This is a genomic window from Aliidiomarina iranensis, assembly GCF_003987135.1.
Classification (GTDB): domain Bacteria; phylum Pseudomonadota; class Gammaproteobacteria; order Enterobacterales; family Alteromonadaceae; genus Aliidiomarina; species Aliidiomarina iranensis.
In genome coordinates, this window is record NZ_PIPJ01000005.1 from 1 (window position 1) to 57671 (window position 57671).

General features: G+C 46.8%; 52 protein-coding genes, 1 rRNA gene and 1 pseudogene (1 of these 54 running past the window's edge). 24 read left to right on the plus strand and 30 right to left on the minus strand.

What is annotated here, in order from left to right:
- The first annotated feature begins 3 nt into the window (after nt 1–3).
- From rrf to CWE08_RS07710, 5 genes are all read left to right on the plus strand, one after another.
- Nucleotides 4–119 (plus strand): 5S ribosomal RNA (gene rrf / locus CWE08_RS07690).
- A gap of 253 nt (nt 120–372) precedes the next feature.
- Nucleotides 373–2775, plus strand: coding sequence for a TonB-dependent receptor plug domain-containing protein (locus tag CWE08_RS07695; RefSeq protein WP_126767279.1), 2403 nt, complete (start codon nt 373–375; stop codon nt 2773–2775).
- Nucleotides 2776–3038: 263 nt separating this feature from the next.
- Nucleotides 3039–3332 carry a hypothetical protein gene (locus tag CWE08_RS07700; RefSeq protein WP_126767281.1) on the plus strand — a complete coding sequence of 98 codons (294 nt, stop codon included), beginning with the start codon at nt 3039–3041 and terminating at the stop codon, nt 3330–3332.
- Nucleotides 3333–3375: 43 nt separating this feature from the next.
- Nucleotides 3376–3834, plus strand: a complete 459-nt coding sequence (locus CWE08_RS07705) for a copper chaperone PCu(A)C (RefSeq protein WP_126767283.1) — start codon at nt 3376–3378, stop codon at nt 3832–3834.
- A 90-nt stretch (nt 3835–3924) separates the two neighbouring features.
- Nucleotides 3925–4647 carry a TIGR04219 family outer membrane beta-barrel protein gene (locus tag CWE08_RS07710; RefSeq protein WP_126767284.1) on the plus strand — a complete coding sequence of 241 codons (723 nt, stop codon included), beginning with the start codon at nt 3925–3927 and terminating at the stop codon, nt 4645–4647.
- A gap of 85 nt (nt 4648–4732) precedes the next feature.
- On the opposite strand, the gene CWE08_RS07715 is transcribed toward CWE08_RS07710, so the two are convergent.
- The 5 genes from CWE08_RS07715 to CWE08_RS07735 all read right to left on the minus strand — a co-directional run bounded on the left by CWE08_RS07715 (nt 4733) and on the right by CWE08_RS07735 (nt 9137).
- Nucleotides 4733–5224, minus strand: a complete 492-nt coding sequence (locus CWE08_RS07715; RefSeq protein ID WP_126767286.1) for a DUF3299 domain-containing protein — start codon at nt 5222–5224, stop codon at nt 4733–4735.
- Nucleotides 5225–6691 (minus strand): ABC transporter permease, encoded by a 1467-nt coding sequence (locus CWE08_RS07720; RefSeq protein WP_126767287.1) that lies wholly within the window; start codon nt 6689–6691, stop codon nt 5225–5227. It abuts the gene before it with no gap.
- Nucleotides 6691–7458, minus strand: coding sequence for an ABC transporter ATP-binding protein (locus CWE08_RS07725; protein ID WP_126767289.1), 768 nt, complete (start codon nt 7456–7458; stop codon nt 6691–6693). The genes CWE08_RS07720 and CWE08_RS07725 overlap by 1 nt, the downstream gene beginning before the upstream one ends.
- An 8-nt stretch (nt 7459–7466) precedes the next feature.
- Complete coding sequence (ppa, locus tag CWE08_RS07730; RefSeq protein WP_126767290.1) at nt 7467–8000, minus strand: inorganic diphosphatase; 534 nt, start codon at nt 7998–8000, stop codon at nt 7467–7469.
- 135 nt (nt 8001–8135) lie between these two features.
- Nucleotides 8136–9137, minus strand: coding sequence for a class 1 fructose-bisphosphatase (locus tag CWE08_RS07735; protein WP_126767292.1), 1002 nt, complete (start codon nt 9135–9137; stop codon nt 8136–8138).
- Between the two features lie 189 nt (nt 9138–9326).
- Here CWE08_RS07735 and mpl point away from each other — a divergent pair, with 189 nt between their 5' ends.
- The 6 genes and pseudogenes from mpl to panP all read left to right on the plus strand — a co-directional run bounded on the left by mpl (nt 9327) and on the right by panP (nt 15715).
- Entirely contained in the window at nt 9327–10802 is a 1476-nt protein-coding gene (gene mpl / locus CWE08_RS07740; RefSeq protein WP_126767293.1) for a UDP-N-acetylmuramate:L-alanyl-gamma-D-glutamyl-meso-diaminopimelate ligase, read from the plus strand.
- A 4-nt stretch (nt 10803–10806) separates the two neighbouring features.
- On the plus strand, nt 10807–11478 hold the full coding sequence (locus CWE08_RS07745) for a flavin prenyltransferase UbiX (RefSeq protein WP_126767295.1): 672 nt from the start codon (nt 10807–10809) through the stop codon (nt 11476–11478).
- A 95-nt stretch (nt 11479–11573) separates the two neighbouring features.
- Nucleotides 11574–12506, plus strand: coding sequence for an ABC transporter ATP-binding protein (locus CWE08_RS07750; protein ID WP_126767296.1), 933 nt, complete (start codon nt 11574–11576; stop codon nt 12504–12506).
- Nucleotide 12507: 1 nt separating this feature from the next.
- Entirely contained in the window at nt 12508–13281 is a 774-nt protein-coding gene (locus tag CWE08_RS07755) for an ABC transporter permease (protein ID WP_126767298.1), read from the plus strand.
- Between the two features lie 12 nt (nt 13282–13293).
- Nucleotides 13294–13950 (plus strand): annotated as a pseudogene (trmB, locus tag CWE08_RS07760) (tRNA (guanine(46)-N(7))-methyltransferase TrmB); the annotation flags it as partial.
- Between the two features lie 106 nt (nt 13951–14056).
- Nucleotides 14057–15715: a pyridoxal-dependent aspartate 1-decarboxylase PanP gene (panP, locus tag CWE08_RS07765; protein WP_198677110.1), complete on the plus strand. Its 1659-nt coding sequence runs from the start codon at nt 14057–14059 to the stop codon at nt 15713–15715.
- Here the strand turns inward: panP and panC are convergent.
- The 7 genes from panC to sfsA form a co-directional block, all read right to left on the minus strand.
- Nucleotides 15712–16584: a pantoate--beta-alanine ligase gene (gene panC / locus CWE08_RS07770; RefSeq protein WP_126767302.1), complete on the minus strand. Its 873-nt coding sequence runs from the start codon at nt 16582–16584 to the stop codon at nt 15712–15714. The genes panP and panC overlap by 4 nt on opposite strands.
- A 13-nt stretch (nt 16585–16597) precedes the next feature.
- Entirely contained in the window at nt 16598–17395 is a 798-nt protein-coding gene (panB, locus tag CWE08_RS07775) for a 3-methyl-2-oxobutanoate hydroxymethyltransferase (protein WP_126767304.1), read from the minus strand.
- 12 nt (nt 17396–17407) lie between these two features.
- Entirely contained in the window at nt 17408–17908 is a 501-nt protein-coding gene (gene folK / locus CWE08_RS07780) for a 2-amino-4-hydroxy-6-hydroxymethyldihydropteridine diphosphokinase (protein ID WP_126767305.1), read from the minus strand.
- Entirely contained in the window at nt 17901–19301 is a 1401-nt protein-coding gene (pcnB, locus tag CWE08_RS07785; protein ID WP_126767307.1) for a polynucleotide adenylyltransferase PcnB, read from the minus strand. The genes folK and pcnB overlap by 8 nt, the downstream gene beginning before the upstream one ends.
- An 81-nt stretch (nt 19302–19382) precedes the next feature.
- The gene (gluQRS, locus tag CWE08_RS07790; RefSeq protein WP_126767308.1) at nt 19383–20414 is read right to left on the minus strand and encodes a tRNA glutamyl-Q(34) synthetase GluQRS; all 1032 of its coding nucleotides are present in this window, start codon (nt 20412–20414) and stop codon (nt 19383–19385) included.
- A 67-nt stretch (nt 20415–20481) separates the two neighbouring features.
- On the minus strand, nt 20482–20937 hold the full coding sequence (gene dksA / locus CWE08_RS07795; protein ID WP_126767310.1) for an RNA polymerase-binding protein DksA: 456 nt from the start codon (nt 20935–20937) through the stop codon (nt 20482–20484).
- A gap of 142 nt (nt 20938–21079) precedes the next feature.
- On the minus strand, nt 21080–21778 hold the full coding sequence (sfsA, locus tag CWE08_RS07800; RefSeq protein ID WP_126767311.1) for a DNA/RNA nuclease SfsA: 699 nt from the start codon (nt 21776–21778) through the stop codon (nt 21080–21082).
- A gap of 105 nt (nt 21779–21883) precedes the next feature.
- On the opposite strand from sfsA, the gene pepB reads away from it, so the two are divergent.
- The 3 genes from pepB (at nt 21884) to mrcB (ending at nt 28418) form a co-directional block, all read left to right on the plus strand.
- Entirely contained in the window at nt 21884–23176 is a 1293-nt protein-coding gene (gene pepB, locus CWE08_RS07805) for an aminopeptidase PepB (protein WP_126767313.1), read from the plus strand.
- 142 nt (nt 23177–23318) lie between these two features.
- Nucleotides 23319–26051, plus strand: coding sequence for an ATP-dependent helicase HrpB (gene hrpB / locus CWE08_RS07810; protein WP_126767314.1), 2733 nt, complete (start codon nt 23319–23321; stop codon nt 26049–26051).
- A 12-nt stretch (nt 26052–26063) separates the two neighbouring features.
- Nucleotides 26064–28418, plus strand: coding sequence for a penicillin-binding protein 1B (gene mrcB, locus CWE08_RS07815; protein ID WP_126767316.1), 2355 nt, complete (start codon nt 26064–26066; stop codon nt 28416–28418).
- 27 nt (nt 28419–28445) lie between these two features.
- Here the strand turns inward: mrcB and CWE08_RS07820 are convergent, their stop codons facing one another.
- The 4 genes from CWE08_RS07820 to hemJ all read right to left on the minus strand — a co-directional run bounded on the left by CWE08_RS07820 (nt 28446) and on the right by hemJ (nt 33217).
- Nucleotides 28446–30140: an NAD-dependent malic enzyme gene (locus CWE08_RS07820; protein ID WP_126767317.1), complete on the minus strand. Its 1695-nt coding sequence runs from the start codon at nt 30138–30140 to the stop codon at nt 28446–28448.
- A 148-nt stretch (nt 30141–30288) separates the two neighbouring features.
- Nucleotides 30289–31569, minus strand: coding sequence for a glutamate-1-semialdehyde 2,1-aminomutase (hemL, locus tag CWE08_RS07825; RefSeq protein WP_126767319.1), 1281 nt, complete (start codon nt 31567–31569; stop codon nt 30289–30291).
- 10 nt (nt 31570–31579) lie between these two features.
- Nucleotides 31580–32593, minus strand: a complete 1014-nt coding sequence (locus CWE08_RS07830) for an aspartate carbamoyltransferase (RefSeq protein WP_126767467.1) — start codon at nt 32591–32593, stop codon at nt 31580–31582.
- Nucleotides 32594–32779: 186 nt separating this feature from the next.
- Nucleotides 32780–33217, minus strand: coding sequence for a protoporphyrinogen oxidase HemJ (hemJ, locus tag CWE08_RS07835; protein WP_126767320.1), 438 nt, complete (start codon nt 33215–33217; stop codon nt 32780–32782).
- Nucleotides 33218–33298: 81 nt separating this feature from the next.
- On the opposite strand from hemJ, the gene CWE08_RS07840 reads away from it, so the two are divergent.
- The 4 genes from CWE08_RS07840 (at nt 33299) to pepQ (ending at nt 36828) form a co-directional block, all read left to right on the plus strand.
- Nucleotides 33299–34087: a DUF6776 family protein gene (locus CWE08_RS07840; RefSeq protein ID WP_126767322.1), complete on the plus strand. Its 789-nt coding sequence runs from the start codon at nt 33299–33301 to the stop codon at nt 34085–34087.
- A 141-nt stretch (nt 34088–34228) separates the two neighbouring features.
- Nucleotides 34229–34576: an iron-sulfur cluster insertion protein ErpA gene (gene erpA, locus CWE08_RS07845; protein ID WP_126767323.1), complete on the plus strand. Its 348-nt coding sequence runs from the start codon at nt 34229–34231 to the stop codon at nt 34574–34576.
- A gap of 284 nt (nt 34577–34860) precedes the next feature.
- Nucleotides 34861–35316: a DUF3718 domain-containing protein gene (locus CWE08_RS07850; protein ID WP_126767325.1), complete on the plus strand. Its 456-nt coding sequence runs from the start codon at nt 34861–34863 to the stop codon at nt 35314–35316.
- 207 nt (nt 35317–35523) lie between these two features.
- Nucleotides 35524–36828 (plus strand): Xaa-Pro dipeptidase, encoded by a 1305-nt coding sequence (pepQ, locus tag CWE08_RS07855; RefSeq protein WP_126767326.1) that lies wholly within the window; start codon nt 35524–35526, stop codon nt 36826–36828.
- A 138-nt stretch (nt 36829–36966) separates the two neighbouring features.
- On the opposite strand, the gene CWE08_RS07860 is transcribed toward pepQ, so the two are convergent.
- Nucleotides 36967–38136, minus strand: a complete 1170-nt coding sequence (locus tag CWE08_RS07860) for an anhydro-N-acetylmuramic acid kinase (protein WP_126767328.1) — start codon at nt 38134–38136, stop codon at nt 36967–36969.
- Entirely contained in the window at nt 38136–39440 is a 1305-nt protein-coding gene (locus CWE08_RS07865; RefSeq protein ID WP_126767329.1) for a peptidoglycan DD-metalloendopeptidase family protein, read from the minus strand. The genes CWE08_RS07860 and CWE08_RS07865 overlap by 1 nt, the downstream gene beginning before the upstream one ends.
- A gap of 204 nt (nt 39441–39644) precedes the next feature.
- Between CWE08_RS07865 and tyrS the strand changes: the two genes are divergently transcribed.
- Nucleotides 39645–40844 carry a tyrosine--tRNA ligase gene (tyrS, locus tag CWE08_RS07870; RefSeq protein ID WP_126767331.1) on the plus strand — a complete coding sequence of 400 codons (1200 nt, stop codon included), beginning with the start codon at nt 39645–39647 and terminating at the stop codon, nt 40842–40844.
- 134 nt (nt 40845–40978) lie between these two features.
- Here the strand turns inward: tyrS and CWE08_RS07875 are convergent, their stop codons facing one another.
- The 6 genes from CWE08_RS07875 to CWE08_RS07900 form a co-directional block, all read right to left on the minus strand.
- Nucleotides 40979–41794, minus strand: coding sequence for a symmetrical bis(5'-nucleosyl)-tetraphosphatase (locus CWE08_RS07875; RefSeq protein WP_126767332.1), 816 nt, complete (start codon nt 41792–41794; stop codon nt 40979–40981).
- Between the two features lie 9 nt (nt 41795–41803).
- The gene (gene apaG, locus CWE08_RS07880) at nt 41804–42178 is read right to left on the minus strand and encodes a Co2+/Mg2+ efflux protein ApaG (protein WP_126767334.1); all 375 of its coding nucleotides are present in this window, start codon (nt 42176–42178) and stop codon (nt 41804–41806) included.
- Nucleotides 42175–42987: a 16S rRNA (adenine(1518)-N(6)/adenine(1519)-N(6))-dimethyltransferase RsmA gene (gene rsmA, locus CWE08_RS07885; RefSeq protein ID WP_126767336.1), complete on the minus strand. Its 813-nt coding sequence runs from the start codon at nt 42985–42987 to the stop codon at nt 42175–42177. Before rsmA ends, apaG begins: the two co-directional genes overlap by 4 nt.
- A gap of 96 nt (nt 42988–43083) precedes the next feature.
- Nucleotides 43084–44073, minus strand: coding sequence for a 4-hydroxythreonine-4-phosphate dehydrogenase PdxA (pdxA, locus tag CWE08_RS07890; RefSeq protein ID WP_126767337.1), 990 nt, complete (start codon nt 44071–44073; stop codon nt 43084–43086).
- Complete coding sequence (gene surA / locus CWE08_RS07895) at nt 44074–45357, minus strand: peptidylprolyl isomerase SurA (protein WP_126767339.1); 1284 nt, start codon at nt 45355–45357, stop codon at nt 44074–44076.
- 11 nt (nt 45358–45368) lie between these two features.
- The gene (locus tag CWE08_RS07900) at nt 45369–47642 is read right to left on the minus strand and encodes an LPS-assembly protein LptD (protein ID WP_198677119.1); all 2274 of its coding nucleotides are present in this window, start codon (nt 47640–47642) and stop codon (nt 45369–45371) included.
- A gap of 229 nt (nt 47643–47871) precedes the next feature.
- On the opposite strand from CWE08_RS07900, the gene CWE08_RS07905 reads away from it, so the two are divergent.
- Nucleotides 47872–48975, plus strand: coding sequence for an aminoglycoside phosphotransferase family protein (locus CWE08_RS07905; protein WP_126767342.1), 1104 nt, complete (start codon nt 47872–47874; stop codon nt 48973–48975).
- Nucleotides 48972–49652, plus strand: coding sequence for an N-acetylmuramate alpha-1-phosphate uridylyltransferase MurU (gene murU / locus CWE08_RS07910; RefSeq protein ID WP_126767343.1), 681 nt, complete (start codon nt 48972–48974; stop codon nt 49650–49652). The genes CWE08_RS07905 and murU overlap by 4 nt, the downstream gene beginning before the upstream one ends.
- Here murU and CWE08_RS07915 read toward each other — a convergent pair.
- On the minus strand, nt 49632–50300 hold the full coding sequence (locus CWE08_RS07915) for an RluA family pseudouridine synthase (RefSeq protein ID WP_126767345.1): 669 nt from the start codon (nt 50298–50300) through the stop codon (nt 49632–49634). The genes murU and CWE08_RS07915 overlap by 21 nt on opposite strands.
- 158 nt (nt 50301–50458) lie before the next feature.
- On the opposite strand from CWE08_RS07915, the gene CWE08_RS07920 reads away from it, so the two are divergent.
- On the plus strand, nt 50459–51844 hold the full coding sequence (locus CWE08_RS07920; protein WP_126767347.1) for a PhoH family protein: 1386 nt from the start codon (nt 50459–50461) through the stop codon (nt 51842–51844).
- A gap of 78 nt (nt 51845–51922) precedes the next feature.
- On the opposite strand, the gene ruvX is transcribed toward CWE08_RS07920, so the two are convergent.
- Genes ruvX through CWE08_RS07940 form a run of 4 tightly spaced genes read right to left on the minus strand, consistent with a single transcriptional unit; the run spans nt 51923 to nt 54700 of the window.
- Entirely contained in the window at nt 51923–52336 is a 414-nt protein-coding gene (gene ruvX / locus CWE08_RS07925; RefSeq protein WP_126767348.1) for a Holliday junction resolvase RuvX, read from the minus strand.
- 50 nt (nt 52337–52386) lie between these two features.
- The gene (locus tag CWE08_RS07930) at nt 52387–52980 is read right to left on the minus strand and encodes a YqgE/AlgH family protein (RefSeq protein WP_126767350.1); all 594 of its coding nucleotides are present in this window, start codon (nt 52978–52980) and stop codon (nt 52387–52389) included.
- A gap of 9 nt (nt 52981–52989) precedes the next feature.
- Nucleotides 52990–53934, minus strand: a complete 945-nt coding sequence (gshB, locus tag CWE08_RS07935) for a glutathione synthase (RefSeq protein ID WP_126767351.1) — start codon at nt 53932–53934, stop codon at nt 52990–52992.
- Nucleotides 53935–53971: 37 nt separating this feature from the next.
- Nucleotides 53972–54700, minus strand: coding sequence for a 16S rRNA (uracil(1498)-N(3))-methyltransferase (locus tag CWE08_RS07940; protein ID WP_126767353.1), 729 nt, complete (start codon nt 54698–54700; stop codon nt 53972–53974).
- Between the two features lie 160 nt (nt 54701–54860).
- On the opposite strand from CWE08_RS07940, the gene CWE08_RS07945 reads away from it, so the two are divergent.
- Complete coding sequence (locus CWE08_RS07945; protein WP_126767355.1) at nt 54861–55748, plus strand: ABC transporter ATP-binding protein; 888 nt, start codon at nt 54861–54863, stop codon at nt 55746–55748.
- Nucleotides 55745–56875 carry an ABC transporter permease gene (locus CWE08_RS07950; RefSeq protein WP_241973860.1) on the plus strand — a complete coding sequence of 377 codons (1131 nt, stop codon included), beginning with the start codon at nt 55745–55747 and terminating at the stop codon, nt 56873–56875. The genes CWE08_RS07945 and CWE08_RS07950 overlap by 4 nt, the downstream gene beginning before the upstream one ends.
- 128 nt (nt 56876–57003) lie before the next feature.
- On the opposite strand, the gene CWE08_RS07955 is transcribed toward CWE08_RS07950, so the two are convergent.
- Nucleotides 57004–57671, minus strand: partial view of a PRC-barrel domain-containing protein gene (locus CWE08_RS07955; RefSeq protein WP_126767356.1) — the 3' portion only. 253 nt of this gene lie beyond the right edge of the window; only the last 668 of its 921 coding nucleotides appear in the window; its start codon lies off the right edge, out of view — the gene reads right to left on this strand; its stop codon occupies nt 57004–57006.

The following is a 57671-nucleotide window of genomic DNA, read 5'->3' on the forward strand; positions in this document are numbered from 1 at the left end:
TTGTCTGGCGGCCATAGCGACGTGGAACCACCTGAATCCTTTCCGAACTCAGAAGTGAAACATGTCAGCGCCGATGGTAGTGTGGGGCCTCCCCATGCGAGAGTAGGACACCGCCAGGCGCCTATTACGACAAAAACCCCAGCCCGAAAGGCTGGGGTTTTTTCGTATTCAAAGGGCGGTGTTCTACTCTCGAGTAGGGCGGAGCAGGTTCTGAAATTTGTGCCTGTAAATTCTCGTACCGCAACGCTAAAATGTTATGGTTAAGCAATTGTTTATACTCTTCAGTTATACTTTGGTCTGATCTAGTCTTGTTGCATTACCGTTTCTCCTGTTAGATTGAATAAGAAACTAACAAGAAATAAGGGAAACATCATGAAAAGATCTACGATTAGTATAGCTATTGCTTCAATTGTTTCGCTACCAGCAATTTCTTACGCACAAGACAATGAAGCCGAGGTTCAAAGTTCGGAGCCTGAACGTATTCAGGTGATTGGCTCACGATTGAGTGTAAGAACGGCAACAGAGGGTTCAGCGCCTGTAGATATTATTTCTGCTGAAGATCTTGTGGCAGCCGGGTTCACAGAAACAGCTAAAGCATTGCAATACGCTGTGCCTAGCTTTAACTTCCCTAGTTCATCTATTACCGATGGTTCCGATGCGGTACGCCCTGCCTCTCTTCGTGGCTTATCGCCCGACCATACATTAGTTCTAGTAAATGGTAAACGCCGCCATAGTAGTTCGCTTGTTCACCTAAACGGCACTACTGGCCGCGGCAGCTCGAATGCTGATTTGAACGCTATCCCTATTTCCGCAATTAAACGTATCGAAGTGTTACGTGATGGTGCATCAGCCCAATATGGCTCTGATGCGATCGCTGGGGTTATTAACATTGTATTGAAAGACAACGCTCAAGGCGGTGATTTAAATATCAGTGCAGGCCAAACCTACGAGGGTGATGGTGAACAAGTAAAACTACACGGTAGCTTTGGCGTTAACTTAAACGATCGAGGGGCTATTGTATTTTCCGGTGAATACCATGATAAAGGCCGAACAAATCGTGCGGGGCTTGACCCACGGCAACAATATCCGTTGGTAGATGGCGAACTCGATCCGCGAGAAGATACATTTGATCGTAAGAGCCACCATGTTGGCGATGCTGAATTCGAAAACATTGGCCTATTTTTTAATGCTGATTATCAGGTAGGCACAGGTGAACTTTATGCATTTGGTGGTTTTAGCGAGCGAACTACTAAATCTGGTGCATTTTACCGCAGAGCCTTAGATGCACGGAACGTACTAGAAGTATACCCGGATGGATTTTTGCCAATTTTAGCACCGGATACAAATGATATTTCTATTGCCTCTGGCTATCGGTTCGACCTTGGCGATTGGTTCGCGGATGCTTCGATTGTTTACGGTGAAAGTGAATTTAATTATCGGCTTGAGAACTCATTGAACGCCTCTTTTGGCGCCGCTTCGCCCCGTGAATTCGATGCAGGTACTCTGTTACATGATGAATTAAACGTAAGCTTTGAAGTTTCACGTTTGATTGAGTTCTACAATTACTCTGATTTATCTGTGGCACTAGGTGTGAGCTATCGCGAAAACGGTTATCAGATTAAAGCAGGCGAACCAGCTTCTTATGAGGATGGTGGCTTTGATAACCGTGCTGCAGGCAGCCAAGGTTTCACTGGCTTCCGCCCGGATTCTGAAATTAGTGAATCTCGTGATAACACAGGTTTGTATGTTGAATTAGAGAATCAACTTACCGAGAAATTCCAGTGGGCCGCGGCATTACGTTACGAAGATTATTCTGATTTTGGTAATAATACGAGTTGGAAAGTATCCGGCCGTTACGCTATTACTGATGAACTTGCGGTACGGGCTACGGCAAATACTGGCTTCCGTGCGCCGGGCGTCCAGCAATTGTATTTCACAAACATCTCCACTTTGTTTGTTAACCGTGATGGAGAATTAGTTCCTGAGCAATCCGGTACCTTTAACAACCTGAGTGCTGTGGCGCGGGAATTGGAAGTGGGGGCGTTACAGCCAGAAGAATCACAAAGCTTTAGTGCGGGTGTGGTTTGGAATGGTTATAACGGCTTATCGTTGACAATTGATGCTTATCAAATTGAAATCGATGACCGCATTATTTTATCAAGCTCGTTAATTCCAAGTGATTCACCAGCGGTTGCAGATGCGCTAGCCGTAGCCGGAGCGGATAATGCGCGCTTCTTTATTAACGCGGTAGATACCACTACTCGAGGTCTCGATATCGTACTAGCAAAAGAATATGATTTAGCTGAGTATGGTAGCCTGCGTGCACAAGCCGCTTACGGCTATAACGAAACCGATATCGATGCAATCAATCTGCCACAGATTCTAGATGGCTTAGAAGATAAGCTCTTCAATGGCGTTGAGCAAACGCGCATGACCCGATCTGTACCTCAAAATAGCGGTACATTATCGTTTACCCATGATTATGAGAAGCTACAAACGCATTTAGCGTTTAGTTACTTTGGTGATTATATTCTGGAGAATAACGCGGGCACTCAAACTACGTTCGGTGGTAAGTGGATTGCTGATTTGTCGTTCCGGTATCAAGCCACTGATAGTGTAGCTGTGCGTTTGGGCGCACAGAACTTGTTTGATACCTATCCGGATAAGCAATTACCGGAGAACCAATTTAACGGTATTTTCCAATATCCAAATACCAATGCGCCATTTGGATTTAACGGCGGTTACTATTATGCCGAAGTAAGCTATCGCTTTTAAGTGATTGTTAGTAAGTAATCGAAAAGCAGCCTTGCTTTAGCAGGCTGCTTTTTTATGAGAATTTCGCTAAAAATTGGCGAAAAATGCTATTAAACTGAATTATTTCGAAACCAACTTTTAGAAAAAGCTGCACCGCACAACGCCGTAGGCTTATATTTCAACGCCCTTCATGATTTTTCAATTTTGGCACGATACCTGCATATTCATACTTATAAACAGAATGGCTATCTACCAACAAGATTGCCTTTACCTAGGAGTATGAGATGAAAACATTTTTATGGGTGTTGTTAATGATTGCACTGCTGGCACTCTTTGGCCCAACTTTAGTTGGCTTTATAATGAGCTTGCTCGCCGTTGTAGTTGTTCCTTTGTTTGTGATTGCCCTCTTAGCAGGTATTGCCTTTGTGGTGGGCTTAGCGATATTTGGCAGTACAGTTTTAGCGGTAGCAATCGCCTCGGCGGTGCTGGTGTTAGTTGGATTTAGCTTATTCTGGCCTATTCTCTTGATTGCACTCGCTGTGTGGATATTTAGCCGAAACCGTACCCAAGTAGCTTAAAATTCGCTAAAGTGGAGCTCTAAAAATAAATTAGGGGTCCACCATGCGTTACATATATAAGATGTTACTTTTGAGCCTTAGCACCAGCGTTTTGCTATTTGTTTCACCAGCTTTTGCTGAAGTTGAAGTAGAGAGCCTATGGTTGCGGGAGAGTATTCCGGGGCAACCAAATGGCGCTGGGTTTGGTGTGCTACGGAACAGCGGTGAGCAAGATATTCTTTTAATTGGCGCGAGTAGCGATATTGCTGATGATATCGAGATACACCAGCACGTAAGGGAAGGCGAACAAATGCGCATGGAGCAGATGGACGCTTTAGTGGTGCCAGCTGGAGAGAGAGTGACTCTGCAACCAGGTGGTTATCACTTGATGTTAATGCGATTGAATGGGCCTCTAGTAATCGATGAAGAACATGAGCTTGTGCTGATTTTTAGTGATGGTAGTGAAATCAGTTTAACCGCGCCGGTGAAAGCACTCGTTACAAATCATCATGCTAGACACTGATTCCCATAGGCAATATAGTAGCGCCGCGTAATCACGCGCAGGGTGCATAGTTCGCATCAGTTTAATTTTAAAAGAGAGTAGCGGAGATATATGAAAAAGACTTTAGGTATTGTTGTTGCGAGCAGCTTAGCTGTTATATCAATGCCTGCCTCGGCAGATTTTTTATTCAGTTTAGATGCGGAAGCACAATACTGGCAAGCCGATGCAAGCGGCAGCCATGCTGCTGCCCGCACGATGTCGGGCTTTAGCGGCTATGATTGGGATAGTTCGGGACAGCTAGGCTTGTCGGCAACCTTTATTCATATCGTTCCGTTTGTTCCAAACGTAAAGATTGAAACACAAGAATTGAAGTTTACTGGTGATTGGGTGGCCACATCGGATTCGGTAACTGTTGATTTAGGCCATGAAACCTACACGCTGTTTTATGCGCCACTCGATAATGATTTAGTTGAACTTCATGTGGGCGCAAGCCTTAAACAGATCGATGGCTTTATTGCCGAAAACTACGGCATGACAGATCAGCCTTATTGGAAAATTGACGAAGATGTTTTTTCTGCATATCTGCGCGCTGCTGTTGGCTTACCTTTCAGTGGTTTTGCAGTTATTGCTGAAGGGCATTTAGGTACTTTTGGCGATCATGATGTATATGATTTTCAAGGTTCGGTACGCTATCGATTTATTGATAGCCTTACCTTAGATGGGTATGTGAGCTTAGGTTACCGGGCGATGAAAATGGATTTAAAACAGGGTAACGATTTTATTACCAACTATGAGTTCACTGGGCCGTTTGCGAACGTTTCCCTGAGCTTCTAGTTCCTCTTTAGAAAAAAGTTCTAGTTATTTCTTAGAAGCAAAAAAGGCACTTCGTTCGAAGTGCCTTTTTACATCAAATACTCTGTTAGAAATAAGAAATAACAGCATCTGCTTCCATTTGATAACCCACCAATGCCAGATCTGAATCCAGATGCTCTACCTTAATGGTGCCTGTTACCCAAACCGCATCATAGGTAACCGGGTAAGGCACACCTTCAGGAAAGGTAACATGAATTATTTGGTTTGGCGGTGGCGGCGGCACGTGAATGCAGGCGCCGAAATAGGGCACTAAGAGAAACTCGGTAATTTTCCGGTCATCGCCTTCAAGTTGCACAACGTAGCCGGGAATCTTTACTTTTTCGCCATCAAGTTCCGGAACTACAGGTGCATCAAGCTCAGTTTGCACCTGCATATCTGGGTTTTGCTCATAAAAAATAGGATCACGAACGGCCGGCGCTTCCCAATCTGAAGGCTTCAGCTCATTCCATTTTAATTCTCGAACATCCGCCTGTGCTGCAAAAGAGGTAAGGCATAGGGCTGCGATACTTATTAAACCTACTTGCGTGAATAATTTCATTTATACCCTCATGGATAAACCATCGCTCAGCGAATTTCTGTAAGCTCGCCAAGCTGGAATTAAACTAATAAAGAACCCAGCAACAAAAACGATTCCAAGGCGTAGCCATTCGGCACTAGATATACCGCTGAGTTCAACAACAACGCCGAAACTTGCTTGAATCCAAGGCGCTAACATAAAAATGAAGCCATATAACAAGCCAACGCCGGCAGCCATTCCCGCTAAGGTAAGCACCATGGTTTCGCTTACTAACAGTGTGAAAATAGTACCTGGCCCGGCGCCGATAGAGCGCAATACGGCCATTTCCCTGCGGCGTTCACGTAAACTGGCCAATATGGTGGCAAGCATACCGAGCAAGCCTGCTAAAAGTACGAAGCCTGACACTACGGATAATGCCCGCTCAAAGCCACTCAAGGTACGCCAAAGTTCTTGCAAGGTAGAGCCCGGCATAATGGCGGTAAGTGGCTCTTCTCTATAAGTGTTTATCTGGCGTTGCATGAATATTGCCCTGGGCTTACTCTGCAAACCTACCAAGAAGGCGCTAATGCCCGGAATAGGCGGCTGTATTTCATTGCTTGCGCTGTGGTTACGCCCGGCTAAAATTTCGTGCTCGTGCTCAGCGCTATCCCCATGGTCACTATGGCTGCCGGTGCTATGATTGTGAGTATGATGTTCTTCTGCATCATGGCTTTCATGAGTGCCCTCATATTCATTGGCAACAGAGCTTTCATGGTCATGGTTATCTTCGTGGTTATGTTCGTGATTATGCTCGTGATTATGCTCGTGATTATGCTCGTGATTATGCTCATGCCCATTACTGGCATCGTCATGGGCACCACCATGCATAATATCAAGATCGCGAAGGCTTATATAAATTGCTTGGTCAACGGGCGTTCCGGTGCGTTCTAACACGCCGGCGATGTGCATGGGATGATCATCATGCTCATGAAAACTGACACTGCCAGTGCCATGGGCGATCACCAAATCACTACCAACGCTGAGGTTTAGTTGCCGAGCTACTTCAGCACCAATAACAGCTTCGCCGCGTTGAAAGGCCGCACCTTCTGAAAACTGCAGAGGTTGCTGCTGTGCATAACGAAAATGCTGGAAAAAGCTTGGTTCCGTGGCCACCACGGGATAGCCGCGTACGCTATCGCCAAGCGCTATCGGTACACTCCATGCTACTTGGCTGTTGTTGGCCCAGTGCTGATAAGTGTTCCAGGTAATGTTATTGGTTGGATTGCCAATGTGAAATACTGAATAGAGCAATAGATTAACGGAACCACTTCGTGCGCCTACAATCAGGTCTGTGCCGGAAATGGTGTTGGCAAAACCAGAACGAGTTTCTTGACTCACACGCTCAACACCCAAAAGCAACATCACGCTAATTGCGATAGCCATCAAGGTAAGCACCGCATTAGATTTACGGCTAAGAAGGCTCGCGGTTGCAAGTTTAACAATACGCATTAGGCCTCCTTATTTCCGTTATATGCCGCACTATCGTTTAGGTCACTCTCAACGGCAGCATTGGCTATGTCTTTGCTATTGCAGTTAATATCGGCAAGCTGAATGATACGATCGAAGTGATGGCTCAAAGTTGTATCGTGAGTAACAAAAACTAAAGTTATCTTTTGCTGCTCACATTCTTCATTTAATAAATTTAAAAACGTATCGCGCGCATCAGTATCAAGGGCAGAGGTGGGTTCATCGGCAATGATTAATTCGGGCGCTCCAATTAGCGCGCGCGCCGCTGCAACTCGTTGTTGTTGACCAACACTCAAGTTGCCAGCTGGTTTTAACCACAAATCGGCTGCGATTCCCAAACGAGTTAGTAGGCGCTCACTTTCAGCTTGCGCACTGATACTTCTATCAGCTAAACGTTTTGCCCGAGTTTTTGAAAAATCGATCGCCAGCAGCACGTTTTGAATAACGCTAAGATAGGGGAGAAGATTAAACTGTTGGAAAATATAGCCGATGTGGTCAGCTCTAAATTTATCGCGCTTGCGTTGCGATAACTGGCTCAACTCAGCATCAAGAATACTTAGACTACCTGCTTGCACGGAGTGAACACCGGCCAATAATGAAAGCAAGGTTGATTTACCACTGCCGCTTGGCCCACGCAAAAGCACTCGCTCACCGATTTTGATTTCCAGTTCAGCGATATCAATGGTTGGTTGTGATTGACGCGGCCAAGTAAATTGAATTCCTTGGCCGCGTATACACCAAGTAGCCATAGCGCTACTTATTTATTCTCTTGGGCGCGAGCAAACGAAGATTCAATTTCTTCTTTAGCTTCGGCAATATCGCCCCAGCCTTCAACTTTCACCCACTTGCCTTTTTCAAGTTCTTTATAACGCTCGAAGAAATGCGTAATTTGAGCACGAAGCAATTCTGGCAAATCATTCACATCTTCAATGTGATCATATTCTTTGCTTAATTTACTCACAGGAACCGCTACAATTTTCGCATCTTCTCCTGATTCATCGCTCATTTTCAGAACGCCAACTGGGCGACAACGAATTACAGAACCTGGCTGTAATGGGTGTGGAGTAGGTACTAAAACATCAACCGGATCGCCATCAAGGGATAAGGTGTCGTTTACGTAGCCGTAGTTACACGGATAAAACATGGGAGCAGTCATGAAGCGATCTACGAAGAGCGCGCCAGAATCTTTGTCTACTTCATATTTTATTGGATCAGCATTTGCTGGGATCTCAATAATTACATTGATTTCATCTGGCAAATTTTTGCCTGCTGGTACATCGTTCAAGCTCATGTTTCTTTCCTTTGATATTTAAAATAAATTCTTTAGCTGATTATTTTCACTGAGCCGCTGGCAAGGGCTCGCAATTGGCATCGCACGATTATAGCGAACCTTTATGATTTAACTCAAAATAATCAATGTAATATTTTACTGATTTGGCGCATCAGGGCGCTCACATTTAAATTTTTTGTAATAATCCAAGCACATATCAACTTCGTTACGTGAACCCATTAATACGGAAACGCGCTCATGAATGTCGGTTGGCTGTAACGACATAATGCGCTCATAGCCGGTTGATGCTCGACCACCGGCTTGCTCCACCAAGAAGCTCATGGGGTTTGCTTCATACATTAACCGCAATTTACAGGGTTTCTCCGGATTTTTGCAATCAGCCGGATAAGCGAAAATGCCGCCTCGAGATAACACACGATGTACATCAGAAACCATGGCGGCATTCCAGCGCATGTTGAAATTCTTTTTCCGAACACCCTCGGCGCCGAGCAAGAGATCGGCAATATAATTCTCCATGGGGGCTGTCCAGTAACGGCGGTTCGACATATTAATCGCGAACTCTTTAGTATCCTGCGGCACCGTTACTTTATCCACTGTTAGCAAAAATTCGCCTACGGTATGATCTAGGGTGAACATGCGAACACCCTTACCGGTAGTAAGCACTAACATCGTGGATGGACCATACAAAATGTACCCTGCGGCTATCTGCTCATCACCTGTTTGCAAAAACAGTTCCGTGCCTTCAGCGGCATGCTTGGGCTTTTCTAAGATGGAGAAAATCGTGCCAACTGAGCCGTTGATATCAATATTTGAGCTGCCATCGAGAGGATCGTAAGCAACCAAGTATTTTGCATCTGGATTCCCCATAACCACGAAATCTTCTTCTTCAGAAGCCACGGCGTGAACGAGATTAGTTTCCAAGAGCATATTTTTTATTAATTGGTTGGAAACGATATCTAATTTTTTCTGTGTTTCACCCTGGATGTTTTCATCAAGTGTAGAGCCAAGAGTGCCGGCAAGGCTGCCCTGATGAAGGCGGTGAGATATTTCCTTTGCCGCAGTGAGCAAAGTATTGATAACGGAAATTAGGTGTAACGAAACGTGGTCATTGTTCAGAACGGGAATCAAGCGCTGCATGATTAGCCTCTGGTTGTCGTTTAGGTGTTGCCGGAAACGCTCGCAAGTTTACCTTAAAACAATGGCCGATGCCTCCTTTTTGCGCATTGATTATCGATGATATGGTTGATAGCACACAGATGCTTAGAAATAAATGAAGTGGTATGATGAATGGTTATTATTATTTCGTGGAAGCAGCATAGGTAGCTAATGAAGCATATTCATATTCTTGGTATTTGTGGCACCTTTATGGGCGGTATCGCGGCGCTTGCGAAAGCTTTGGGTTATCGAGTAACTGGCAGTGATAGTAATGTGTACCCACCGATGAGTACGCAATTGGAAAATTTGGGTATTGATCTATTTCAGGGCGATGATTTAACGCAACTGCAGGCCACCCCTGATTTGGTTATTATTGGCAATGCGTTGAGCCGAGGAAATCCTGTAGTAGAAGCGGTATTGGCGCAACAACTCCCTTATCAATCCGGCCCGCAGTGGCTCGGGGAAACTCTACTGCGCGAACGCCATGTGTTGGCTATTTCAGGTACCCATGGCAAAACCACAACGGCTTCTATGTTGGTTTGGATTCTCGAGCAAGCGGGGTTGAATCCGAGTTTCTTAGTGGGCGGCGTGGTGCAACCCTACAATGAAACCGCGCGGCTCACCGATAGCCCATATTTTGTGATTGAGGCGGATGAATACGATACCGCGTTTTTCGATAAGCGCTCAAAATTTTTGCACTATTTTAGTAATACCTTAGTAATGAACAACCTTGAATTTGATCATGCTGATATTTTTTCTGATTTAGCGGCAATCCAACAACAGTTTGCTTACGTTTTACGCACGGTACCGAGCACTGGGCAAGTTATTTATCCAGCAGAAAGCAAGGCACTCGCTGAAGTTGTAAATAAAGGCTGTTGGTCGGAACAGGTGCGCATTGGCCACCAAGAGGCATGGAGCAGTGAACTACTAAATGCGGACGGCAGCCGGTTTAGAGTGCTTCACCATGGTGTTGAAGCGGGAACGGTTGAATGGGGTTTGATTGGCCAGCACAATGCAGATAACGGCTTAATGGCCATAGCGGCGGCGGCCCAAGTAGGTGTTACCCCCGAAGAGGCAGCAAGTGTTCTTAGCCGATTTACATCGCCTGCTCGAAGATTACAGCTCCGAGGTGAATGCGCCGGCGTTCGCGTTTATGATGATTTCGCGCATCACCCAACGGCGATCGCTACCACTTTGCAAGCGATGCGAAATCACGTTGGCCCACATGCTAAAATTCGAGCAGTTTTTGAACCTCGCTCAAATACCATGAAAGCCGGGGTACACAAAGATACTTTGGCCGCTGCTTTTGCAGCAGCTGATAGCGTGTATGCTTTACAGCCGGCCGGCGCGGAGGTGCAGCTAGCCGAACAGCTGGCATCGTTGCAAAGCGCAGAGCACGGAGAAGAAGACAAAGAGTATCACCAAGAGCATTCTGTAACGGCAAAATACCTGCCGGTTACCATAAAAGAGCAGGTTAACGAGCTTGCTGATGCGATTTTAAGCGATTTCCAAATAGCCAAAACGCAAACGGCAGCGCAAGCCACAGAAGAACATTGGGTGATTATGAGCAACGGTGCTTTCGGTGGCATTCACCAACAACTGCTCGATAGATTGGCTAATTCGAGTGTTAAACATCCAGAGGGATAGCACTATGACATCATCGCTTACCAGCGGTTCGAAGGGCGCTCATGATGCCTTTCAACAACAAGATAATCGGGTTACGTTGGCCATTACCGGTGCTTCGGGAGCGCCCTATGCATTGCGCTTGCTCGAATGTTTGCTGGCTCAGAATCAGCAAGTGTTATTATTAATTTCCAGTGCTGCTCGGGTTGTGTTTGCTACGGAAGAAAATTTAAAAATACCCGGTTCCCCCGATTCCATTCAAAAGTTTTTTTGTGAGCACTTCAATGTGAGTACTGAACAACTAAAAGTTTATGGCAAAGAGGAGTGGTTTTCGCCAGTAGCTTCAGGTTCAGCTGCACCTAAGCGTATGGTAGTATGCCCCTGCTCAACGGGCTCTTTGGCTTCTATCGCCACAGGGTCGAGCGATAATCTTATTGAGCGTGCTGCCGATGTTGTTCTCAAAGAACGTGGGCAATTAATCATGGTGCCACGAGAAATGCCACTGCATAGCATTCACTTGGAGCACATGCTCACACTCTCACGTATGGGTGTAACCATAATGCCAGCGGCTCCTGGCTTTTATCATCAGCCGCAATCGATCGCGGATTTGGTTGATTTTGTAGTGGCGCGAATTCTTGATCACCTTGGCTTAAACCAACAGCTCGTTAGCCGCTGGGGCTATGATCAGCGCAATAATTAGCGCCATGATTAGCGCCATAAATAATGCAATTCATAATCTTTTTTGTACACCCCATGGGTGTGTACAAAGTTTCGAATTATTAACCGGAGTAGCGCATGACCAATGCACTTGAAATTAAAGGGTTGCGAAAAATTTATCGCGGCGGCCTTGTCGCGTTAAAAGGCTTAGATTTAACGGTTAAAGAGGGCGATTTTTACGCTTTGTTAGGGCCAAATGGCGCCGGTAAATCAACTACCATTGGCATCATTTCATCGTTGGTGAATAAAACCGAAGGTTCAGTGAAAGTTTTTGGTTATGACCTCGATACTCAGATCAACGAAGTGAAAGAACACATTGGCCTGGTCCCGCAAGAATTTAACTTCAATCAGTTCGAAACGGTTGAGCAAATTGTAGTGAATCAAGCGGGCTACTATGGCGTTTCCCGAAAACTTGCACGAGAACGAGCAGAAAAATATTTACGGCAACTTGGATTGTGGGAAAAGCGTGATGAGCGCGGAAGAACGCTCTCTGGAGGCATGAAACGCCGCCTTATGATTGCTCGCGCGCTCCTGCATGAGCCCAAGTTGCTCATTTTGGACGAGCCTACCGCGGGTGTTGATATTGAGTTACGCCGTTCCATGTGGGAATTCCTCACGCGTATTAACAAGCAGGGTATTACCATTATTCTTACCACGCATTATCTGGAAGAAGCCGAAATGCTATGCCGTAATATCGGTATTATCGATAAGGGCGAAATTGTTGAAAACACCACGATGAAAGCACTCCTCGGCAAGCTAAACATTGAAACCTTCGTGCTGGATTTAGAATCTAGTGTGAATGCACCTACTGTTGAAAGCGCCACTATGCGCGTGATCGACGATCACACCATTGAAGTAGATGTGGCGAAATCGGCTGGCTTAAACTCAGTATTTAGTGAACTTTCCGAACAGGGTATTAAAGTACTTTCAATGCGCAACAAAGCAAACCGTTTGGAAGAGTTGTTTGTGAATTTAGTAGAACAAGGCCGTGAAACGAAGGAGCAAGAATAATATGAAAAACCCTATTCATTTCACTGCATTAAAAACTATTTGGATTAAAGAGTGCACGCGCTTTTTGCGTATATGGGTGCAAACCTTAGTGCCGCCAGCCATTACCATGACCTTGTATTTCATCATTTTCGGTAGCCTCATCGGTAGCCGAATCGGTGAAATGGGCGGCGTTACTTATATGGAGTTTATTGTTCCCGGCTTGATTATGATGTCGGTGATTACGAATGCTTATTCAAATGTGGCTGCCTCTTTTTTCAGTGCCAAGTTTCAGCGTAATTTAGAAGAAATGCTGGTTGCGCCTGTTTCGAACATTACAATTATTCTAGGCTATGTAGGTGGCGGTGTTGCTCGCTCCCTAATTGTTGCTGTTATCGTTACTATTGTCTCTGGCTTCTTTGTTGAATTAGATATTCAAAGCTATGGCATGATTATTATCACTGTATTGCTTACTGCCACGCTATTTGCCCTCGGCGGATTGTTAAATGCGATGTTCGCGAAAAGTTTTGATGATATTTCCATTATTCCAACCTTTGTTTTAACGCCGCTTACCTATCTTGGTGGCGTGTTTTATTCGATCACCTTGCTGCCTGATTTTTGGCAGGCGGTTTCGAAAATAAATCCGATTATCTATATGGTAAACGGTTTCCGCTCTGGCTTTATTGGTGTTTCAGATATCGCCCCAACAATAGCCATTGGCGTATTGATTATCTTTAACATCGCTTTTTTCGTGCTCGCTTGGTGGCTACTGCGCCGTGGCACTGGTACACGCACTTAATTGGCTGTAGCGATGGCGAATTCTCGAGTTATCAGCAGCAATCAAGGTTGTGTGCATAGTGATATTCCAAGGTTAGTTGGGAAATACTGGCAAGGCCGCTTTTTGAAGCCTGTGGCGGAACATAGTGCCGAGGCCTTTGCCGAGGTAAACCGAAAATTAACGGATTTCAATGGCCCACTGATTCTTGATTCGTGTTGTGGCGTAGGCGAGAGCACAGCAGAGATCGCCAAGCGAAATCCCCATGCCTTAGTGGTAGGTGTGGATAAATCTGCTCACCGTTTAAGCAAGCATGTCCATCAGAGCCAATCAGGTGAAGGCCAATACTTATTGGTAAGAGCGGATTTGAATGATTTTTGGCGTTTAGCTCGTGAAGCCGAGTGGCAACCGGAAAAACATTTTTTGTTGTATCCGAACCCGTGGCCGAAGAAAAAGCACTTGGGCCGGCGTTGGCATGGCGCACCTGTGTTTCCGGAATTTGTTCGCTTAGGTGGTGCGATTGATCTACGCAGTAATTGGCCGATTTATCTACAGGAATTTGCCTTAGCATTGCGTTGTTGCGGTATCTCCGCCAAGGTGACTAAGCTAGCGGTAGATATTGAGCCGGTAACACCTTTTGAACGTAAATACCAAGCAAGCAAGCAGGAGCTTTGGCAGCTCACTGCCGATTTAGCGGGTGCCGATCTTATTGCCCCTGCGGAATTGGCGCAACTAACGGCGCTAGCAGAAACAGATGCAGATGTGCTAAAGTCTGCGCCTCAAAAAATATGGTCAGGAGATGCGCGTGGCACCTAAAACCACAGCGGAAGTGAGTATGGATGCGCTGTACCGAATCTTCACGGTTCCAGAAGCGCCTGATTCCACACTTGGCAAAATTGAGCAACATCTATCGGAAAATCTCGAAGGTTTCCTTGCTTCGCATATTGTTACGCAAGAACGGCCTTTACACGAGATCGAGCATGATTTTGCCTACAGCGATATCCCTGAACAGCCTGAATTTGTGTCCGATCACACAGATACGCTATTGAAGAAATTAGTTGCGCAATCTGTGCATACCGCATCGCCAAGATTTATTGGCCACATGACATCAGCGCTCCCTTATTTTCTTTTGCCGCTGGCGAAGTTGATGGTGGGGTTGAATCAAAATTTGGTGAAGATCGAAACCTCAAAAGCCTTTACACCCATGGAAAGACAAGTTCTGGGGATGATGCACCATTTGGTGTATGGCGAGAAAAAAGGGTTCTACGATCGTTGGATGCACAGTGCTGATCATTCGCTTGGCGCATTTTGTTCCGGCGGCACCATTGCCAACATTTCTGCCCTTTGGGTTGCGCGCAATAACTTACTAGCGCCTGATGGTGATTTTGCCGGAGTTTCAGCGGAAGGTTTAGCCGCGGGGCTGCAGCATTATGGATACAGCCGCTTAGTGGTATTGGTTTCTGAGCGAGGCCACTATTCTTTGAGTAAAGCTGCCGACGTTTTAGGTATCGGGCGCAAGAATATTGTAAGCGTACCTGCCGATGATAATAACCGAGTGCAAATCAACGAACTGAAGGCCGCCGCTGAGAAAGTAACGCGTGAGGGTGGCCGGGTAATGGCAATCGTGGGGATCGCTGGCACCACAGAAACCGGCCACGTGGACCCACTCAGCGAAATAGCTGAAATAGCGGAAGCTTATCAAGCACACTTTCATGTAGATGCTGCATGGGGTGGGGCAACATTGATGTCTAATACGCACCGAAAGCTGCTTGCCGGCATTGAAAGGGCTGATAGTTTAACCATTGATGCGCATAAGCAAATGTATGTTCCCATGGGAGCGGGCATGGTGCTATTTAAAGATCCTTCATTAGTGAGCGCCATTGAGCATCATGCAGAGTATGTGATTCGCCGCGGTTCGAAAGATTTGGGTAGCCACACGATGGAAGGTTCGCGCCCAGGCATGGCCATGTTGGTTTATTCGGCATTGCACGTAATGGGGCGCAAGGGCTATGAACTTCTGATTGATACTGGTATTGAGCGGGCAAAAGGTTTTGCGGCGTTAATTGAGCAACAAGATGATTTTGAAGTAATCACGCATCCTGAGTTGTGTTTACTTACCTATCGCTATGTACCGGCTGAAATTAAAGCGAGTTTAGCAAACGCAGATGCCGAGCAGATCGCTGCCATCACCCCTCACTTAAATATACTTACACGCTATATTCAGAAAACACAGCGGGAAAACGGCCGCTCCTTTGTTTCTCGTACCAAATTAACCCCACGCCAGTATTTTCGAGAAGGCACTTTGGTATTTAGAACGGTGTTGGCAAACCCTCTGACTACCCATGAGATGCTGGCTAAAATCATTGTTGAGCAACGAGAAATCGCTGCCACAGCACCGTCGCTTCGTAAGCATATTCTTGATGCTGCGGAACGGGTGGGTTTGGTTTCCTCGGCTTAAGCGAGATTAATTTCTAGATTATCTATCAAGCGCGTTTTCCCTAAATAAGCAGCCACCAAGATCACCAGAGCTTTATCTCCAGACGTTGCCGGAGCAAGGTCTTGCTGGCGCCGAATACTCACGTAATCGGGCGTAAAACCAGCTGCTTTTAAGGCTTGTTGGCTCTGCTGTTCAATATGTTTAATGCTATCGCTATCTTGATCAAACGGCTGATCACATTGCTGTAAGCTTTGCTTTGCAGTTTGCATAATGGCATAAATTTTAGCGGCCTGCTGGCGCTGGGCAGCGTTTAAATAACCGTTGCGCGAGCTTAGTGCTAAACCATCTTCGGCACGCTCGGTAGCTACACCTATGATGGTAATGGGGAGAGATAGATCTTCAGCCAGCAAACGAATAACTAATAGCTGCTGGTAATCTTTCTTACCGAATACCGCATAATCAGGCTGCACCATATTAAACAACTTGCAAACAACAGTAGCCACGCCGCGAAAATGCCCTGGCCTTGATGCACCACAAAGCTCATTGCTCAAATTGGGTACTTCAACAAAGGTTTGTTCCTCTAAACCTCGGGGATAAACCACCGATGTACTCGGGGTAAATACTGCATCCGCGCCTGCAGCAAGGAGTTTCTCCATGTCCGCTTGCAGTGTTCTTGGGTAACTATCCAGATCTTCGTTTGCGCCAAACTGTAGAGGATTTACATAGATGCTTACCACTACTTTATCCGCGAGTGTGCGAGCATGCTCCACCAAGCGCAAATGCCCTTGATGGAGATTGCCCATCGTGGGTACAAAAGCAACGCTAGCATTGGTTTGCCGCCAATTCGCACGTGCCTTTCTTAACGCCGTTAAGGTTTCCAGGTGCAACATGTGAAAATTACCCTCAAGAATTAAAGCTGTGTTCTGGCCCTGGGAAAGCGCCGCTGCGAACATCGGCAACATAAGCTTCTACCGCTGCGCTCAAGCTATCGCGGCCCGCTAAAAAGTTTTTGGTAAACTTCGGCAAATAATCAGCATTCATGCCCAGCATATCGTGCATTACCAGAATTTGCCCATCAGTTTGATTGCCAGCACCAATTCCAATCACCGGAATATCGATGGCTTTTGCCACTTTGGCTCCTAGCGCGCTTGGAATACATTCAACTACTAAGAGTTGGGCGCCCGCCGCTTGTAGATCTTGAGCTTGCTTGATAAGTGCCTTGGCGCTGTCGTCATCACGCCCTTGCACTTTATAGCCACCCACTACATTTACCGATTGCGGCAACAAACCTAAATGGGCGCACACGGGAATGCCATTCTGAGTAAGCGCTTGTACGGTTTCTACCAACCACTCGCCACCCTCTAGCTTAACCATGTTTGCCCCAGCGCGCATTAGCTCTGCAGCTTCAAAGCAAGCAGTTGCCGGGTCTGGGTATGTCATGAACGGCATATCGGCAATAACGAAGGCTTCAGGTGCGCCGGCGCGCACACAGCGAGTGTGATAGGCCACTTCAGCTGTGGTTACCGGCACCGTTGAATCCAGCCCTTGCAAAACCATACCAAGAGAATCACCCACCAGCATGACATCAACGCCACAAGCTGCAAATAGTTTTGAAAAGCTAGCATCATAAGCAGTAAGGGCGGTAATTTTTGTTCCCTCTTGCTTCATCTTGAGTAATCCAGCTGTGCGAATACGGCTCATAATAGTTTTGTCCTATACGGGAAGGCTTGAGGCCGGCGCAAGAATTGTTAATCCATTGTCCGGAATAGCATGCGCCAACAACTTTACCGATCTTCCATTGGGAAGATCAAGTTCGGGTGCTAATTCTGCAAGGGGGATGAGAACAAATTCGCGTAGTTCTATACCCGGGTGCGGAACCTGCAACCGAGGATGATCGATAATATTATTATCAATCAAGAGGATATCGAGATCGAGGGTTCTTGGCCCCCAGCGGCGTTCGCGTAGGCGGCCATGTGCATGCTCAATGGCTTGCAGTAAATCTAAAATCGCCAAGGGCTCTAGGCTTGTTGCAAAGCTTGCAACCGCGTTCACATAATCAGGCTGATCTTGTGGGCCCATAGGTTTGCTATGATAGAGCGCAGAATATTGTAACTGATGTATATCTGAGTGTTCGCTCAGCACTTTAAGAGCCGAGGTAATAGCCGCTGCAGGCTCCTGCAAGTTAGCCCCAAGGGCGATATAGCACTTAGCCATTATTATTTTTACGCGGTGCTCTGCGGCGGCGTGGCCGGCGGGTGGGTTTTGCCGCTACGCTTCCTACTTCGCTAGGGTTTTGTTTTTGTAAGTTAGTCCAAAACGCACCCAGTTCTGTTAGTTCTTTATCGTTTTCAACACGCGCCCGCAACAATAAAAAATCGTAGCCTGCGCGAAATTTCGGGTGTGAAAGTAGGCGTATTGCCCGGCGCGGGCTGGTTTGTTGCAAGCGCAGTTGGAGTAGCCAAATATCGCGCATTGGAATACTGAAGCGCTTCGGAATAGCAATGCTGCGTACCTGTCGGGTTAGTGTATCCGCCGCCGCTATCTGCATGGCATCGTAAGGTGGTAGGCCGCTTTCTTGCACAATTTCTTCCGCACGCGCCGACATAGGGTACCAAAGCAAGGCAGCAAATAAGTAAGCTGGATTAACCCCTTTCTCTTCCCTTAATCGCTTATCTGTATCGGCAAACACCTGTGTTGCCATACGATATTCAAGGCTATCAGGCTGCTTTAATACTGATTTCAAAACCGGGAATAAATATTGGAATAAGTTAAGTTCGGTAAGGCGCTCAAAATTAGCTTGTGCACGTTGGTTTAAGAATAACTTGAGGAACTCTTCAAACAACCGAGCAGGCGGAATGTTATCTAACAAATTCGCTAAATTACGAATCGGGGCTTCGGTTTCCTGCTCTAAACGTAAGCCGAGCTTGGTGGCGAAACGAACCGCCCGTAACATGCGAACCGGATCTTCCCGATAACGCTGTTCTGGGTCGCCAATTAATCGGAGTAAACCTTGTTCTAAATCAGCGATACCGTTAGCAAAATCATAAATGGCAAAATCAGCAATTGAGTAATAGAGCGCATTTACCGTGAAATCTCGGCGTTGGGCATCTTCATCAATGGTGCCATAAACGTTATCGCGCAATAACATGCCTTCGTTGTCTTGCTTGGAAACATGCTTTTTTTCATCGCTGTGATTATCGTTGCTATCATCGGCATGATGCCCGCGAAAAGTAGCCACTTCAATAATATCTCGGCCATACACAATATGTGCTAAACGGAAACGGCGGCCAATTAATCGGCAGTTTCGAAACAGCGATTTTATTTGTTCAGGGCTGGCATTTGTTGCTACATCAAAATCTTTTGGCGTAACACCCAGGAGTAAATCACGAACGCAGCCACCTACTAGGTAGGCATCGTAACCGCCTTTATTCAACCGGTAGAGAACCTTGAGCGCATTTTCAGAAATATCCTTGCGGGAAATAGGATGCTCTGACCGCGGAATTTTAATGGGCTGTGGTAGTGTTTTGCCTGGTTTTATCGCGGTTTTCCCCGGAAAAACTTTTTTAGCAAATGTTGCGAGTTGCTTAATAATTGCCGTGCTCCTCATAGACCTAGGCGATGTACAATTTGCCAGCGATTTTAACCTAATTTTTCCAGAGGGGCTACGTATTCAAGCCCGTATCTCGAGCTAGTTCGCTGAATTTAACCTGTTTTCCCGCCAACTTTCCGTTGCTGCGGCTAAATATGCTGAGATCGATTCAAAGTTACTAATATCTGGAAGCGTTAATCCTAAGGCTTGGGTAGCGGCGGCTAAATTCGCTTTAGCTTCTTTGTTGCCGAGTGCCTGCGCATGGTTTTGTTTGCTCAACTTGCGGCCATCTTCACCGAACACTAAGGGGAGATGGCCAAGGCGTGGCAGGGGTTTGGCTATGTTTGTAGCGGAATCCAATGAGGTATTAGCGTGTTGTAACTGATTGAATTGTTGCCACAGGGTGAGTTGCCAACCCGAAGCATGGAGTAAATCTTCGCCGCGCACAATATCGGTGATACCGCTCGCGTAATCGTCGCTCACAACAGCCAATTGATAAGCCCAGAAGCCATCGCGGCGGCGTAAAACAAAATCTTCGGCAGCTTGTGCTGGCGCTAATTCAACTCGACCATGCCACCGATCGTGCAAGTAGCGTATTGGATTCTCATTAATTAGGCGTACAGCAGCGCCTTCTGCGCCACGCTTAAGAAAACGGCAATGCCCATCATATTGCTCACCCCGAGCTTTGATTTCAGCTCGCGTGCATGTGCAGCAATAACTAAGGCTCTCGGCACTTAAACGCGCCAACCAATATTCATAGCGCTCACTGTTTTGGCTTTGCCAAGACACGGTTTCGTCCCACAGCAGCCCGTGCGCTTCGAGTTGCTGCAAAATAGTATCGGCGGCACCGGGAATTTCCCGCGGGGGATCGATATCTTCAATACGAACGAGCCACTTGCCTCTGTGAGCGCGAGCATCCAAAAAGCTTCCAAGGGCAGCTACTAGAGAACCTGCGTGAAGGGGACCGGAAGGGCTAGGGGCGAAACGGCCACGGTAACTTCTAGGGTAATCGTTTAGATTAGCGCCTAGTTCATCGCTTATATTAGCGTTTTGTTCATCTAACGATGAAGAGTTACGCTGGCCACTTGCGCCCGAGGTGTGCGATGCTGAGTGAGTTTCTTCGGTTGCCATTAAAGATTACTTGTAGCGGTTAGGCACTATTTTGTACCTCAATAGTTCGTACCGCAAACGGGATCGGTTAAGAACCCCGCATCTGCTTTTCGCGAATTTCAGCTAAGCTTTTGCAATCAATGCAAAGATCAGCTGTTGGCCGCGCTTCTAACCGCCGAATACCAATTTCAACACCACAGGATTCGCAGTAACCAAAATCGTTGCGCTCAATGAGCTCTAAAGTTTTTTCAATCTTCTTAATTAACTTACGCTCGCGGTCTCGAGTACGCAGTTCAATCGCGAACTCTTCTTCTTGCGCTGCGCGATCAACTGGATCCGCATAATTTGAAGCTTCTTCCTTTAAGTGGCCCACAGTGCGATCAACTTCGGCACGAAGTTGCGCTCGCCAGGTTTCCAAAATGCGGCGAAAATGGCTGAGTTGAGCCTCGTTCATATATTCTTCGCCATCTTTTGCTTGGTAAGGCGCTATTTCAGCCTGTGCAAGCACCCCATGCGCTTTCTTTTCCTTAGCCGCATCAGACATGTTTTCTATCCTCCAGGAGGCGATACCATCCTATAATTGAGCCCACTTCGTAAAAACGATGGGCATGTATATCAGAAAAAAATAAAGCGCGCAATTTAATCGCCGAGCCCTTAGGTTGGGTTGCGAGCCATGTTTTTCAAGGTTACTTTTGCAAATAACTACCGGTACAGGAAATTTCTTTCTCATTCACTTGAAAATAAACTTCTAATACTTTCACACCAGCTTGCTTCGCTTGTTGCATGAGTTCCGCATATTTCGGATCAATGTTTACTGCCGGAAGCACAGAATGGATCCCTGAATGTAAGATTGCATACGCCAAAACGGCCCTATGCCCTTGTTCTTTCATTTGTATGAGTGCCTGCAAATGCTTTCTTCCGCGAATTGATACTGCATCGGGAAAATAGCCTTGCTTATCGGCAAGCAAAGTTACAGATTTTACTTCAATATAAGTATCAGGGATCTCGCCGCCAGTTAGTTTAATATCAACGCGGCTATTTTCGGCGTACTTTACTTCTCGTTTTAACGTGGTGTAGCCCACAAGTGGCGTGAGTGCGTTTTGTTGTAAAGCCTCGGAAACGAGTTGATTGGCGCGGCCGGTATTCACACAGATCCAATGGTTATCGGTGGTGTGAGTAAGTTCCCAAGTATTGGGGTATTTTCGTTTCGGGTTATCACTGGTGCTAAACCATACTTCACTGCCAGGTTCAGCGCATCCTGTCATGGCGCCAGTGTTTGGGCAGTGAATCGTGATGATTTCACCTTGTTCGGTTTCTACATCAGCTAAGAAACGTTTGTATCTTCGGTGTAGAATAGCGCGCTGTAGTGGGGGATCAAATTGCATCGTTGGTTGGTTTCCCGTTACAGTATAGAGAGAGTATAGAAAGTGTTTAAAAAGAAATTCAGCACTTATTTTTAAAAGATGGCAACATACGCGGAGAACATTATTATGTCTAGTGCAGTACAGGTTCATTTAACGCAAACCCCAGCCCCAGCAAACTACCGGGATAACAGCCGCTGCTATCTTACCGATTCAGGTATGCACATTGTATTACAAGGTGAAGAAGAGTTATTACTCCGCAGTATTCAAAAAGCTGGGCGTAAGCTCGATCAGCTCGGAATCACTCAAATCGCACCTACCGGTGATGGCTGGACACTCGATCGCCAATGGGCGCTAGCTCAAGGATTCACTGATACTCAAAACACCAATCATGTAGAATTCTTGGAAGCCGATAAACCGCAATTACAGGCGATTACCGATGCGGTTCGTTGGAGCCGAGAATTAATCAACCTGCCTTCGGCGGATATGTATCCGGAAGAACTTAGTGAACGAGTGGTTGAAAAGCTCGTGCAAGCTGGCGGTAAGCATGTGCAGTACCGCATGATCGTGGGCGATGATTTATTGCAAGAAGGGCGTTTTGGTATTCACACCGTAGGCCGTGCAAGTGCGCGTAAACCGGTGTTATTGGAGCTTGATTATAATCCAACAGGCGATGCTGAAGCGCCCGTTGATTTTGCCTTGATTGGTAAAGGTATTACCTTCGATACCGGCGGCTACAGTATTAAAAGTAATGAAGGCATGGTGGCCATGAAGTGTGATATGGGTGGCGCGGCCACGGTTTCGGCGGCACTTCTATTGGCGATTAAAAATGGCCTGAATAAGCGCGTGCAACTATTGCTTTGCTGTGCTGAAAATATGATCGATGGTACGGCGTATAAAAACGGCGATATTATTACCTACAAAAATGGTGTGTCGGTTGAAGTGGTGAACACGGATGCGGAAGGCCGTTTAGTGTTAGCCGATGGTTTACTGCGTGCCGGTGAATTAGGCGCTAAGAAAATTATTGATGCAGCAACGCTAACAGGTGCCGCGCAAGTGGCTGTGGGCACGGAATACAATGCTTTGTTTAGTGTTGATGATGGGTTTGCAGATTTTGCCTTGCAGGCAGCGAAAGCTGAAGCAGAGCCTTTATGGCGTTTACCGTTAGCGCCATGGCATCAAGAAAACTGCCCTTCAGCGTTTGCAGATACGGCGAATAGCAAGCCTATTAAAGGTGGTGGTGCTGGTGGCGCAAGCAACGCAGCGGGCTTTCTGTTACGCTTTGCTCCAAATAATGGTAGCGGTTGGTTGCATTTCGATTTGGCTGCAGCTTATCAAGGGAATGCGAATGGCCTCTGGGCCGCTGGCGCTACCGGGATCGGCGTGCGTAACATTGCAAAGATTCTAAATACTGCCGAGTAATCAAACTGCCGATTATTTTTATGGTTTACGGTGTGGTGCCTCGGGTGCCCACCGTTTTCATCGCTGAGTTATTCAGATCAAACGCGGTTATTTGCTGTTTTGATCCTTTGTTTAGGGCGCATCCGTTTGCCAATAAAATTGCATGGCTAATAAAAACTTACCGGTAGCAGCCTTGTTACCTGAACTGCAAGAGGCTCTTGCAGAGCATATTGTTGTTCTCGAAGCACCGCCGGGTGCGGGTAAATCAACGGTTATCCCGCTGGCATTAATAACCAGCGCAGCATTTCTTTCCGAGCGATCTAATCAGCAAATTATTCTGGTGCAACCACGGCGAGTGGCGGCGGTGAGCATCGCTCATTTTCTTGCCCAGCAGCTAGAAGAAAAGGTAGGTGAGCGCGTTGGTTACTGGGTTCGCGGCGAGCGTAAGAAATCTGCAAAAACTCGGTTGTTAGTGGTAACCGATGGTATGCTCACACGAATAATTCAGCATAACCCTGAACTTACTGATACCGCGCTCATTATTTTTGATGAGTTTCATGAGCGAAACCTGCATTGTGATTTCGGTTTAGCTTTGGCGCTGGAAGCTCGGGAGCTGAATGAATCGCTGCAGTTATTGGTGATGTCGGCCACGCTTCCGGCCGAGGCTTTGGCAAAATGGTTACGCAGCCGCGATTTGCCTGTGGCCATACTAAGCAGTGGCGGCCGGCAATATCCGATAACCTTGCATTATCGGCCACCGGCTCGAAACACAAGTTGGCAACAAGCGCTGCCGGCAGTGGTTCATGAGGCTTTGGCCAGTGCGGAACAAGGCGTTTTAGTGTTTTTGCCTGGGCAAGGTGAAATTCGTGAGTTGAAAAACAATGTGCGTTTGCCGCCGGATGTTGAGTGCTTTGAATTGTATGGCGGGCTCTCGTTATCGGCGCAGCAGCAAGCGTTGTTACCGCTAAAATTCGGCTCTCGGAAATTAGTGCTAGCCACGAATATTGCGGAAACAAGCCTTACGATTCCCGATATTGATGTGGTTGTAGATAGTGGCCGAGAGCGGCAAGCTAAATATTTACCGAAGTATCAGTTCACGCAGTTGCAAACTCGCTACATTTCGCAAGCATCGGCTGTGCAGCGGGCAGGCCGTGCTGGCAGAACAGGTCCGGGGCAATGTTTTCGATTGTGGCCCGAAAGTATGAATCAGGGTTTTGCGGCTTATAGTAAGCCGGCATTAGAAACCGAAGATTTACGGCCAATCGTTTTAGAGGCGGCAGCCTGGGGTAGCAGCCCTATCGAGTTAGCTTGGTTTACACCGCCGCCAGCAGCAGCTTTAGCGGCTGCTAACGAATGGTTATTGGCAGCCAATTTACTGGTAAAGCCAGTATCTCAGGAAGCCAGCATCGAAACTGCGCAAGAGCCCAAGATTCCGCGTTTATCAGGGCTAGGGCAAAAGATACAGGCCTTGAGTACTGATGTAGAAATTGCTCTTTTGCTTACAGCAGCAAAGGATACGAGAGTTGAGCAGTTCTTGTTAGCAATACAATCGAACAAAGATCTAGATGAAGTAGCGAAAGCGCGGCAACAACTGCAGTATGAAATGAAATCAGCGGCGGCGTTAATAGCCGCCCATCAAGAGGCTCATGAATCTCGCGCCGCAGGCGATCTATTCGAGGTGATTCAGCATTGGCTAGAGCAGCCGGAGGCGTTTAAGCAGAGCCATAAGCGTTTAGCGCATTGGTGCCAACAATTAAAGATTACCATGCCCGAGCGGATGCCAACGGTGAGGGTAATGGCTGTATTAATGTTGCAAGCAATGCCGATGCGCTTGGCTAAAGCCAGTGAAAAAACGCCGCAGCGTTATCAAATGGCCACAGGCGTTGCCATGCAGCTCTCTAGGAGCGAGTTCCCATTCAGTTCGGAGCGGCAGTGGTTGTTAGTGAACCAAGTAAGTTTGCAAGAAGAGCGTGCAGAGGGAGTGATTTGGCAAGCGCTAGTGATTCCGAGCACATTGTTGGATTCTTGGGTTGGAGAATTTATTCAGCCGCAAGAAAGTTGGCAATGGCTTGGGCGGCAAGGCCGTTTACAACGAGTAATAGAGTATCGTATGGGCGCAGTGGTATTTACTCAGCAGGAATCAACACAGCCGGTTTCTAAGGCTGTACGGTTGAATGCTATGCTAACCGTGGTGAAAAGCCGAGGTGTTGCGATGTTTACCGCAGAAGCTGAGCCAAAGCAACTGGCGCAATGGCTAACACGAGTGCAAATCGGCGCTGAATTTTTAGGCTTGGACGTTGAGGATTGGCAGCCCGAGGCTTTATTGGCAACGCTGGATGAGTGGGCAGGGCATGAGTTGCAAGAACTACAAACTCGTGAGCAAGCGTTACAGTGGAACCCATTACCCGCATTGAAGCAGCGCTTCGCTATACAAACCGCGTATCGGGGTGAAGCTGAGCTGGCTGAATTTTTACCGCTGCGGTGGCAAGCACCGAGTGGGCGAACGCATCCGATTCACTATGAGCTTGTGCCGCAAGTTCACAGCGGCGATAAGCCGCAAGTTCAGAGTGGCGATAAGCCAGAAGTTCACAGCGGCGATAAATTATTAGCAACGGCCCGAGTAGCATTAAAGTTGCAAGAAGTATTGGGTACACCGGCTTCACCAACGCTGGGGAAAGGGCGCATTATGTTGAGTTTTGAATTATTATCACCGGCTGGTAGGCCGCTGCAGAAAACGAATGATTTAGCGTCATTCTGGCGAAACGGGTATCAGCAGGTGCGTAAAGAAATGCGCGGCCGGTATCCCAAGCACCCATGGCCTGAAGATCCAACCACTGCGGCAGCCACACACCTTACCAAACGAGCATTTGGGAAAACTGCAGGCGAGAACGAGTAAAATGAGCAGCAAATGGTAAAACCTAAGAAAAACGCACAGCCTAAGCAAAATACAACCGCAGCCAAATCTTGGCGCCGGCGATTATTTGCAATCTTTTGGCGATTAGCGGTAATTGTTACCGTGATTGTTTTTTTCTACGTAATTTATCTTGATTCTATGCTCACCCAACGGTTCTCCGAATCTCGTTATCAAGCGCCTGCGTTGCTTTATAGCAGAGCACTGAACATCGATAGCGAGAGGCGCATAACACGGGATGAAATCATTCGTGAATTTCGTGCATTAGATTATCGCGAGAGCCGATATGCAAGAAACCCCGGCGAATACCAACAGCAAGGTAACGATGTATTGGTGTATCGCCGAGCCTTCAACTTCCCTGATGCCTTTGAGCCCGGTGAGCGGGTGCGCCTTCGGTTTGATGCTGAAGCACAGTTAACTGAAATTGAAACATGGCCAGAGCAAACAAAGCTGCAGAATATTCGTTTAGAACCGCAACTTATTGGCCGTTTTGCTTCGGATAATAATGAGGATAGGCTGTTAGTTGGCTTGGAACAAATTCCGGTATTGATGCAGCAGACCTTGTTACTAGTGGAAGATCAGGATTTTTATCATCACCATGGCGTGAAACCTTCAGCCATAGCTCGTGCGGCCATGGCCAACTTAGCAGCCGGCAGAACAGTGCAAGGTGGTAGCACTATCACTCAGCAGCTGATTAAAAATATGTATCTCACTCGCGCACAAACCATAACGCGAAAAATAAACGAAGCCTTAATGGCATTAGTGCTCGATTTCCGCTTCAGCAAAGATGAAATTCTCGAAGCGTATTTTAATGAAGTATTCTATGGTCAAGATAGAGGCCATGCAATTCACGGGGTTGGCCTTGCGAGCCGCTACTTTTATGGTAAAGCCCCCGAAGATTTAAGCCCAGCCGAGGTTGCTATGTTAGTAGGCATGGTAAAAGGCCCCTCGCTGTATAACCCCTATCGCAATCCAGAGGTGGCAACGGATCGCCGTGATCTGATTCTGCGGCTGATGTATAGCGACGATTTAATTAGCCAAACCCAATATTTGGCGGCGCTTGAAGCTCCAGTAGTAACGCGTGCCAGTAATCGCCTTGTGGCGCGAGCACGCCCAGATTACGTTGATTTTGTGCAACGTGAGCTGCGGCAGTTAGTGCCGGGGCGGGAATGGCAACAAACCGGTTTACGAGTTTTCACTTATTTTGATCCTTGGTTACAAAGCACTGCCGAACAAGCGGTGGCTGAACGAATGGAAGCATTGCCGGATTTAGAAATCCAGGCGGCGGCCATTGTGAGTGATTATCAGGCGGGCACTATTCAAGCATTGGTGGGTGGGCGCACACCTGTTATGGGCGGTTTTAATCGAGCCTTGCAAGCGAGCCGCCCGATTGGCTCTTTGATCAAGCCCTTCGTTTATATGCAGGCGCTTGAAGATGAAAGCCGCTTCTCGTTGGCCTCGATTATTGTTGATGAGCCACTGAATATTGAGGATGAAAGGGGCCGTGAGTGGCAACCGAGTAACTTTGATAATGAATTTAAAGGGCCGATTTCGCTATATCAAAGTTGGCTTGATTCTCGCAATATTCCTGCGATTCAAACCGGCCTCACACTTACCCCCGCGAAGATACGAGAACGCCTGTATGCCATTGGCGCTGCTGGCGCAATTCATGCATATCCTTCGCTGGCGCTTGGTACCATCAATTTAAGCCCACTACAAATTACAGAATTATATGGGTATTTGGCGAACTATGGGCGGGGGTATCGGTTGAGTAGCATTGCCGGTGTAACTACCCATCGAGGCGATTTAGTTTATCTTGATGAACGCATCTCGCAAGCTGGCTATGAAGCTGATGCGGCGTATCTTGCTCGTTACGCCTCGTTTGGCGTAGTGCAAGAGGGCACTGGCAAAGCATTAGGGCAAGCAATACCAAGGGCATTAGGTGGTAAAACTGGCTCTACCAATGATTTACGAGATAGCTGGTTTATTTCTTTCGACGATCGACACATTTTCACCGTGTGGCTTGGCCGTGATGATAATCAGCCAATCGGGCTTACGGGGAGCCGAGGCGCTTTACCGCTAGCCCAAGGGTTTTGGCAGAACACACAAATTGAACCCCTCAATCTGGCGTTCCCAGCAAATATTCAGATGTATTCTTGGGATAATGGAAGCGGAATGGCTGTGGGAACTAATTGCTCGAATAGCACTCAGCTTCCGGGGGTTGTTGATGAACGCGATATTGCAGCTTGCGCACCAGAACGAAGCGAAGAACAAAGCGAAGAACGAAGCGACGAAGAAGAGGAAGAGCCGCCACGCAGTTGGTGGCGGCGAATATTCTCAAATGATGGGTAACACTTAGGGAAGCCTTTTAATTATCGATTAGATGCTCACGCGTTTATAATCGCGATAATCCGCTTTCCAATAGTTGGCGGCAATACGCTGTTCTAGCATTTCATCCGTTATCTCAAGGGCGTGGCCTTGTTCTTGAGCTACTTTGCCCACGGCAAAAGCAATGCGCTTACTTAAGGAAGAAATTTCGGTAATAGCGGGCAACAGATGCGCTGAAGCGCCATTAGCAAGGGGCGATGCATCGGCTAAAGTTCGGCATGCGGCCATTAACATTTCTTCAGTGATGCGGTTGGCTTTCACTGCCAATACACCTAAACCAATGCCCGGAAAGATATAGCTATTGTTACATTGCGCAATTGGGTATGTTTTCCCTTCATATTGCACTGGTGCGAAGGGGCTACCGGTGGCAACAATAGCTTTACCCTTGGTCCACTTAATAACATCAGCGGGATCGGCCTCTACCCGGCTCGATGGATTCGAAAGTGGGAAGATGATCGGTTCCGGGGTATATTGCTGCATGGTTAAGATCACTTGCTCGGTAAACAACCCTGGTTGCCCAGATACGCCAATTAAAACGGTTGGTTGCGCGCAATGCATAACATCAAGTAATGAGGCATATTCGCCGCTGTACGTCCATTCGGCAAGTGCCTCGGGGCTCTGGGCCAGCTCCTCTTGGAAATCGCGCAAATCACTCATTCCGGAAGTAAGTAAGCCAAACCGATCTACCATATAGATGCGTGATTTCGCTTCGGCACGGCTAATACCCTCGGCTTGCATGTGCGAGATAATGTGCTCGGCAATACCACATCCTGCAGAGCCTGAGCCCACGAAAACAATTTTTTGCTCCGAGAGTTTTTGCCCTTTGGTTTTACAAGCAGCCAGCAAAGTGCCTGCAGTTACTGCGGCAGTGCCCTGAATATCATCGTTAAAGCAACATACTTCATCTTGATAACGCTTCAAGATCGGCATGGCGGTTTGTTGCGCGAAATCTTCAAACTGAATCATGGCGTTTGGCCAACGCCGTTTCACCGCCTGAATAAAGGTATCCACAAAATCATCATACTCTTTACCGGTAATCCGCTTGTGGCGAGCACCCATGTACATTGGGTCGTTTAACAACTTCTCATTGTTGGTGCCCACATCTAGCATCACGGGCAACGTATAAGCTGGGCTAATGCCACCACAGGCTGTGTAAAGGGATAGTTTGCCAATCGGAATACCCATGCCGCCAATACCTTGATCGCCTAAACCTAGGATACGTTCGCCATCGGTAACCACAATCACTTTTACGTTGCGCTTAGTTGCGTTGCGTAAAATGTCGTTCATTTGTTCGCGTTCAGCGTACGAGATAAACAGGCCTCGAGAGCTACGATAAATATCAGAGAATTTCTCGCAAGCATCACCCACCGTTGGCGTATAAATAATGGGCATCATCTCTTCTAAATGAGAAGCCACCAAACGATGAAACATGGTTTCGTTATTATCTTGAATAGCGCGCAAATAGATATGCTTGTTCAGTGCAGTATCAAAGCTTTGATATTGCATGTAAGCGCGGCTTACTTGCTCTTCTATGCTTTCATAGCGTGGGGGCAGCAAACCGGTAAGGTTAAATGCAACGCGTTCCTCACGGCTAAAAGCACTCCCTTTATTAAGCAGCGGTGTCTCGAGCAGAGAGGGGCCGGCGTGGGGGATATACAGTGGCTCTTGAGGACGTTTATTTTGCATAGCTACTCCGAAAACTAGATGAACGAATGCTGGTGAAAGCAGAGGGAAAGTAAACGCCCCGAAATTGTAAAGTAGTGGTAACCATTATGGGTAGTTAACCATACTTTTATCGCGGGGCGCGGTTTGTTGCAGTAAGTTTAGTGCAATTCTAGAGTAAATTAAACGCGTGTTCCGCAACCTGCAATGTTTCTTCAATATCGGTTTCGGTGTGCGCTAAACTCATAAAACCAGCCTCATAGGCGCTCGGAGCCAAATAAACGCCGCGTTTGAGCATTTCATGATAGAAGGTACGGAAATGCTGCATGTTGCATTTGGTGGCCTGTTCGTAAGTGCTTACTTTCTTTTCATCGGTAAAGAAGAAGCCAAACATGCCACCGGCCTGAGCGGTAGTAAATGGAATGCCCTTCGCATCGGCAAGCTCTTGTAAGCCTGAGGTAAGCTCAGTTACGCGGCCTTCAAGCTGCTGATACAACGAGCCTGAATTCAATAGGCTCAGGGAGGCTAAACCCGCAGCCATGGCTACTGGATTACCGGAGAGGGTGCCGGCTTGATAAACCGGGCCAACCGGCGCAATATAATCCATGATTTCCCGTTTACCGCCAAAAGCGCCTACCGGCATGCCACCGCCAATCACTTTACCTAGGCAGGTAAGATCGGGTTTCACATTGAAAAACTCTTGTGCACCACCGCGGGCAACACGAAAGCCTGTCATTACCTCATCGAAAATTAGCACGGCGCCATATTCATCACATACCGCGCGCAACCCTTCTAAGAAACCAGGTTCTGGTAGGATTAAGTTCATGTTGCCGGCAACAGGCTCAACAATAATACAGGCGATTTGTTCGCCCACATCGGCAAACACTTGCCGCACTTCTTCTAAATTATTAAAGCTTACAGTGAGCGTGTGCTTGGCAAAATCTTCTGGAATCCCGGGTGAGTTGGGTACGCCGAGCGTGAGGGCGCCAGAACCCGCTTTTACCAATAGTGAATCGGCATGGCCATGATAGCAGCCCTCGAACTTCAATATTTTATCCCGGCCGGTATAACCACGAGCAAGGCGAATAGCACTCATGGTTGCTTCGGTACCTGAATTCACCATGCGCACTTTCTCGATTGAAGGCACCATGGAGATTACTTTTTCCGCCATGGTGATTTCGCTTGCGGTGGGCGTACCAAAGCTTAATCCACGCTCAGCAGCTTCAATAGCAGCATCACGAATCTCAGGATGGTTATGGCCAAGAATCATTGGCCCCCAAGAGCCGATATAATCAATGTAGCGATTGCCATCAACATCAAATAAATAGGCGCCTTGAGCACGCTCAACAAAAATTGGTGTGCCGCCAACGCCATTAAAGGCGCGCACTGGCGAATTTACGCCACCAGGGATGGAGAGTTGAGCTTGGGTAAATAAATCTTGCGAACGGGACATGGAAAACCTCTTAACTATTAGCTTTGTCGCTATACCAAATTACATCGGTATCATAGCGGCTTACTAGATGCTCAACACCTAGCGTGGCGGCAAAAAGTGCCATACGAATTAAAACCCCATTATCAGCTTGGCGGAAAATGGCCAAGTTCGGGTTTTGATTCAAATCATTATCAAGTTCGTTAGCTTCTGCGCGTGAATCGCGAGGCAACGGGTGCATTATCACAGTATTGGGTTTGTAATGTTTGGTGAAGATTTCACTGTTTAAGCGAAACCGCCCTCGATATTGTTCTGCTTCATCAAGTGTTGTGAAACGTTCTTGTTGGATTCGCGTTTGATAAACAATATCGGCATCCATTGAGCCGGAAAGCTCAGTTACCTGATTCACTTGGTGCCCAGCATTTACCAACATATCAACAATGCTGCTTGGCATTGCTAACTCGGGTGGTGATACTAGAGTGATGCGCACCTGCTGATACATACAGAGTAATTTGGATAATGAATGTACGGTGCGGCCGTATTTGAGATCACCCACCATACAAAGATGCATGCCATCGATACGATTGCCATGATGAGCGAGCTCTTTTTCAATGGTGTATAAATCGAGCAGTGCTTGTGTGGGATGTTCATTGGCACCATCACCACCATTTATAACCGGTACCCGGCTACCTTCAGCAAATTCAGCTACGGCACCAGATTTTGGATGCCGCATGGCAATCACATCGCTGTAACTCGAAAGCACGCGAGCGGTATCATACAAGGATTCGCCTTTGGCTAGAGCCGAACTTTCCATGCCAGTGGTTTCTCGTACTTCACCACCTAACAAATTAAAAGCTGTGCCAAAACTTACGCGAGTTCGCGTAGAGGGCTCAAAAAATAAATTGCCGAGAATAGCACCATCAAGAACACGCGTGCGTTTGCGCCTGTGCGCGTATGGTTCCATAAGGTCGGCTATGCGAAAAATATGCTCAATGGCATCGCGATTAAACTGATCAACAGAAAGAATGTTCGCACCGGTGAAATTCATCATTTTTTGCGGTTCCAACGTGATAGGTTGTTGGGGCTGTAGCATAGCAGAAAGCCAACGTGAGCGGAACGCTGGCGTTTACCTAACGAATGCCTAAATGAATACGGCAGTTGTGCTTCAATCACACAGCACTCACACCTCAAAATACACAATTAACGGCGCAACAGTATTTCCGAATAGAGTTCATTAAGGTTTCAAGACGGCAAGAATGATAATGGCAAACAATAAGAAAACGGGCATTTCGTTAAACCAACGAAACCAACGGCCGGAGCGATTGATTTTTTCATTGCGGAAATCCTTCACTAGGATGAAGCAGTAGATGTGGTAAATCACTAGAATCAGAACCAGCAGCAACTTGATGTGCATCCAGCTAGTCATACGCAGCCAATCAAGGCCATAAATATACAGCATACCAAAGCCAAAAATTATGGTAAGGACCATGAATGGGGTAACAAAATAGAGTAATCTACGTTCCATAATTTTCAGTTGTGCGTGTACTTTCGGTTCGGTGGATTCTGCATGGTAAACAAACAGCCGAGGTAAATAGAAAATGCCGGCGAACCAAGCCACCATAAAAATCAAGTGCAACGCTTTAAACCACTGAAAAACAAGAAACTCATTCATGGGAATACAATCGCCTTTGGTTATTACTATTAATAATTTTTAATTTAGCACAAGCGTTGTATAAACAGTAGGATATTGAGAATGCTAAAGAGCCGCGATAATGCAAAGGCTGTAAGTGTACGCAGCCAACAAATACTTCTTTCTTTGGCCATTGCGGCACTGCTTCTCGTAGTTGGGTACTTGGTGGGTAATACACGGCTTATCCATTTAGAGCAGCAAACTGTGTTACTCGAAAATCAACGTGAAAGCTTACATGAGCGAACGAGCCGGTTGGAATATCAAGTAAATATTCTCCAAGTGGAGCTAGATATTGAACGAGCGGCTACGCAATCGTTGCAAAATGAACTCCGGCAAGCACAGGATGAGAATGCAACGATTCGGCGCGAGTTAGCATTTTATCAACGTGTTGTGGCACCGGATTTAACCGCTGATGGAATTACCATTGATTCTATGGTGGTTAGTGAGCTGCTAGCGAGTAATAGCTATTATTTCCGTTTGATTCTGCTGCAAATGGAACGCATTGAGCAGTTTGCCCAAGGCTCGATAGTGCTTACGCTCCGGGGCTTTGAAGGCGATCAGAGGAAAGAGTATAATGTTTTTGAGTTAGCGGGTATCGATGAGAGTGAGGCGCGGTTTGTAATGAACTATTTCTCTCTCACTGAAGGTAATTTTGCTTTGCCAGATGGTTTTATTCCGGAAACGCTACATGTGCAGGTGCGCTCTCAACAAGGCCGGCAAACCGAACGCAGTTATCAATGGCGGCAGTTGTTTGCAAACGAAACGCTAGAAGCGCCGGCTGAAACGCCAGAAGCCCCGACTGAAAGAATCAATACTACAAATGGGGCAAATGATTCGGAAGATAAGGGTTAGCCCAAAAGGTGCAACTTCCGCATGCGCCCGTGCTTTCGGCGTTATTTCATGCAGGGTACCTGATCAGTAACATTGATCCTGCAGCACGCATAGGCGACAATAGCGCAGTAATTTGATTGAACCTTCTTTGGAGTATGGTTGATGAGTGCAGTAGAACAAGCGATGCCGATTGAATTTTCTGAATCTGCGGCGATTCGTGTGCGAACGTTAATCACAGAAGAGGAAAACCCAGCGCTCAAATTACGAGTATTTGTTACCGGCGGCGGTTGCTCAGGGTTCCAGTACGGATTTACTTTTGATGAAAAAGTAAATCCAGGCGATATGGAAATCGAGAAAGAAGGCGTTACCCTAGTTGTTGACCCAATGAGCTTACAATACTTAGTAGGTGGCGTTGTGGATTATGAGGAGGGGCTTCAAGGTGCTCGCTTCTTCGTGAACAATCCTAATGCAACCACTACATGTGGTTGTGGTTCATCATTTTCAGTTTAAGCCGCGCTTAGCGAGCGGCTTTGCTTTTGCAGTTACCTATTTCCTCTCAATAGTGCATATATCTGTTGAAAAAATGTACACTTCCCTCGCCACCATATACTGCGCAACCTCACCATCGTTAGTGGCGGTAGATTAGAATACACCTCATAAAATTCTGTTTAATTTCGTGCAATTTTTAACAAAGTTACTACATTAAACTGCTTGCGTTTTGCCTATCGAAGCGAAAAAATGAGGATTGATTCATTCGTAATAAACCCTGCTGCTGAAGATTGAAAGGAAGTATTATGTCTCGATGGTTAGTATTCATCGCAGCGTATTTTGCTAGCATCACAGGCCAAGCGCAAAGCAGTACTCAAGAACACAATTTTCATCTACCAGAAACCACAGCGGCAACTGCTCTGAGGTACAGCCAAAGCTTTGCTAGTGAGAACATTGCAAAGGAAATTTGTTATAGCATCAGCGCGGATAACCGCCGAGAATTTCAGAACATAATTGAGCGCAACAGTTTACGAATTCGAAATCTGTACAGCGCCATTAAATGCAACGGCTATACTTTATTACAGTTCGCGGTTATCGCCGAAGCTACCGACACGGGCATCTTACTTACTCGTAACCTACCTTCGCGTGTTATTTTCGAGAAATACGAGAATGGTGATTCAATTTTGGAGTGGGCGGAAACAACCGGGTACGATAACTCTCCTATCATTCGCGCTGTTCGCGAGCGCCTCTCGCAGATATAAGCGACACACTAGGTTTTTGAAAGCAGCCTAGATTTGTTATACTACTGCGCTATTACCTTGATTTCGTTCGCTACACTCGCTTGCTGCATAGGTAGTGAACATTACACTGAGTTCCTATTCGGGCATGGCAATGGCCAATATTGGGAATAGGAACTGCAGAATTTGCTCTCGTTTTGTAACGCACGAGCCACTAATGATGAGGATTCTATGAGCCATTATTTAAAGCACTTAGAACAAGTGAAGCAAAGGTTTGATGAAGCGTTAGACGCCAATGGGTTTGAGAGCGTGCTAATCTATGCAGGCCAGCCGCGAGTGGCATTCCTCGATGATAACGCCTATCCCTTTCGGGTTAATCCATTTTTCAAATACTGGATACCGGTAACCGAAAACCCGAAGAGTTTTATTTTTTATCGGAAGGGTGAAAAGCCGGTTGTTTTTCTTTTTCAAGCGCGTGATTTTTGGCATGCACAGCCTCAATTGCCGCCGGGTGAGTGGAAAGAAGCTTGTGATGTTGTGTTAGTAGATAACATTGCTAGTGTACGCGCTAAACTCGTTGATGAATTATCAACAACCGCGTTTATTGGCGAAGATTTTGCGCCGATGAACGAATGGCCCGTAGCTGCTTATAATCCACAAAAATTGATTGATCACTTGCACTATCAACGTGCGGTTAAAACCGAGTGTGAATTGATTAACATGCGCAAAGCAAATGTGATTGCCGCTCGCGGGCATAATGCGGCGCGTGATGCGTTTTTTGCTGGCAAATCAGAGTTGGAGATAAATCAAGCTTACCTCTCAGCAATGAAATTTCGTGAAACGCAGGTGCCTTATAACAGCATTGTTGCACTAAACGAACATGGCGCTGTGTTGCATTATGATGTTTATGAAACGGAAGCGCCCACAGAGCACCGCTCTTTCTTGATTGATGCTGGCGCTTATTACAATGGTTACTGTGCTGATATTACCCGTAGCTATGCAGCAAAAGATGGCTTTTACGCTGAATTGGTGGAAGCGGTTGATGCGGCAGAACAGGCTATTATCGCGGAAATAAAGCCGGGCATTTCTTATCTTGATCTGCATGTGAGTATGCACAAACGAATTGCTAAGATATTAGCTGAGTTCGGCTTCTTTAAAGTGGATGCCGATACTATTTATGAACGTGGTTATACTCGTGCGTTCTTCCCTCATGGGCTTGGTCATTTTATTGGCTTACAAGTACACGATGTGGGTGGCTTCTTGAAAAATACCCAAGGCGATGCATTTGAACGCAATGCCGAGCACCCGTTCTTGCGCCTTTTACGTGATATAGAAGTGGATCAAGTATTTACCATCGAGCCGGGCATCTACGTGGTGGATCAGTTATTAGAAGCTCATGATGGTAACGAGGATTTTAATTGGAACCGGGTTTCTGAGCTTCGGCCTTATGGTGGTGTTCGTATTGAGGACAGTGTGCGGGTTACTGAGGATGGAACCGAGAATTTAACACGAGATGCGTTTGCTTCCTTAAAATAGCGTAAGGAACTTTACCAACGCTAGTTAGCGAATTCTTAGCGCTAGCGCGAAGTATAAAAGCGGCTCTATCTATAATGGATGAGCCGTTTTTTAATGCCTGTTAAGAAGTGCCGATTAAACGCATAGCTTTAAAAGAATCTAGTTGGCGGGTATGTATGCGCCAAGAATACTTGGGCGTTTGGCCCCAGTAACTGCGCGTAGATCGATTGCAACCTGATGGCAATGCGCCCAAGCCAACCAGGCAAACAGCACGGCCTCTACCCAATCAGGGTTAACGCCAAGTGCTGCGGTTGTTCGCCACGAAAATTCTGGGCAAAGGGTTTGGCAGCGTTTGAGCAGGGCATTATTATGGGCACCACCGCCACACACGTAAACTGTGGTTGGATACTGACTAGTGTTTTCGATGGTGTGGATTGATACACTCTTGATCGCGTTGGTTAAACTAACCGCAGTAAGCTCTAATAAAGTAGCTTGTATATCTACAGCCTGCACCTTTGCAGATGTTGAGGAACTGGCGTTAACCTCTAACAATGCTCGTTCAAGCCAAGCCGGGGTGAAATATTCACGCCCAGTGCTCTTTGGGGGTGGCCTTTGGAAATAAGGGTCGGCTAAAAGTTTTGCAAGTAAAGCGCCATTCACAACGCCGCTTTCAGCCCATACGCCGCTATGGTCAAAAGGCTTGTGCAAATGCTTTTGCACCCAATAATCCATAAGCGTGTTGCCGGGGCCACTATCAAAACCAACAATGGGTAGTGTAGTTTCGCTACTTGGTGGTAAATGAGAGATATTGGCGATGCCGCCAATGTTGGCAAGCACGCGCTCTTCATTGTTTACTTGAAACATTTGTTGGTGCAGAGCTGGCGCGAGGGGGGCGCCTTCGCCACCTAAAGCAATATCTTTTTGCCGGAACTGAGCAACAACTGGAATTCCTGTGAGTGCTGCAATGGTATGTGGGCAGCCTAATTGCAAACTGAATGCAGGGGCGGCATCAGGATGATGGCGAACCGTTTGGCCGTGGCTGCCAATAGCTCGAATATCATTGGCAACAAATGCATTTTTTTGCAGCAAAGCGTTTACACCCTCAGCTACGGCCTCGGCAAAGCGGCGATCGGCTTCGCCATAGCGAACGAGCTCGTTATCACCCGGGGTACATAAACTATGGCATTGTTGTTGTAATTCTGCTGAGAGAGGCCAATTCAACGCATCAAGTTGGGTAATACCACCACTTGAATTAATACTGATAAGCGCTAAATCGAGCGCATCAAGGCTAGTACCCGAAAGCACACCAATGTAGCGCTCAGCGCTCATTAATCTACCATGGCTAAGTAGAAACGCTTCCGGCCCTCGATCATCGCTAACTGCTCTTGTGCGATGGCCTGAAACACTGCCATTTCCGATTCGGGAAGTGATTCAGCTTTCGGTAGGTTTACTGTGCGTGGATTTCGATGAACACCATCAACTAGGAACTCATAATGCAAGTGAGCACCGGTTACACGGCCAGTGGCGCCCACACGGCCAATAACTTGCCCTTGGCTAACCCGATCGCCCACATTTACTTGGCGGCGGCTTAGGTGTAGATACTTGGTTACGTAACGTTCACCGTGCTGTACAAAAATGTAGTGGCCATTTAAGTTGTTATAAGCGCTCGCAATAACCCGGCCATCGCCCGATGACATTACTGGCGTTCCGGTTGGTGCAGCATAATCGATGCCTCGATGCGGTGCTACTCGGCCGGTAACTGGGTGTAAACGGCGTGGGTTAAATTCGGAAGATACACGGTTAAAGGCTACCGGTGCGCGTAAAAAGGTTTTCCGCATACTACGGCCGGTATCGGTGTAGTAGCTACCATTCTCATGCAAGATGGCGCGGAATACTTCGCCTTGGTTAATAAACTCTGCAGCTACGATTTGGCCAGTACCTACATACTGACCATCAATATACTTTTCTTCGAACAAAACGCTGAATTCATCGCCTTGGCGGATATCGAGAGCAAAATCTACATCCCAACCAAATAGCTCGGCAAGGCTCATAATTTGGCCTTGCGAAAGCCCAGCCTGAACGCCGGCGTTCCAGAAATTGCTAGTAATTTCAGCTCTAGCGAAAGCGATGCGAATATCCGTAGGCTTGGCTTCGCGATTGGTTTGGTACTCACCGTTTTGATTTTTCTCGATGATGAGTGTATCCGTTTCACTTAAACGGTAATGCAGGGCTATGAGGTTGTTATCAGTGTCCTTCGCGAACCTAAGTGTATCGCCAGGATGGATTCGGCGGAGGATGTTTGCATCTTCTGCTTGCGTTAAATCATATAATTGACGAGCGCTAAACCCTAAGCGTTGAAATATCACCGCCATGTTGTCGCCCGAACGCACTTCGTAATCAACCCAAGTATAATTAGCCTCTGTATCTGCCGGTGCATAGGAATCACCGAGTTTCAGAGCTAGTTCGTAGCGAACACCTGGCTCAAGCTGTTCAAGTTGAGCCATGTCGCGAGAGGCGCTGGCTTTTTCTGAAGGCCATACCAATAGCAACAACAACAAAACACTCACGCCAGCAATGATCATTTGATGGCGCTTGGGCATATGCTGCATAAATTGTTGAATTGGTTTAACCATGAGGTGAATCCTCGTACTTCGCATTGCTCATTAAAAAGAGCGGATAAAAAACAGCGGACAGTCTACTCTTATTTTTCAGCCTTCAGGCTATCATATCATTTTCTTTGCACAAGCAGAAATAACGTGCTTAAAAGGTGGCTCTGAATCAAGTAGAATGCACTTTTAACGAAAAGTTCAGTAGCCAAGCAGTGAATTGGAGTAAAGATGACTAAATCGGTAGCGGAAGCCCTTGCGTTGATTACCCGAGGTGTTGATGAAGTGTTGGTAGAACAAGAGCTTAAAGATAAGTTGGGCGAGAATCGCCAACTTACGGTGAAGGCTGGGTTTGATCCAACAGCGCCTGATTTACATCTAGGGCACACGGTACTCATCAATAAATTACGAATTTTTCAAGATCTTGGCCATAAGATTGTGTTTTTGATTGGTGATTTCACCGGGATGATTGGTGATCCCACCGGTAAAAACGTAACGCGCAAGCCATTAAGCCGCGAAGATGTGCTAGCAAATGCTGAAACTTACAAAGAGCAAGTGTTCAAAATCTTGGACCCTGAAAAAACCGAAGTTCGCTTTAACAGTGAATGGATGAATGAGCTTGGGGCGGCCGGTATGATTAAATTGGCTTCACGGCAAACCGTTGCTCGTATGCTAGAGCGTGACGATTTTAAAAAGCGTTATCAGGGTGGCCAACCCATTGCGATTCATGAATTCATTTACCCACTTGTACAGGGCTGGGATTCTGTTGCCTTGCAAGCCGATATTGAAATGGGTGGAACCGATCAGCGATTCAACTTGCTGATGGGGCGAGAGTTGCAAAAGGAAGAGGGGCAACGGCCGCAAACAGTGATAACCGTGCCATTGCTCGAAGGCCTTGATGGCGTACAGAAGATGTCTAAATCGCTCGGAAATTATGTGGGCATTACCGATGCGCCGAACGACATGTTCGGTAAGATTATGTCGGTTTCTGATGATCTCATGTGGAAATATTTTGATTTATTAAGTTTCCGTAGTGATGAAGAGCTTGCTCAGTTAAAAGAGCAAGTTGCCGCAGGCGGGAACCCTCGTGATGCGAAAGTGGCTCTGGCGAAAGAGTTAATTGCGCGTTTCCACAGTGAAGATGCCGCAGCAGCGGCGGAACAGGATTTTATTCAGCGCTTTCAGAAAAATGCCATTCCCGACGATATGCCGGAAATAGCGTTGAACCTAACGGAAGATCAGCGCGGGCTTGCCAATGTTCTTAAAGAAGCAGGGCTTGTGGCATCAACTTCCGAAGCGATGCGTATGGTAAAACAAAATGCCGTTCGCATTGATGGGGATAGGGTGGAAGATGCTCGCATAACGTGCGCGTTAGGAACTGCGGTGTATCAGGTAGGAAAGCGCAAGTTTGCTAGAATTACCCTCAGCTAGAATTGTATTGAGCTAATCATTTACTCAAATTTAGCCGCTTACTAAAATTAAGAGCTTACCGGGATTTGTAGTGCGGACGCAGAATAATGAGCTGCAGCACGCACGATGTAGGTAGAGCAAATTCATTATGAAAATCAGCGTTGCCAGCCCGGGACGCTGATTTTTTTGTTGCTCTCGGGCTCCCAAGCAGTGAGCGTTTCTCCCCACACACAGCCCGTATCTAAACCAATAATATCAGTGCGCTGGGTATCCCCCATTAGGCTTGCCCAGTGGCCAAATACAATACGCCAAGGCGAATGCTTGCGCGCGGAAAACCAGGGTTGTAGATTAGCTTCCGTTGGCACGGCCTTGGGATGCCTTTTCTCATTGAGCTCTAACGCATTCGTTGGCGTTACATAGCGCATGCGGGTGAGCACATTAACGATAAAGCGAATACGCTCATGGCCGCTGAGGTCAGCGTGCCATTGGGCCGGGTCGTTACCGTACATCTGTTCCAGAAACTGTACAAATTTGCTGCTGCGCAAACAGAGGGCTACTTCGTTTGCATATTCGGATGCTTGATCAACGCTCCACTCGGGATGAATACCCGCATGAGTAACCACTAATGATTGCGCGGCATCAGCTAATAGCAGAGGTTGGTGGCGGAGCCAATGTATCCAATAATCGCGGTCAGAGGATCTTGCTAAATCAGCCGTACGATCTTTTGGATTTGCTTTGCGCAGTTGGCATAACACAGCGAGTGCGTGTAAATCGTGGTTGCCAAGTACGCAGCGAAATGAAGTGCCCATTTCTGCAAGAAATTCGAGCGTAGCTTGTGCTTGCGGCCCTCGGCCAATAAGATCGCCAACGGCCCAAAGCTCATCAGTTCGCGGATCGAAATGCACTGCGCTGAGTAAGTTTTGTAAAGGCTGCAAGCAGCCATGGATATCACCTACTAAATATCGAGCCATAGCCGTTGCTTAGTGCAGTATATTGGGTTGTGCTAGGGTAAAAACCGGTATTGGCAAATCCCAAAACTGGCCGTCATCGTCGACCATGCCGTAGCTGCCCTCCATATGCCCTAAAGGTGTTTTTAATACAGTGCCACTCGTATAAGTAAAGGATTTACCCGGCTGTATGTGAGGTTTTTTCCCGACTACGCCTTCGCCAACTACTTCGGTAGTGTTACCGTTCGCATCGGTAATTTTCCATTTCCGGTTTAGCAATTTCACCGCCGAATCGCCAACATTGGCAATAGTTATGGTGTACGAAAATACGAATTGCTCTTTTTCAGGCATGGATTGTTCTTCTAGGTATTCAGTTTCAACCTGAATACTCACTTCATAGGTACTCATATCGTTCGGTCATTCTCCGTAATCCAATTGGCCATGCGAACAAAATCAGCCACAGCGAGTGTTTCTGGGCGTACTGTAGGATCGATATTGATACTCTCTAACTCTTCCGCCGACATCAGTTTCTTCATGTTATTGCGCATAGTTTTCCGGCGCTGATGAAAAGCCATATGGCAAACGTGATTTAAAGTTGAACGATCTAGCACCGGCCATGGTGATTCGCTATATGGTTCTAATCTTACAACGGCAGAATCAACTTTGGGTGCAGGATCGAAAGCTTCCGGAGGTACTTCAATAACCGGAATTACCTTGCACGCTTGTTGAATCATAACGGTGAGGCGGCCGAAAGCTTTACTACCTGGTGCCGCAGCCATGCGGGCTACAACTTCTTTTTGCAGCATAAAATGCATATCAGAAATAGTATCTAACTGGCTAAGTAAATGAAATATCAAGGGCGTAGATATATTGTATGGTAGGTTGCCAAACACGCGTAACGGTTTGCCAAGCTCACGAGATAGGGCACCAAAATCATACTGTAACGCATCAGCTCGATGAACGGTAAGTTTGCCGGCAAACTCGTTGGCAGTTTCTAATCGAGTAGCTAAATCACGATCAAGCTCAACTACATGTAAATGCCCAGCCCGCTCTGCTACGGGGCGAGTAAGCGCCGCCAAACCCGGACCTATCTCTACCATAGGCTCGCCAGGTTGAGGAGCTATAGCTTCTACTATGGCATCGATAACCATCTCATCTTGTAGAAAATTTTGGCCAAAACGTTTGCGCGCACGGTGGCCTTCAAGAGCTTTACTCATGGTTATATCGGTATCCTAGACATTCGTTAAGCGGCAACAGTAAGTTGCTCTATTAGCATGATTATGAAGTTTTTCGTGAATTTGTGAAAGATTAGCTTAAATTTTTTGTTTCGCGGCCATCGAGATAGCTTGTTCGAGAGCAAGTTTAAAACTACCTGTATCAGCAGTACCTAAACCCGCCAAATCAAGCGCAGTACCATGATCAACCGAGGTGCGCACAAAAGGCAAACCTAAAGTGATATTTACCGCTGCACCAAAACCCTTGTATTTTAATACCGGCAGGCCTTGATCGTGATACATGGCCAATACAACATCGGCATTTTCTAAGTATTTTGGCTGAAATATAGTATCGGCGGGTAGTGGTTCCGAAAGGTTATAACCATGTTCTTGGCGTAAAGTATTCAGAGTGGGGCTAATTACATCCATTTCTTCGTGCCCTAAATGCCCACCTTCACCGGCATGGGGGTTTAAACCACACACTAGAATTCGGGGATTCTCAATAGCAAACTTCTGCACTAAATCATGGTGCAAAATGTGAATTACTTGCGCTAAACGTTCACGAGTAATGGCTTTTGCAACATAGGCAAGGGGAATGTGAGTGGTTACTAATGCCACGCGTAAGCCCTCGGTGGCGAGTAACATAACAACATCTTTGCAGTTTGCTTGATGGGCAAAGTATTCGGTGTGGCCGCTAAACGCTATGCCGGCTTGATTAATAATCCCCTTGTGCACAGGGCCGGTAGCAATAGCAGCAAATTCACCACTGATATTTCCTTGGCTAGCGCGATAGAGCGTATCGATAACGTAATGGCCGTTGGCTTCGTTCAGAAGCCCCGCTGTTGCTGGCTCGTAAAGAGGGATATGGCAAACCGTAAGCGTACCAGCGGCTTGCGGTTTTGCTGGCTCGTCGGCCGCATAGTCAAGCAGTTTGATTGGCAAATTTAATGCCGCCGCACGCTCGGCAATAAGTTGTTTATCGGCACAAACCACTAGCTCAACAGGCCAAGCCTGCTGGGCTAGTGCTAGGATGAGATCTGGCCCAATACCGGCAGGCTCGCCCGGTGTAACCGCAATGCGTTGAATCATCTAGAAGCGGATATCCACAAAGGCGTTATCCCGCAGCTCTTGTAACCACACTTCCATTTCTTCTTGGAATTTACGGCTATACAAGATTTGTTGGGCCTGTTCACGCATGCGCTGCTCAGTAATATCTTGCTCACGGCGATCCAGTACTTCCACAATGTGCCAGCCATGAGTAGTTTTAAATGGCTCGGAAATGATATTCGGTTCCATACTGGCAACTCGATCCCGAAATTCAGGTACAAAAATATCCGGAGTAGCCCAACCTAATTCACCACCCTGTGCAGCAGAGCCAGTATCGGCCGAATTTTCAGCCGCTAACTCTGCAAATGTTCTTTCGCCTGATTGAATTTGCTCGCGGAATTCTTGCAACATTTGCTGGGCGCGATTATCGGAAAGAATAACTGAAGGGCGCACAAGAATATGCCGGGAAAGCACTTCTTCCGAGGTAGCTTGTTGCATGCCACGTACATCTTGAATCTTCAGAATATGAAAGCCAAGGCCACTGCGTAATAACCCCGCTACATGGCCTTGCTCTTGGCCTTCTAAGGCACTCGCGAACAACGTTGGCATTTCATTGATCGACATCCAACCCATATCACCGCCCTCGAGTGCGTTTTGAGCGCTCGATGCAGTAATTGCAAGTTGGGCAAAATCATCGCCATTGCGCGCAAGCTCTAAAACTTGCTCTGCGCGGGAGCGAGCGGCAGGCTCATCGTTTTCACCCTCTTCATTTTGTAAACTGATGAGTATGTGCGATACGCGATATTCAGTGTTGCTCGCACCTTGTTCAGAAATGAGGTTAACTAACAAATCAATTTCTTGCGGGCTCATGTAAATTCGGCGCTGAATACTGGCACGTTGCACTTCCGACATCATGATCTGGTTTCTAATTTGCTCCCGGTATTCGGCCCAGCTAGCACCATCGGCCGTAATTTCCAGGCGTAAGCCTTCTACTGACAAATTGTTTTCACTCGCAATGTTAGCAATCGCTTGATCTAAAAAAGCATCGTCAATCCGAATGCCCATGCGATCGGCCATTTGCATCTGCAATTTTTGCGTGATCAAACGTTCGCTCGCTTGGGTGCGAATCGCCGTTTCCGATGGTGCATTCGCCGCGTCGGTATCGATTTCGGACCTTACACTCTCGATTAAATCGTTTAATTCACTCTCTAAAATAACTTCTTCGTTCACCACAATAACAACGCGATCCATGAGTGTTTCTGCGTGTGCCATAGTGCTGGCCAGCATGGCAACTACACCAAAAGCCAAGGCTGTAATTTTTCTCATAAAGCTTCCAATTAATTACTTAAATAAAACGGTCTACGGTATCCAAAAATACCCTGCTGTAGCATATCCATAATTGCGCCTGTGCTATTGCTGAGCCCACTGAGGATAAACTGAACGCTAACGCCATTATCAAAATCTGCAGGAGGTAGCGGACCATCTGCAAAGCTTAAATCATAATTTCTGTTTACTCGACGATAAGCACTTATACGAATCGACCAACAACAGCGATCGTATTGCACCCCGAATAATGCATCCATGGTTCGATTGGTACGCAAATCATTGTACCAATGGCCACCTATCGACCAATCATTCGCAACTTTCCATGTTGAACTGAAGCCAATTTGTTCCACTTCTTCGCTGGTACCCACCAAACCTTGAACGCGCCGATAATTCAACTGTAACAAGTTCGCGTCGTCTTTACGATACTCAACGGCTACTCTGCCTTTCCGTGTAAGATCTAAATCAGTGTCGTACTGTAGCGCTGAACTTACATACCAACGGCGGCCAACTTGGAAATCCAATTCTGCGGCAAGTTCTGAATTACTCGCAGTTATTCGGCTGCTTTCATCAAATAACTGAGTTTGGCTCTCATCAAGATAGATTATCTGACCTAAACTCAAGCGCATTAGTTCCACCGCGTTACTATCAAAAAAGCTTGTGGTGGCACCCAGGGTTATTTGATGAGCATTAGCAATTCGATCCAAGCCGGTGAAGCGGCGGGGCCGAAATAAGCTATGATAATCATCTTGCATCAAAATTGTATCGTAGATACCAATTTGTGCTTGCTCCTGATGCGGCACATATAGATATTGAATTTGTGGCGTTAAGGTTTGTAAGCCGCCTTGTTTAAAGGGGCGCTCAAGATGTACTCGGCCATGCCAACGGAATTGAGGCAAGGTACGAGTAACCGAGGCATCCCGCTGCGTATCTGCAGTTTGGTCATAATAAGTGTAGAGGTAGCTTAAATCGGCTCGCCAATCCCATGCAGTTTTTACTTGGGCGTAACTGAGTGTAGGTTCTAAGTGAAAGCGACTGGCATTGTCAGCGCTATCATTTGGATTGCGAAAATGGCTAAGCTCTGAGAAAAACTGCAAACTAAAGTTACCGGGCATCGCCTCATCATGCCACACACTTACTTTCGGCATGGTTCGGTAGGGCGCGCGATATGGGCCCAGCATTTGAAAATCTTCAATTTGGATTTGCGCTAGGGTATCACCCGCTTGGTAATCAATTTGCCCGCGGCGATATAAATGCGGATCGGCTCGATTCACAGTAGCGTTACCAAAATCATTGATATACGCACTGTCACTCACCTGTGAAAAATCAAGATAGCCCGTCCATGCCTCATTAAAATTAGTGCGATGCTCCAAGCGCACAAAAGAGCGGCTGTTGTCGGTATCCAGAGAATCGTCATTGGCTAGGAACTCAACTTGTAGCTCGCTTTCATGGCGCTCGTTTAAAAACCGAAACTCAGTGTTTGTCATTAAACCGCGCTTGCTCATGTATCTCGGGGTAAAGGTAAGATCATAATTAGCGGCTAAATTAAAATAATAAGGCACTTCTAATTCAACACCATTGCGAGCAGAGCTTCGAATTGTTGGGTACAGAAAGCCTGATTTACGTTCATCGTTCAATGGAAAAGTGAATCGTGGGATATAAAGCACGGGCACATCAAACAAACGAAACTGAGCATTGCGGGCGGTGCCCCAACTTTCATTCTCATTCACTTCGATTTCCGAGGCTCGTATCTGCCATGCAGGGTTATCGCCAGGGCAGGTAGTAAAAGTGCCATCGTGCAAGGTTATTAACCGGCTTTCTTCTGCCGCTTGGATATCAATGCGGCCGGCGGTTCCTATTGCTGAGCGGGGAATTAAATAATATTCACTATCAAGAATAGTGGCCGTTTCACCATTTGCATCGGCGTCAATTTGCTCTGCTCGTACTGCAATATAACCATCGGTGTAAGTTAGGCTGCCATCGGCACGGAATTGATTACTTTCTTGGTTATAGGAGGCACTGCTTGTAGCTATGCGCTGCTCACCCTGGACGAACAAAACATTGCCGCTAAACTCGGCAAAGCGATTAGCGGCAACTTGGGTATCGTCGGCTCGAATGATGATATCGCTACTGTTAGTTTGCTCGATATTAAGGTGATATGGGTTGTTATTTTTTGCCATCAACCAATCGGGTTTAACTTTACAGGCATTATTTACAATTTCAGCACCGCTAACAATAGGCGTTGGCGAATCGCTCTCAGCTTCAGGCGTTTCGGCATAAACAGGCACACTTGCCACTGCAACGAAAAGCGCAGTTGTTATGAGCGAGAGCCTAAGAGGCTTACAAGCAGGTGCAGAAGGCGATAATATCATGAAGGCTGAATAAAGTTTCCGTGTAGGTTCACAAAGAACGCTATGATAAAGCAATTTTCCGGTGCGGGCTATTTGCGAAGCATGGGAAATGAATAATTCCACATAAATCAATAAAGTTGAGGGTAATTTCGTGGCAGTGGAGAGAATGGTATTACTAGCGGATTGGGCGGCAAAGCAGTTATCTCTGCATCTAAAACAAGATTTAGCGGCAGCGCAGCTAAATATCAATATTCTCGCGGGTGATGCCAGCTTTCGTCGTTACTTTCGCATAACATTTGCAAGCCCAGTGCAACTTAATGCGCAAAGTTTTGTTCTCGTTGATGCGCCACCGCCAGAATCGTTGGAGCCTTTTGTATCAATTGCGCTGGCATACCAAGATGCACACGTGCGAGTGCCTAACGTGTTATCTCAAGATGCTGACATTGGCGTGATGTTATTAGAAGATTTTGGTGATGAACTTTTTTACCAGCGCGTGACAAAGAGCGAGTATCCGCAAGTTTACTATCAGCAGGCGCTGCAACAGTTGCCTGCTCTGATGAGAATTACTGAGCATCGCAGTGGTGTGTTGCCTGAATATGATCAAGCACTTTTGCAGCGAGAAAATGCGTTATTTTCAGATTGGTTAGTGGGCACTCACTTAGGCTTGACGCTCTCGTTGGACGAACAAAAAATATGGCAACAGTTCTCTAATAGATTAATAGCAAATGCGTTGCAGCAGCCTCAGGTGGGTGTGCATCGTGATTATCATTCGCGCAATTTAATGTTCCTTGGCAATGGGCATCAAGTGAGGTTAAATCAGAGCCAAGCACTGCAACATGCATTGGGCATTATTGATTTTCAAGATGCAGTAAGGGGCCCAATTACCTATGATTTAGTATCGTTATTACGAGATTGCTACATTGTTTGGCCAGACACCATGGTGCAGGAACTCAGCACATTCGGTTATGAGCTTTTGCAGCAAGAGGGGTTATTGGCAGCTAGCGTAAGTGTTGAAGAATGGCAGCAATGGTTTGATTTAATGGGGTTACAGCGCCACACCAAAGCTAGTGGTATTTTTGCTCGGTTATATCATCGTGATGGTAAAGCTGGCTACTTGCACGATATTCCAGCCACAGTGGAGTACTTACTCAAGGTGGCGCAGAAATACCCTGAGTTCAGGGATTATTGTGATTGGCTGCAGGAGCGTATTATTCCAGCGCTTGCTGCGAAAGCGGAGAACAGCGTAACCGGCCTCAAGGGTAATTCATGAAAGCAATGATTCTAGCCGCCGGCCGCGGCGAACGAATGCGGCCACTTACCGACCATACACCAAAGCCATTATTGCAAGTTGCGGGTAAAGCCCTGATTGTTTGGCACTTAGAGAACTTAAAACGCGCAGGTATTGAGCAAGTAGTTATCAACACCGCATGGTTGAGTGAACAATTTGAACAAGCGCTTGGTGATGGTAGCGATTATGGTATAGAAATCACTTGGTCTAAAGAACCAGAAGGTGGCTTGGAAACGGCGGGTGGAATTATCAATGCATTGCCACATTTAGGTGAAGAGCCTTTTATTCTGGTAAATGGCGATATTTGGTGCGATTTCGATTTTCGAGATTTGCCGCAACATATTTCCGGGCTTGGGCATCTGGTTATGGTGGATAATCCAGCGCATCATCCTGTGGGTGATTTTTCGATCCATCATGATCGTGTGGAAAATACGCCCGGGCTAACATTCAGTGGGATTAGTGTATTGAGCCCAAAGCTTTTTGCTGGTGCGGAAGTAGGGTTTCTAAAGCTGCGGCCGTTTTTTGAAAAAGCGATAAACAAACATAGTTTAACCGGCGAACATTACAACGGGTTCTGGACCGACGTAGGCACACCTGAACGTTTAACGCAGTTATCCGATTTTTTATCGGGCAGGCATTCAGAGCAAGCACGCCGCTGAATAATCGATAGGTAATTCGAATGCCATTGCCGCTCCGGTTCTTGGATGAGTAAAGGCTAAATACTCTGCATGCAACAGTAAGCGAGTTGCACCTTCTCTGGATGCATCCGTGCCATACAGGCGATCGCCGAGAATTGGATGGCCTAGGCTGTTCATGTGCACTCGTAACTGATGAGAACGCCCAGTGATTGGGTGTAAGATTACGTCTGTCCACGCCGGGGTGCCAGTAACTTTCTCATAATGGGTTAACGACGCGCGGCCTTCATCATGGCACACCATTTGTTTTGGCCTATTGGGCCAATCACAACGCAGCGGCAAATCAACTGAGCCACTAGAACTTTCAAGCTCGCCGTGAATTCGCGCGCGATAGCGCTTGGTTGTTTTTCGATGCTCAAATTGTTTACCGAGTTCACCTTGGGTATATTTATTCAACGCCATAAGAATAATACCCGACGTAGCCATATCCAACCGATGCACAATACGCGCTTCAGGCAGCGCCCGGCGTACACGCAACTCTAAACTATCTTTATGTTCAGGTGCTTTGCCAGGAACCGTAAGTAAGCCCGCAGGTTTGTTAATCACCAACAAATCATCGTCCCGATAGAGGATTTCTAGCCAGGGCGTGGTGGGTGGGTTGTAAACAAACATGGCATTCATCACTTTTAGTTGTGCGCGTTGGGCTACGAGAGCTAAAGGAGCTAACAGGCGGCGCATTGTAGCAGAATTTATTTTCGTTTTGTCATAGCAGGTTCATTTCAGTGGTCTAAGATTAAATAGAAAACAACAACAAAGATGAGGTTCTACCTATGCCTGCGAGTGAGCCCAAGTATTACGTTCTCGATACCAATATACTGCTGCACGAACCCCTTGCTTTCCTTAACTTTCAAGAGCACAACGTTGTGATTCCAATGGTTGTTTTGGAGGAACTCGACCATATAAAAGATCGCCAAAAAGATGTCAGCCGAGATGCCCGCGTGGCTATACGTTCGCTTGAAGAAGCGCTTCATGATGCAACCCCAGAACAAATAACGGCGGGAGTACCGCTCACACGAATTGCCGGTGAGCATCAGGCCCAAGGCCATCTTTCTATTTTCCCCGATTATCAACTGAGGCAAACCGAATCTGCCTTATCGCTCAACGAAAACGATCACCGTATTATTCAAACTGCCCTGCAGTTGCAAGCCACCAAATCACCACACAAAGTGGTCTTGGTTACCAAAGATATTAATATGCGCCTGAAAGCAAAAGGGGCGGGTGTTAACTTCGTTGAGGATTATCGAACCGATCAGCTTATTGATGATATTCGCCTTTTAGCCAAGGGGTTTCATCAATTCGAAGGGGATTTTTGGGATACGGTAGGTGAAGTTAAAACCGAACAAGATGGCCGTGATATCTATCATTTTATCGCGCGGGATAGGTTCCCAGCGCTGTATCCAAACGAGTATTTGCTTGATGAAACCGATAGCTTTGCTGCACGAGTTGATAGTTTCACGGATAGCCATGTAAAAATTCTTGATATCGGCCGTGAGCGGCTAATGAGCCAGCGCGCCTGGGGTATTACACCGAAAAACATTTACCAAGCTATGGGCATGCACTCATTGCTCGATCCAACTCAGGATTTAGTGATTTTAACCGGGCCGGCCGGGTGCGGGAAAACACTACTAGCTTTGGCTACGGCACTCGAGCAAGTGGTTGAAAAGGGTATGTATGAAAAAATCATCGTAACCCGAAATACACCCGAAATTGCCGAATCCATTGGTTATTTGCCGGGAACCGAAGAGGAAAAAATGGCGCCTTGGCTGGCGGCTATTACAGATTCTTTGGAGGTGCTTCACAAGCAAGATGAGAATATGGAATCAAGCCTAAACTTTATTATGAGCAAGGCAAATATTCAGTTTAAATCATTGAACTTTATGCGAGGTAGAAGCATTCAGAACGCGGTGGTAATTCTTGATGAAGCACAGAATTTAACGGCCGGGCAATTGAAAACTATTATTACGCGTTGTGGTGCGGGCACGAAAATCATCTGTTCGGGGAACTTGGCGCAAATCGATAGTTATTACTTAACCGCAGTTACTTCAGGGTTAACGTACATAGTTGAGCGCTTTAAAAATTATTATGGTAGCTCAACCATGAACTTAAATGGCGTGGTGCGTTCAAGTTTGGCGCAATATGCGGAAGAAAATTTGTAAGGCTATGTAGGCGAAATAGAAGCTAAAACAAAGCAGCCGCAACTTAGATTGCGGCTGTTTTGTTAGCGCTTTAGCTAATTATTCGGCATGTACTTGCAAGAAATCTTCCAAAATTGTACACGCGGCGGCACTATCAACTCGGCCCTTACTCAGCTCCCGAAAGCCACCACGAGCAAAGAGCTCTTCTCGCACGCTAGCCGTAGTTAACCGCTCATCTTGGTATTTTACTTGCACACCGAAGCGGCCATGTAGGCGATTACCGAATTTACGTGCTAAATCAGTTAATGGTTGTTCGGTGCCATCCATGTTGAGCGGCAGGCCCACCACACAAAAATCCGGTTGCCACTCTTTGATGAGCTTTTCCAAAAGTTGCCAATTGGGAATTCCCTCTTTGGCCGATAATGCCGCTAATGGCGAAGCTGTATTAGTAATGCGGCTACCAACCGCAACACCTATACTTTTGGTGCCAAAATCAAAGGCAAGAATGCTCATGTTATTACCACCCTAACTGTTGGCGGGCAGATTGCAGCATAGAGCCGGCATTATGCATGGCCGGCTTCGCTCGATAGTTGGCTAATATCAAAACCCAAACTTTCGGCAGCTTTTCCCCAACGCTCGGCGGTAGGCGTAGAAAACATCAAGTTGGCATCAGCGGGAATCGTTAACCAACTATTCTCTGCTAATTCTTGCTCCAATTGGCCAGCTTCCCAACCCGCATATCCCAAGGTTAGTAGGAATTTTTGCGGAGCTCGATCTGAGCCTAATGCCTCGAGGATATCGCGAGAGGTTGTGATCATAATTTCACTACTCAGCTCAAGGCTACTGCGCCAACCCTTTTGTGGTGGGTGTAAAACAAAGCCGCGGTCGGTTGCTACCGGGCCTCCGGTTAGCACCTGCAAATCTTCAAAATTACGCTCATGGGTAATTTCAACATCGATTTGCTCCAGTAGGCTTGCCACTGTCATGCCGATAGGCTGATTAATAATCAAACCCATGGCACCTTCTTCGTTGTGTTCGCACACATAAGTAACAGTGTGGTGAAAAAATGGGTCGTCGAGGCCTGGCATTGCAATCAAAAAATGGTTCGCCAAGCTATTAAATTCGGTGTTCTCTTGCTCTGCTGTAGAATCAGCCATGCTCGCTCCTTACTGCAAATCAGCGATTAGTGCATCGAAAAACTGGCCCGCAATATTAATATCATACGCATTCTCAATTTCCCGCATACAGGTAGGGCTGGTCACGTTAATCTCAGTGATACGATCACCAATGACATCCAAGCCCACTAAATACAAACCTTTTTCTTTCAAAGCTGGCCCTACTGCTTTGGCGAGGGCCAAATCGTTTTCACTCAAAGGTTGCGGGCGCCCAGTACCACCGGCAGCTAAGTTGCCGCGAGTTTCGCCTGCCGAAGGCACACGCGCCAAGGAATAGGGAACCGCCTCACCATTAATAATCAAAATTCGTTTATCACCATCTTTAATAGCGGGTAAATATTCTTGTGCCATTGCAAAACGCGTGCCGTGCTCTGTGAGTGTTTCAATAATCACGCCTAAATTACTGCCGGTTTCATCAACTCGGAAAATAGAAGCGCCGCCCATGCCATCCAGTGGTTTCAAAATCACATCTTTATGTTTTTTATGGAATGCTCGAATTTGTTCGGCACTGCGAGTTACTAAAGTGGCTGGAATAAGTTCAGGGAACCATGCCGTGTAAAGCTTTTCACCACAATCGCGCAGGCTTTGTGGGCGGTTGGCAACGAGCGCACCATCACGCTGCGCAAGCTCTAAAATGTGCGTGGCATACACAAATTCGATATCAAAGGGCGGGTCTTTGCGCATCAAAATAATATCGATATCACCCATCGGCACAACGGTAGCTTCGCCCAATTGGTAAAAATCTTTTGCTTGGTCGGTTACTTTTAATGGCTGCACACGTGCCATGGCCGTGCCTTGCTCAATAAACATATCAGCGAGTTGCAAATACAAAACCTCATAGCCCCGAGCCTGCGCCTCGAGCGCTAAACGGAAACTTGTGTCTTTGTATGTTTTCACTGATTCAATCGGGTCCATCACAATCGCAACGCGAGTCATTATTTTCTCCCTTTAAACTTCAAAGCATGTATCAAGCTTACGCAAGATCGCCAAAATGAGATTGTAACGCAGTAACGGCCGCTAACGCTGCAGTTTCTGTTCTTAAAATGCGCGGCCCTAATTGTACCGCATAGCATTTATAGTACTTAGTTTGTTCAATTTCGCTCTCAGAAAAGCCACCTTCAGGGCCGATAAGTAAATGGTAAGCACCATGTTTTGGAAGTTTTCCGAAGCCCTCGGTTGCTAACGGATCAAGGGTTACCGCTAAACCCTCTCGTTTTTGTTGTAACCAAGTTTGCAAATTCATTGCAGGCTTAACTTCCGGCACCGTATTACGGCCTGATTGTTCACAGGCGCTAATCACGATTTTTTGCCACTGCTCCTGCTTCTTCGCTAAACGCTCACCGCTGAGTTTTACATTGCATCGCTCAGTAAACAAAGGCGTAATCGAAGTAACGCCAAGCTCCACCGATTTTTGCAAAACGAAATCCATGCGATCGCCCTTGGAAATACCTTGAGCCAGATGAATTTGCAAAGGTGATTCGCTGGAAGCGAAAACCTTTTCCAATACTTTCACCGTAACCCGTTTCTTTGTAACGGCAATTATTTCGGCTTGATATTGGTGATCATCACCATTAAAAAGTTCCAGCAACGCACCCGGCTGCAGGCGCAATACGCGGCCGGTATGGTTACTCGCTTCTTCCGAGAGCGAACTTATTTCATTTACCTGTAAAAGCTCTGGGTGATAAATGCGAGGAATGCGCATAAGATACCTGCTCTGATTGCTACCTAGTGTTGTAACCCTAGTTGCTAAAATACATGTCGGTTACTAAAAATACATAGCACGCATGTTACCTTTCGGCGCTAGATGCGGCAACTAAGCATCTGCAACCAAAGAGAGATTATTTGTGGAAAGCACCCATAAAATGCCAATATTGAGCACTCGAGGCTTAACCAAAACTTACGATGGCGTAAATGTCGTTGATAAGTTGGATTTAGATATTCCCGAAGGTATTTGTTTTGGTTTGCTGGGGCCTAATGGCGCCGGCAAAACCACTACAATAGAAATGCTCGAGGGTATTTTGCCGCCAAATGCGGGCACTATTCTTTATCGTGGAGAGCCGGTAGATAAACACTTTTTTCAGAAAGTGGGCATACAGTTTCAGCACACTGCGTTACCGGATTTTTTGAAAGTAAATGACGTGTTGAATTTGTTCAGCCGTTTTTATGATCAGCCCATGAATCGAGATGAGCTCATAGCCTGGTGTAATTTGGAGGATATCTTAGAGCGCGATCATCGCAAATTATCAGGCGGCCAAAAACAACGGTTGTTACTGGCGTTAGCATTGATGAACGACCCCGATTTACTCTTCTTAGATGAGCCTACCACGGGTTTAGATCCACAAGCGCGCCGTAATTTTTGGGAATTAGTGCGCTCAGTTCGTAGCCGTGGGAAAACAATACTCCTCACCACTCACTATATGGACGAAGCCGAGCAATTATGCGATGAAATAGCGGTTTTGGATAAAGGCACGATACTCACTCAAGGCGCCCCACGAACGCTTTTAAATCAACATTTCAAAGGCGCATTGATTCGCATCCCGGTGGGCAATTTTGCAGCTAAGGCTATTCCTCCTGAGTTTGCTGGCGCCGAGCAAAAAGGTGATTTCATGCAACTGCAAGCAACCCAAGTAGATGCTACGTTAAGTGAATTGATCGCCTCGGGTGTTTCCTTGAATGGTTTACAGGTGGAATCGGCCACCCTAGATGATTTGTTTTTAAAGTTAACTGGCCATGAGCTGCGGGGTGAATGATGTTTTGGAAACGTTTTTTTGGGGTGTTAACCGCCCGTAACCTCGAGTTTTGGCGCGATAAAGAATCACTCAGCTGGAATCTACTGTTCCCACTCGTGTTGGTGGTGGCATTTGCGTTTTTATTTGATAGTGATGATCGCACGTTAGTTACCGTAGGTGTGATTCAGGAAGCGCAGCTTTCCCAAGAAATCTCTCAGCGGGAGCAAACTGAGCAGCGGGAGCAAACTGAGCAGCGGGAGCAAACTGAGCAGCGGGAGCAAACTGAGGCGGTAGCTTCAGCTAATAGCCAAGAAATATTCGTACCAGAACTGGCCAGCTTAGATTTTGTTGAGCAAGTTATATACGAAGATCGTGAGCAAGCACTGCGGCGGTTACAGCAACACCAACTTGATTTAGTGATCGCTCCGGGCGAGCAACGTTATTGGCTCAACGAGAGTTCGCCAGGTAGTGCTTTAGCTGCAGAGCTCCTCAGTGCCCGCAGCGATAATTACGCACAAGAAATTTTAAGTGGCCAAGCACTGCGTTACGTAGATTGGGTGTTGCCCGGGATTTTGGCGATGAACTTAATGTTTAGTTGCCTATACGGCGTGGGCTATGTGATTGTGCGATATCGCAAGAATTCGGTATTAAAACGCCTACAGGCTACGCCACTTTCGGCATTCGAATTCTTGCTGGCGCAAGTGGTATCGCGGGTTTGGTTAGTATTAGCCACACTCATTATTGTTTATCTAATCTGCAATGCGATATTTAGCTTTGTAATGGAGGGAAGTTATCTATTGCTCATTCTGCTTGCCTTTGTGGGCTCGGTTTGCGTGTCTGCTCTGGGGTTATTAATTGCGGCTCGGACACGGAGCGAAGAACTTTCCAGAGGCCTACTCGATTTTATTGCGTGGCCAATGTTGTTGCTTTCCGGCGTGTGGTTTTCCCTTGATAGCTCACCAGAATGGGTGCAACAACTGGCGCAGATCTTCCCGCTCACGCATTTACTCGACGCCGCTCGTGCGGTAATGTTTGATGGTGCAGGGTTAGCCGAAATATTTCCGCAGATAGTAGTTCTAATCGGTATGACATTGCTGTTTTTGTTAGTGGGTGCGCGGCTTTTCCGTTGGGTAGGGGATGGCCGTTAGCGCATGAAAAAGGCAGGGGAATTAGCCCCTGCCAGTTTTTCGGTTCACACATCCATTGTGTGTTTGATACATCCATTGTCTACTTCCCACATCTATTGTGCGCTTTCTACATCCATTGTTCGGGAATATTAGTTTTGGCTAGAAAACTCAGGTGCCGCTTTCAAAGCATCACGCGTTACATCTGCATGTAGCTCTTGATCATCAGCAGGGCCAGTGCGAGTTACGTTATCCCAACTAATCGCAATAGCTTTTTGCCCCATGCCTAGAAATCCTCCCACGCTTACGACAATAGCCACAACCTGGCCATCTTCATCAATAATCAAATCATCCACTGATCCAATCGATTCGTTACCTTTGGTATGAACATCCATACCGATTAAGTTGTTGGTATTCGAACCATGTGGTGGTACTGCGGTTATATGGCCACGGTGTTGCATGCGCGATTGCGCAACTGTATTGCGTTGATTGTTGCTTGCGTGCATATCCGTGCGTTCGCCACTCTTTTGAGCGCGCTCTAAAGCATTTTCGGTACGCTGTGTTGCTCGATCAGTAATCGATTGATCGCGTTCTATAAACTCAGGTGCGGCTTTCAGCGCATCACGTGTTACATCAACACGAAGTTTCACTTCATCAGTAGTAACGGTTCGAGTTACGTTACCCCAACCAATCGCAACATCCTTTTCGCCCATTCCTAGGAAGCCACCAACGCCAACAACAATTGCCACTACTTGGCCGTTTGCATCGATTATCAGGTCGTCTACGGAACCGATATCTTCATTATCATTGGTGTAAACAT

What these genes read in the sequence shown, in the direction of transcription:
- surA (WP_126767339.1), bottom strand. Translation starts at nt 45,357, where the DNA reads ATGAGAAAAATTACAGCCTTGGCTTTTGGTGTAGTTGCCATGCTGGCC.
- CWE08_RS07950 (WP_241973860.1), top strand. Translation starts at nt 55,745, where the DNA reads ATGATGTTTTGGAAACGTTTTTTTGGGGTGTTAACCGCCCGTAACCTC.
- gshB (WP_126767351.1), bottom strand. Translation starts at nt 53,934, where the DNA reads ATGACTCGCGTTGCGATTGTGATGGACCCGATTGAATCAGTGAAAACA.
- mrcB (WP_126767316.1), top strand. Translation starts at nt 26,064, where the DNA reads ATGGTAAAACCTAAGAAAAACGCACAGCCTAAGCAAAATACAACCGCA.
- ppa (WP_126767290.1), bottom strand. Translation starts at nt 8,000, where the DNA reads ATGAGCTTGAACGATGTACCAGCAGGCAAAAATTTGCCAGATGAAATC.
- gluQRS (WP_126767308.1), bottom strand. Translation starts at nt 20,414, where the DNA reads ATGGCAACCGAAGAAACTCACTCAGCATCGCACACCTCGGGCGCAAGT.
- CWE08_RS07915 (WP_126767345.1), bottom strand. Translation starts at nt 50,300, where the DNA reads ATGTTTGTTTACAACCCACCCACCACGCCCTGGCTAGAAATCCTCTAT.
- CWE08_RS07695 (WP_126767279.1), top strand. Translation starts at nt 373, where the DNA reads ATGAAAAGATCTACGATTAGTATAGCTATTGCTTCAATTGTTTCGCTA.
- CWE08_RS07850 (WP_126767325.1), top strand. Translation starts at nt 34,861, where the DNA reads ATGTCTCGATGGTTAGTATTCATCGCAGCGTATTTTGCTAGCATCACA.
- CWE08_RS07920 (WP_126767347.1), top strand. Translation starts at nt 50,459, where the DNA reads ATGCCTGCGAGTGAGCCCAAGTATTACGTTCTCGATACCAATATACTG.
- panB (WP_126767304.1), bottom strand. Translation starts at nt 17,395, where the DNA reads ATGAGCCGTATTCGCACAGCTGGATTACTCAAGATGAAGCAAGAGGGA.
- CWE08_RS07820 (WP_126767317.1), bottom strand. Translation starts at nt 30,140, where the DNA reads ATGCAAAATAAACGTCCTCAAGAGCCACTGTATATCCCCCACGCCGGC.
- CWE08_RS07715 (WP_126767286.1), bottom strand. Translation starts at nt 5,224, where the DNA reads ATGAAATTATTCACGCAAGTAGGTTTAATAAGTATCGCAGCCCTATGC.
- CWE08_RS07700 (WP_126767281.1), top strand. Translation starts at nt 3,039, where the DNA reads ATGAAAACATTTTTATGGGTGTTGTTAATGATTGCACTGCTGGCACTC.
- tyrS (WP_126767331.1), top strand. Translation starts at nt 39,645, where the DNA reads ATGACTAAATCGGTAGCGGAAGCCCTTGCGTTGATTACCCGAGGTGTT.
- CWE08_RS07905 (WP_126767342.1), top strand. Translation starts at nt 47,872, where the DNA reads ATGGTATTACTAGCGGATTGGGCGGCAAAGCAGTTATCTCTGCATCTA.
- CWE08_RS07710 (WP_126767284.1), top strand. Translation starts at nt 3,925, where the DNA reads ATGAAAAAGACTTTAGGTATTGTTGTTGCGAGCAGCTTAGCTGTTATA.
- pdxA (WP_126767337.1), bottom strand. Translation starts at nt 44,073, where the DNA reads ATGATTCAACGCATTGCGGTTACACCGGGCGAGCCTGCCGGTATTGGG.
- dksA (WP_126767310.1), bottom strand. Translation starts at nt 20,937, where the DNA reads ATGTCTGATGCGGCTAAGGAAAAGAAAGCGCATGGGGTGCTTGCACAG.
- CWE08_RS07735 (WP_126767292.1), bottom strand. Translation starts at nt 9,137, where the DNA reads ATGCAGCGCTTGATTCCCGTTCTGAACAATGACCACGTTTCGTTACAC.
- hrpB (WP_126767314.1), top strand. Translation starts at nt 23,319, where the DNA reads ATGGCTAATAAAAACTTACCGGTAGCAGCCTTGTTACCTGAACTGCAA.
- CWE08_RS07705 (WP_126767283.1), top strand. Translation starts at nt 3,376, where the DNA reads ATGCGTTACATATATAAGATGTTACTTTTGAGCCTTAGCACCAGCGTT.
- hemL (WP_126767319.1), bottom strand. Translation starts at nt 31,569, where the DNA reads ATGTCCCGTTCGCAAGATTTATTTACCCAAGCTCAACTCTCCATCCCT.
- CWE08_RS07875 (WP_126767332.1), bottom strand. Translation starts at nt 41,794, where the DNA reads ATGGCTCGATATTTAGTAGGTGATATCCATGGCTGCTTGCAGCCTTTA.
- CWE08_RS07940 (WP_126767353.1), bottom strand. Translation starts at nt 54,700, where the DNA reads ATGCGCATTCCTCGCATTTATCACCCAGAGCTTTTACAGGTAAATGAA.
- CWE08_RS07840 (WP_126767322.1), top strand. Translation starts at nt 33,299, where the DNA reads ATGCTAAAGAGCCGCGATAATGCAAAGGCTGTAAGTGTACGCAGCCAA.
- pcnB (WP_126767307.1), bottom strand. Translation starts at nt 19,301, where the DNA reads ATGAGGAGCACGGCAATTATTAAGCAACTCGCAACATTTGCTAAAAAA.
- CWE08_RS07930 (WP_126767350.1), bottom strand. Translation starts at nt 52,980, where the DNA reads ATGGCTGATTCTACAGCAGAGCAAGAGAACACCGAATTTAATAGCTTG.
- CWE08_RS07745 (WP_126767295.1), top strand. Translation starts at nt 10,807, where the DNA reads ATGACATCATCGCTTACCAGCGGTTCGAAGGGCGCTCATGATGCCTTT.
- mpl (WP_126767293.1), top strand. Translation starts at nt 9,327, where the DNA reads ATGAAGCATATTCATATTCTTGGTATTTGTGGCACCTTTATGGGCGGT.
- panC (WP_126767302.1), bottom strand. Translation starts at nt 16,584, where the DNA reads ATGTTGCACCTGGAAACCTTAACGGCGTTAAGAAAGGCACGTGCGAAT.
- ruvX (WP_126767348.1), bottom strand. Translation starts at nt 52,336, where the DNA reads ATGAGCATTCTTGCCTTTGATTTTGGCACCAAAAGTATAGGTGTTGCG.
- CWE08_RS07865 (WP_126767329.1), bottom strand. Translation starts at nt 39,440, where the DNA reads ATGGTTAAACCAATTCAACAATTTATGCAGCATATGCCCAAGCGCCAT.
- CWE08_RS07755 (WP_126767298.1), top strand. Translation starts at nt 12,508, where the DNA reads ATGAAAAACCCTATTCATTTCACTGCATTAAAAACTATTTGGATTAAA.
- CWE08_RS07860 (WP_126767328.1), bottom strand. Translation starts at nt 38,136, where the DNA reads ATGAGCGCTGAGCGCTACATTGGTGTGCTTTCGGGTACTAGCCTTGAT.
- rsmA (WP_126767336.1), bottom strand. Translation starts at nt 42,987, where the DNA reads ATGAGTAAAGCTCTTGAAGGCCACCGTGCGCGCAAACGTTTTGGCCAA.
- CWE08_RS07720 (WP_126767287.1), bottom strand. Translation starts at nt 6,691, where the DNA reads ATGCGTATTGTTAAACTTGCAACCGCGAGCCTTCTTAGCCGTAAATCT.
- CWE08_RS07945 (WP_126767355.1), top strand. Translation starts at nt 54,861, where the DNA reads ATGCCAATATTGAGCACTCGAGGCTTAACCAAAACTTACGATGGCGTA.
- pepB (WP_126767313.1), top strand. Translation starts at nt 21,884, where the DNA reads ATGTCTAGTGCAGTACAGGTTCATTTAACGCAAACCCCAGCCCCAGCA.
- pepQ (WP_126767326.1), top strand. Translation starts at nt 35,524, where the DNA reads ATGAGCCATTATTTAAAGCACTTAGAACAAGTGAAGCAAAGGTTTGAT.
- hemJ (WP_126767320.1), bottom strand. Translation starts at nt 33,217, where the DNA reads ATGAATGAGTTTCTTGTTTTTCAGTGGTTTAAAGCGTTGCACTTGATT.
- CWE08_RS07725 (WP_126767289.1), bottom strand. Translation starts at nt 7,458, where the DNA reads ATGGCTACTTGGTGTATACGCGGCCAAGGAATTCAATTTACTTGGCCG.
- folK (WP_126767305.1), bottom strand. Translation starts at nt 17,908, where the DNA reads ATGGCTAAGTGCTATATCGCCCTTGGGGCTAACTTGCAGGAGCCTGCA.
- erpA (WP_126767323.1), top strand. Translation starts at nt 34,229, where the DNA reads ATGAGTGCAGTAGAACAAGCGATGCCGATTGAATTTTCTGAATCTGCG.
- CWE08_RS07830 (WP_126767467.1), bottom strand. Translation starts at nt 32,593, where the DNA reads ATGAATTTCACCGGTGCGAACATTCTTTCTGTTGATCAGTTTAATCGC.
- murU (WP_126767343.1), top strand. Translation starts at nt 48,972, where the DNA reads ATGAAAGCAATGATTCTAGCCGCCGGCCGCGGCGAACGAATGCGGCCA.
- CWE08_RS07750 (WP_126767296.1), top strand. Translation starts at nt 11,574, where the DNA reads ATGACCAATGCACTTGAAATTAAAGGGTTGCGAAAAATTTATCGCGGC.
- apaG (WP_126767334.1), bottom strand. Translation starts at nt 42,178, where the DNA reads ATGAGTACCTATGAAGTGAGTATTCAGGTTGAAACTGAATACCTAGAA.
- sfsA (WP_126767311.1), bottom strand. Translation starts at nt 21,778, where the DNA reads ATGCAATTTGATCCCCCACTACAGCGCGCTATTCTACACCGAAGATAC.
- panP (WP_198677110.1), top strand. Translation starts at nt 14,057, where the DNA reads ATGCGCGTGGCACCTAAAACCACAGCGGAAGTGAGTATGGATGCGCTG.